Below are 45,454 nucleotides of genomic sequence, written 5' to 3'. Positions count from 1 at the left end.
CCTGCCGAAGCTTCGTGACGATCTCGTCGGGCTTGTGTCGCTTGTTTGCCATTGTGGTCCTCCTTCATGGTCAAAACCATACTTCAAGGTGGACCCGTTCAATGGGGGTGGATCAGCCGTACTCCTCGAGGTAGTCGCGCAGCACCCGCGCCGACGCGCCGCCCTCGATCCGGACCACCCGACCCTTCTCGACATGCAGCTCGATGGGATCCTCCAGCCGGCCGATGTGATGCATGGTCAGGTCGATAACCAGCTTGCCGTTGGCCGAGCCCTCGATGGGCGCCACGTTCAGCTCTCCGGTCGGGAACAGATAGTAGTATAGATTGCCGCCCTTGCGGTTCTCGTCCTTGTCGAAATCGACGATCTTGTAGGGGTCGAAGTCGTCACCGGGCAGCGGCGGCACGAAGATCCGGTCGTCAACCCGATAGGTGAAGTCGGTGCCGTAGCGCGAAGTGACGCGGCATTCCTTGGCGTCCACGCCGAAGATGTCCTTGGCCACGTAGTGCTTGCGCACCATGATCTGCTTCATATCGTCCGTGACCGCGCCGGACTGAAACCACTCCAGCGTCATGCCGCCGTCCATGCAGATTGAGGGGATGCGCGCTTCCATGGCGCGGAAGCTGGCGGGCGAATGCAGCATGCCGGTGGAGGCGAGCAGGATGTTGACGTCCGACTTCATCATCGCCTCGCATACGGCCGCCGGAGGATCATAATAGTCGGCGGGACGGCGCTCGAACAGGGCCACCGTCACGTCCGCGCCGATCTCCTGCAGGATGCTCATGACCGCCTGCCAGACGCGCGGATCGTGTGCGGTGTCGGTCAGCACAAGCGTCTTGTCGCCGGCTTTCACGTTCCGTACGAGCGGCCTCCGCAGATATTCCATGCTTCCCGTCATCAGGCTGTTGGACGACATCAATGACCTCCGTTGCGCAGGGCGTCGATGCCCAGCTTTGTTTCGTTGCGCACATAGCTTTCACGGATTCATGCGGTCGTCAATATGTGTCGACACTTTTGTTGAAGAGCCAGCCTAAGGTAAGGTTTGCTGCGCAATGATGCGGCCCCAAGTGATGCCGTGTTGCGGCGCGAATCGTCCATTATTTTCGATTTTTCCAGCGATTTTGCCACTATGACGCGCGGGAGCGTCCGAAAATGGCTTGTAAAAATGTCGGCCTGCGTCAAGAAGGGGCTTGACGCCCGGACATGACTGCCGCTTCTATCTCATTCATTCTGTCGACATAACAGCATGCTGGATGCATGCACCATAAAAGGGAGGACGAGGAGACATGCGCATCGGGTTCATCGGGGTCGGCGCCATGGGAGCGCCGATGGCCGAGCGACTGATCGGCGCCGGCCATGACGTTGTCGTGTTCGATCCTTCCGACGCCTCAGCAGGTCCGCTCGTCGACCGTGGCGCGGCGAGAGCGCGAACACCGGGCGAGGCCGCCGCCGGAACCTACGTCGTCTTCGGCTGCCTGCCAAACCCGCAGGTCAGCCGTGCCGTGGCGCTAGGGCCGGACGGGGTCGCGCGGACTGACGGTGTCTCAGCCTATGTCGAGATGTCGACCATCGGTTCGGCGACCGTCGTCGAGATCGCCAGGGCGATGGCGGAGCGGGGCGTCCTCTTCCTCGATGCGCCGGTGAGCGGCGGGCCGAAGGGCGCCCGCGCCGGCACGCTCACGACCATGGTGGCCGGCTCGGACGAGGCCTTCTCCCATTGCGAGGCGGCGCTGCGCACGATCGCCGCCAACGTCTTCCATGTGGGCAAGGCGCCAGGGCAGGGGCAGGTGGCCAAGCTCGCCAACAACATGATCTCCGCCGCCGCGATGGTCGCCTCCTTCGAGGCGGTGACGATGGGCGTCAAGGCGGGCATCGACGCCGACACGCTGGTCGACCTCATCAATGTGTCGACCGGGCGTAGCGGGGCGACGCTGGACAAGTTCCCGCACGCAATCCTGCCGCGAACCTTCGACTACGGCGGCAAGCTCGGCACCATGTACAAGGATGTGATGCTATGCCTGGAGGAGTATCGCAACCGCGCCGTGCCTCATCACGTCAGTTCCAGCGTGGCGCAGATCTGGTTCCAAGGCATGGCGGAAGGGCGTAGCGATGACGACTACACCAGCCTGATCAAGGTCATCGAGAACTGGGCAGGCGTGGAGGTGCGCGGCAAGGCTGCCTCCCGGGCGGGAGCATAGCCATGTGCGACGCCTGCCATCTGAAGAACACTCGCTGGAAGGGCTGGAATGACGTGCCTGCGCCGCAGATGGCCGGCGCCGGCGGTCCGTGGACCGATCTTTCGCACCGGCTGAGCGACACGCTGTCGGCCATCCCCAACTATCCGAAGCCGAGCTTCGAGAGGTGGCGCAGCATTCCGGAATACCCGGCCAACATCACGCTGATGAACATGGTGGTCCACCACGGCACGCATCTCGACGCGCCGAACCATTTCATCGCCGACGCACCGTCCTTCGACGAGGTGCCGCTCGAACGGCTCTATGGCCCCGGCGTGGTGTGGAGCTTCGACGTGCCAGAATACGGTTTCATCGACGTGCCCGAGCTCGAACTGGCGCGGCCGCAGGTCCGGCCCGGTGACATCGTGCTGTTCGACACGGGCTGGTGGAAGCGCGTCGACGACCCGTCCTACGAGCGCCATGCCTCGCTGACGCCGGAGGCGGCGGAATGGCTGCTCGCCCACCSGGTCAAGATGATCGGCGTCGACTTCGCCACGCCCGATCGCGCGCCGTCAAACCGGCCGGAAGGCTTCTACTGGCCAGTCCATCACATCCTGCTGCCGCACGGAATCCTGATTGCCGAGCACGTCACGAATCTCGGCCCGCTGTCGAACCGGCGGATCGAGGCGATCTTCACCGGTCTGAGCATTGCCGGTGCGGACGGCGCGCCGGTGCGGGCGCTGGCGCGGGCGGCGGATTGATCAATCAGTAGGGTCGATAGGTCGCTGCCAGCATGATCCGGCCGGCGGCATTGCCGAAGGCTGCGAGGTCAAGCGGCGGAATATGGTTGCCGGAAAACTCGCTGACCGAAAGCGTGAAGTCGCGTGCCGGCTCCACGCCGAGAAACACCCTGCTTTGCAGATGGCCAGGCGTGGCGTCGAAGCTTGCGGCAAGACCTGCGGCCAGCGCCTGCGCCGTTTCCGCGTCGCCGCCTGCGCAACGCAGCAGGAACAGGCGTGAAGCCTCGCCGGTCGGTTTTCCGCTCCGCGCGTCGGACCGTTCGGCGGTCAGGCGCTGCGGCCGGCTTCTGGAGGTCACGCGCCGCGTCCAAGGGCTGAAATTGGGTCCCGATACCGCCTTGTAAGCCTCACCCTCCAGCACGGCGAGCGAGGCGAGATCGTAGAGCGCCGCGTAGCGCGGGCCGTCCCCAAGCGAGATATAGCGGCGCGCGGTGACGAAACCGTCGATCGCCGCGCGCTCCGGCAGGTGCTCGGTATCGTACCATGCGTTGAACTCCTCCTCGACCCCAGGAGGCGGATCGGCCAGCACCAGCAGCAGCCCCGGAATGTCGGACGTCATGATGCGCCTCCCTCGATAAAGCCGGCGACGAGATCGCCGAATGTCCGCTCGCATTCGATCTGCATCATATGCGGCGCACCCTCCATCACGGCCAATCGGCTGCCGGGAATGGCGGCTGCCAGTGCGCGCTTGGCCTCGATCGTCGTCGCCGCGTCCTTCTCGCCCGCGATTACCAGTGTCGGTACAGTGAGCGCGGAGAGTCGGGGCAGAGCGTTATGTTCGGAGACGGCTTCCCAGGTAGCGGCGAAATTTGTCGGCTTGTTCGCAAGCAGCCGTCGCCGCACCGGTTCGGCCTTTCCTGTCGACAGATAGGGAGCCGTGAACCATCGTTCGAGCGTCGGCCCCGCCACCGCCTCCATGCCGCCTCGCTCCGCGTCGGCGCCGCGCTGCAGGATCGCCGGTCGCGCCGCTTCCGGGATCGCGGCGGGGCAGCCTGCAAGCACGAGGCGGGAAACGAGATCGGGACGCTCAAGCGCTATGTTTTGAGCCAGCATGCCGCCGAAGGAGACGCCGACCAGCGTGGCATGTTCTCCTCCGAGTCTTTCCAATAGATCAATGATATCATCAATATGGTTGGAAATGCGACCTGGCCTCTGCGCGTCCTCCGAGCGGCCGTGGCCGGTGAGGTCGATCGCGACGACGCGCCTTCCTCGTGCGAGACGTTTGGGCAGGCTTCCCCAGAATGTGCCATCCAGCCCGACCGGATGAAGCAGAAGGACGACCGGCCCGTTCCCTTCAGCCGAATAGTACAGATGCCGCATGCCGAGCCTCCTCCCGATGATCGAAAAAGAGCCGACTTTTTGTCGACACTTTTTCGATCATGTCAAGGATCCAGGCCAGCGCGCTACTATCGCGCGGCGAGGAAATCGCCGACTTCGAGCAGGATGAACTCGTTATTCGCGGCCGCACCGATCTCACGTCCCGCCGAGAAAGGCAGGTTGTTGTCATTGGCGACGAGGATATGCTTGTCGTCCACCCGCATCACATCCTCGATGGTAAAGAAGGGGAAGGTGAACTTTCCGGTCAGATCGCGATTTGCCTGGGTTTTCAACACGGCCTTTCCGTCAGGGTCGGCGATGTCCATCAGGTCGATATGGCCGATGCGAGGGATGAAGCCATCATCGTCAATCTGCGCGGTGTCGACCAGGACCACCCTCTTGACGCGTGCAGGGTTAGGATAGCAGGCGGACTTGTCATCGGTTTCGCAGGCAAGACTCGGATCGCCCTCGCCATTGTCGCGCTCGATCACGAGTGCACGGGTTTCATCGATGAAGTTGAAGTCGCCAATGGCTGCGGCGCCCTCGCCGAGGCGGAAGCGATAGCTCTCACCCGTCCATTCGCCCTTTCGGGTATCGAATGTGATGACGCGCAGGAAATCCCCTTCCGGCTGACCATCCTCGCCAAGAATCGGCTTCTCAAGCATGGCCCAGAGAAGATCGCTGTCTGGCTGCAGAGCCATGCCCTCATAGCCGCCTGAGCGCTGAACCTGATAGTCCTTGCCAGCAACGGCTGGAACGACAACACCGGGCGTGTCCGGGCCTTTCAGGGGCGTGCCGTCAAGCAGCGTCTCATATACGTCGATAACCCGGCCATCTTCCGTGGCTCGGATAATATAGGGACCGAATTCATCTCCGATCCAAATCTCGCCGTTGAGATACTGAATGCTTTCGGAGTCGAAATCAGCGCCAGTGAGATAGCGGCTTTCCGTGCCTTCATAAGCGATGCGGAAGGGCACCTTGCGATCAGGATCGCGCAGGAAGATCGTATCAAGACGCTCGACCTTCCCGGTTTCAAAATCGGGCTTCATGCGGTGGAAGAAGAGCAGTGCATCCGGGCTGTTGATCTTGGAGCCGAAGCCGTTGTCCGTGAGCACGAAGATGCTGTCATCCTCGGCGCGGTTCATCGCAAAGCCGGACATGCCTTGCACAGGCTGGCCAATGAAGGGTAGCGAGATGCCGGTTGGATGGCTGCCATAGGCCGCACCGACGTCGCCAGGCACAGACATGACCTCATGGTTGCGCAGGACGCTGGTGAACTTACCAGATACCCAGGCATCGCGTGGCGCATCCGTCGGGGGTGTGACAAGGGTGAGTGCGGGAAGATAGGCATGACCCGTCAGTTTGGCGCTGAATGCTTCCTCGGCTGAAGCCGGCGACTGCAGCGCCGCGAACGCAACACCCGCAGTCAGGATGTGTCTGAATATCGATGTGATCATAAAAAGCTCCTTGGGGATCCCGGTTTGGAAATGCCTACCGGAGGTAGCCGTCCTCTATGACGGCTGCTTGTCAGTTCGACGACGGTCTTATTACGGGATGCTTATAAACGCTGCGCCTGTGCGGGCGCCTGTCGACAAGCGTTGGAGGCATTCGATCCGGGAATGGCCTGCAAAACTGCAATCGGGCGATGGATTCGGTCATCGCGGACCTGCAAAAGCACGCCAAGAGGCCGCTTTTGCGAACAGGTTGCGTGCAACTGAGCCCCAGAAGGTTATTGAGGTGGGGAAGGCTGCTTAAATGTTTGAATTAAATGGGCTGGATGGTGGGCGTGACAGGGATTGAACCTGTGACCCCTACGATGTCAACGTAGTGCTCTCCCGCTGAGCTACACGCCCATCCGACGCCGCGCATAGACCATAGAACGGTCTCGTGCGTCAATAGCTGTTTGAGGCCGATGCGATCATAATGTCGACCTGTCGATCCAGCCGGCACTCGGGCCGCGCGGGTGTTGATTCAGGCTGCGTGAAGCAGCTTTTCCACCTCATTCACCAGATCGCGCAGATGGAAAGGTTTGGACAGGACCTTGGCATCCTTCGGCGCGTTGGAATCCGGATTGAGGGCAACGGCGGCAAAGCCGGTGATGAACATGACCTTGAGGTCCGGGTCGATCTCGGTGGCGCGGCGGGCAAGCTCGATGCCGTCCATTTCCGGCATGACAATGTCGGTGAGGAGGAGAGAGAACGGCTCCTCGCGCAAGCGTTCATAGGCGCTGGCGCCATTGTCGTAATCGATCACCTCATAGCCGGCGCGCTCCAGCGCCTTGACGAGGAAGCGACGCATATCGTTATCATCTTCAGCGAGAAGAATTCGTGCCATTTTTCCGTCCGGATCATGCCAAACGAGCTGTGTTGCGCGAGCCCGTTAACCGTTAACCTATATGAATCCCGGATGGTAAACATCAAGTGAATGATTTGGCTGCCCGGACTCGAGGGAGGCCGGCAGCCTGCAGGCTGGACATGCCGGGGTTCCGATGGCACGGTTCGAATGAAGAGAAGGGTGCCAAGAGGCTTGGATGATCGAATGAGTGCAGCGGCGGATTTTTCCGATATTCCAGCCTTCGACGTGCGCGCACCCGCCTATCAGCGATTTCCCTTCGTCTTCAACTCGCCGCATAGCGGCTCATATTATCCGAAACGTTTCCTCGCCATGTCGCGGCTGGATGCGATGGCGATCAGGCGCTCGGAAGACTGCTATGTGGACGAGCTGTTCTCGGGCGCCGTAGCGCTCGGCGCGCCGCTTCTCGCAGCCAATTTTCCGCGCGCCTATCTCGACGTGAACCGCGAGCCGTGGGAACTCGACCCGCGCATGTTCTCCGAGCCGCTGCCGCCTTTCGCCAATATCCGCTCGCCTCGCGTCGCAGGCGGGCTGGGGACCGTGCCAAAACTGGTCGGGGAAGGGCTGGACATCTATCACGGGCGGCTGCCGCTTGCCGAGGCGGCTTCGCGTATCGAAGCCATCTACAAACCCTATCACGAAGTGCTGACCGAACTCGTATCACGGACCCATGCGGCATTCGGCTATGCGATACTGATCGATTGCCATTCGATGCCCGCAAGCATTCGCGTCGGCGAGAACGGCTCGCGGCCGGACTTCATCATCGGCGACCGGTTCGGAATTGCGGCTGCAGCGGCGCTGACGGAATATGCGATCGCGCTACTTGCCGCCATGGGCTATACGGTGGCGCATAACAAGCCCTATGCCGGGGGTTTCATCACCGAGCACTACGGACGCCCGGCGCATGGGCTCCACGCCTTGCAGATCGAGGTCAATCGCGGGCTCTATATGGATGAGCGGAACCTGCAGAAGACCAGTGGGTTCGATCAGGTGGCGAACGACCTCACCCGTTTCGTGCGCGACCTCATGGCCATTCCGGAACAATATTTCGGCAGTCCGCCTCTCGCTGCCGAATAGGCAAAAAAAGACCGCCCCGTTTGCACGACGCGGTCGAATCTAGGGAGGAAACGCCCAAGGAGGGCAAGGACAGAACGAACTGTCCGAGGATGAGTTTATGTTGCGATGCACAATTGTCAAGGCCGAAGTGATCATTTTTTGACGCCTGTATAAACTTTGTGCAAAACCGCCATCAGTTCAGGTCTGGAGAACCAAAAATGACAGTTTCCGCCGCTTTCCTGCGGCGCCTTGCGGAGCGCGCCGGGCAAGAGACGCTGCCGCGTTTCCGCATGCCTGCCGCAGTGGACAACAAGCTCGTTTCGGGTTTCGACCCGGTGACGGAGGCCGACCGCGCCGCGGAAAAGGCGATACGCGCCCTTATCGCCGAAGAGTTCCCCGGGCACGGGCTGCTGGGCGAGGAATTCGGGCCGGAAAGGATTGACAGCAGCCATGTCTGGGTCATCGACCCGATCGATGGCACACGCGCCTTCATCTCGGGCCTGCCGTTATGGGGCACGCTGGTCGGGCTGACGGTGGATGGCGATGCGGTTGCGGGAATGATGTCGCAGCCTTTCACCGGCGAGTTCTTCTATGCCAATGAAGAGGGCGCGCATTACGAGGGGCCGGGCGGGCCGCGCCGGCTTGCGGCCCGGCGAACGACCGGTCTATCCGAAGCGACGCTGTGCACCACGACGCCGGCGCTGTTCGACGGGGCGCGACGCGCCCTCTACGACAGGGTAGAAGCCGCTGTAAGGCTGCCGCGCTACGGAACCGATTGCTATGCCTATGCCATGGTGGCGGCAGGACAGGTGGATCTCGTCATCGAATGCGGGCTCCAGTCTTACGATATCGTCGCCCTGATACCGATCATCGAGCGGGCAGGCGGGGTGATCACGACATGGGATGGCGGACCTGCCGAGAAGGGCGGCGACATTATCGCCGCCGCCACGCCTGAACTGCACCAGGCCGCGCTGGACTATCTGCGTCTGTAGCCGTCGCGGACCGGATCTATCCGAAAAGCGCAGACGCTTTTCGGCCCGATGCGCTATCTCGGCAGGACGGAACTTCCCATCAGGAACTCGTCGATGGCGCGCGCGGCCTGACGGCCTTCGCGGATCGCCCAGACCACAAGCGACTGGCCGCGTCTCACATCACCCGCTGCAAAGAGCCGGTCAATGCTGGTGCGGTAGTCCCTGTCATTGGCCGCGACATTGGTGGACCGGCGGGCATCCACAGTGATGGCAAGCTTTTCGCCGCATTCCTTGAGCACGCCGCCAGAGACCGGACCGGCAAAGCCGATCGCGATGAAGGCGAGGTCGGCGCGGATGACGAATTCCGTACCTTCTACCGGCCTGCGCTTTTCATCCACCTGGCAGCATTTGACGCCGGTCAACTGGCCGTCCTCGCCGATGAATTCGAGGGTTGCTACCTGGAATTCGCGTTCGGCCCCTTCCGCCTGGCTGGAGGAAGTGCGCATCTTGGTCGCCCAATAGGGCCAGACCCTCAGCTTGTCTTCCTTCTCCGGCGGTCGGGGCCGGATGTCGAGCTGGGTGACTCTCACTGCGCCCTGGCGGAAGGCGGTGCCAATACAGTCGGAAGCGGTATCGCCGCCCCCCACGACCACGACATGCTTGCCGGCGGCCAGGATCGGCTCGGCCGGCCAGGCCACGGAGGCGATGTCCTCGCCTGCCACGCGCTTGTTCTGCTGCACGAGATAGGGCATCGCATCGTAGACGCCGTCGAGCTCGGTGCCGGGGATGCCGGCCGGGCGAGGCACTTCCGAACCGCCGCAATAGAGCACGGCGTCATGCTCGGCCAGAAGCTCGGCGACAGGCTTGTCGACGCCGACATTGACGTTGCAATGGAAGGTGACGCCTTCTCCCTGCAACTGTTCGACGCGCCGGTCGATATAATGCTTTTCGATCTTGAAGTCGGGGATGCCGAAACGCATCAGGCCGCCCGGCTTGCTCTCGCGCTCGAAGACATGCACCTCGTGGCCGGCTCTCGCCAGCTGCTGCGCGGCGGCCATGCCGGCCGGCCCCGAGCCTATGATAGCTACCTTCTTGCCCGTCTTGTGATCGGCCGGATAGGGCCGGACATAGCCGAGCTCATAGGCTTTGTCGGCGATCGCCTGCTCGATCGTCTTGATGGCGACCGGGATGTCCTCGAGGTTCAGCGTGCAGGCTTCCTCGCAGGGCGCGGGACAGATGCGGCCGGTCCATTCGGGGAAATTGTTGGTCGAATGCAGGTTGCGGATCGCCGTTTCCCAGTCGCCGCGATAGACGAGATCGTTCCAGTCAGGGATCTGGTTGTGGACCGGGCAGCCCTGAGGCCCATGGCAATAGGGCACGCCGCAATCCATGCAGCGAGCGGCCTGTTTCTCGACTTCCGTGTCCGACATCGGCAGCGTGAATTCGCGGAAATGCCGGATGCGGTCGGAGGCCGGCTGGTACTTGTGGACCTGCCGGTCGATTTCGAGGAAACCTGTTACCTTGCCCATGCTATCGTCCCATTTCGGTGCGGTCAGTGCCGCAACCAGTTTTCAACCTTCAATCCCGGCAGGCGTTGAAAAGCGCGATCATCGGTAACCACTTCGCATCGAGCGCCAGCGATTGAGCGGCTATCCAAAGGTCATTCGCCCCGATCTGGTGGCCCTTTCGTTCCATGTCTACGCGAAGTGCTGCATATCGATCCTCGGCGGGCTCTTCGAGAGGCCATACGGTTATCGAATCGAGCAGCATTTCAAATCGATGAAGTCCTCGAACGTTGTTATTCTTCTTCAGTCCGAACAGAATCTCGCCTCTCACGATCAAACTCGTCCCGATCTCTTCTCCAATGCGAGCGCGCAAAGCCTGATCGACTTTTCCTCCTGGGTTCCGGAACGGGTCCGAAATAATATTGGTGTCGAGCAGATAGCGTGTCACAGCTTGATATCGTCGAGCGGCAATAGTCCTTTGTCGCCTGGATCACGCGGAAAGTCTTCGACAGGACCGTTTTCCTTCAGCCAATCGAGAACGTCGACAAGTGATTTTCGCCGGTCCTTAGGCCGTAGATGAACCGTACCATCCTCGTCTCGAGAGATCAGAACCTCGTCCCCTTCGAGCTCGAACTCCTTCGGTATTCTGACCGCCTGACTGCGTCCGTTACGAAACAATTTCGCGGTCCGTTTCCCTGCAGGGTTATTGTGTACGTTCATCCGACACCTCCGGATGGCATATGCCAGGCGTTCCCTTTGTTCAACCTAGCCGCTCCTCACTCAGCAGCCAGTCCCATGCGCATGCGCTCCATCTCGATGAGCGCGCGGCGGTATTCGACCGGCATGACCTTGCGGAATTTCGGACGATAGTCGGCCCAGTTGTCGAGGATGGCCCTTGCTCGCGTCGAACCGGTATAGTGCATATGGTTCGAGATGAGCTGCACGAGCCGCTCCTCGTCGTGGCGCGTCATGTCGCCGGAGACGTCGACGCGGCCCTTGTGGTCGAGATCGCCGCCGTGATGATGCAGCTTCTCGAGCATGTCGTCCTCTTCGGGCACCGGCTCGAGCTCGACCATCGCCATGTTGCAGCGCTCGGCAAAATCGCCTTCCTCGTCCAGCACATAGGCCACGCCGCCGGACATGCCGGCCGCGAAGTTGCGCCCCGTCTGGCCGAGCACGACCACCACGCCGCCGGTCATATATTCGCAGCCATGGTCGCCGACGCCCTCGACCACGGCTATTGCACCAGAATTGCGCACGGCGAAGCGTTCGCCGGCAACGCCGCGGAAGTAGCACTCGCCCTCGATGGCGCCGTAAAGCACGGTATTCCCGACGATGATCGAGTTCTCCGGCACGATGCGGGAATTCTCGGCCGGCCGGATGATGATGCGGCCACCTGAAAGCCCCTTGCCGACATAGTCATTGCCATCGCCGATCAGTTCGAAGGAGACACCGCGAGCCAGGAAGGCGCCGAAGGACTGGCCGGCGGTGCCGGTCAGCCTGACGGAGATCGTGTCCTCCTTCAGACCCTTATGGCCGAAGCGTTTGGCTATTTCGCCCGAAAGCATCGCGCCCGCCGAGCGGTCGGTGTTGCGGATCTCCGTTTCGATCCGAACCGGCTGCCGGGATTCCAGGGCAGGGGCGGCTTCGGCGATCAGCTTGCGGTCGAGCACGTCATCGATCGGATGCTTCTGCCGCCTTGTCCAGCGGATTTCCTCCGTCGGCGCGTCGGGCTTGAAGAAGACCTTGGAGAAATCGAGCCCTTGCGCCTTCCAATGCGCGATCAGGGCGCGCTTTTCCAGAAGGTCCGACTGGCCGATGATGTCGTCCAGCCTGGTGAAGCCCATCTCGGCAAGTATCTCGCGCACTTCCTCGGCGACATAGAAGAAGTAATTGATCACATGCTCGGGCGCGCCCTTGAAGCGTTTGCGCAGCACCGGGTCCTGTGTGGCGACTCCGACTGGGCAAGTGTTCAGATGGCACTTGCGCATCATGATGCAGCCGGCCGCGATCAGCGGGGCCGTCGAGAAGCCGAATTCGTCGGCGCCGAGCAGGGCGCCTATGATGACGTCGCGGCCCGTTTTCAATCCGCCGTCCACCTGCAGCGCCACGCGGCTGCGCAAGCCATTGAGCACCAGCGTCTGGTGCGTCTCGGCAAGCCCGGTCTCCCACGGACTGCCTGCATGTTTCAGCGAGGTCAGCGGCGAGGCGCCGGTGCCGCCGTCATAGCCGGAGATCGTGATGTGGTCGGCGCGCGCCTTGGCCACACCGGCCGCGACAGTGCCGACACCCACTTCCGACACAAGCTTGACCGATACGTCGGCAGCCGGATTGACGTTTTTCAGGTCGAAGATGAGCTGGGCCAGGTCCTCGATCGAATAGATGTCGTGATGCGGCGGCGGCGAGATCAGGCCGACGCCGGGCGTCGAATGACGGGTCTTGGCGATGGTCGCATCGACCTTGTGGCCAGGCAACTGCCCGCCCTCGCCGGGCTTGGCGCCCTGCGCCACCTTGATCTGCATCATGTCGGAATTGACGAGATATTCCGTCGTCACCCCGAACCGACCGCTCGCCACCTGCTTGATGGCCGAGCGTTCCGGGTTCGGCTTGCCGTCGGGCAGCGGCAGGAAGCGGTCGGGTTCCTCGCCTCCTTCACCCGTGTTCGACTTGCCGCCGAACGCGTTCATGGCGCGTGCCAGCGTCGTATGCGCCTCCCGTGAGATCGATCCGAAGGACATGGCGCCCGTCGAGAAGCGCTTCACGATCTCGGAGGCCGGCTCGACCTCTTCGAGGGCAACCGGCCTGCGGCCGGTTCGTTCGGCCTTCTTGATTTCGAAGAGCGCGCGGATCGACTTCGCGCGCGCGCTTTCGCTATCCACCAGCGCGGCATACTCCTTATAGGTCGTCCAGGAGTTGCCGCGTACGGCATGCTGAAGCGTGGCGACCGCCTCGGGCGACCACATATGCGCTTCCCCGCGCATGCGGAACATGTATTCACCACCGACGTCCAGCGCGTTCCTCAACACCGGATCATTGCCGAAGGCCGCCTGATGCCGGGCGACAGTCTCGGCCGCTATCTCCTCGAGTCCGACGCCCTCGATGGTGGTTGCCGTGCCGGTAAAATATTTCTCGATGAATTCGCTTTTCAGGCCGATGGCGTCGAAAATCTGCGCACCGCAATAGGATTGGTAGGTCGAGATGCCCATCTTGGACATGACCTTCAGGATGCCCTTGCCGATCGACTTGATATAGCGGGTAACCACTTCCTCCGAGTCGACCTCGGGCGGAAACTCGCCGCGCCTGTGCATGTCCGTCAGCGTATCGAAGGCGAGATAGGGGTTGATCGCCTCGGCGCCGAAGCCGGCAAGGCAGCAGAAATGATGAACCTCCCGCGGCTCGCCGGATTCCACCACCAGGCCCACCGAAGTGCGCAGGCCCTTTCGGATCAGGTGATGGTGGACAGCCGCCGTGGCCAGAAGCATCGGGATCGCAATGCGATCCGGCCCGACCTGCCGGTCGGAAAGGATGATGATGTTATAGCCGCCGGCCACCGCTGCTTCGGCGCGTTCGCAGAGCCGTTCCAGTGCTCCGTCCATGCCGGCAGCGCCTTCGTCAACGGAATAGGTGACGTCGATGGTCTTGGTGTCGAAGCGATCCTCGGTGTGGCCGATGGAGCGGATTTTCTCCAGGTCGCCATTGGTCAGGATAGGCTGCCGCACCTCGAGCCGCTTGCGGCGTGAGGAGCCGACGAGATCAAAGATGTTCGGCCGCGGCCCGATGAAGGAGACGAGGCTCATCACGAGCTCCTCGCGGATCGGATCGATCGGCGGGTTCGTCACCTGGGCGAAGTTCTGCTTGAAATAGGTGTAGAGCAGCTTCTGCTTGTCCGACATGGCCGAGATCGGCGTGTCGGTGCCCATGGAGCCGACAGCTTCCTGGCCTGTGGTGGCCATTGGCGCCATCAGCGTCCTGGTGTCTTCCTGCGTGTAGCCGAAGGCCTGCTGCCGGTCGAGCAGCGAGACGTCCTTGCGTAGCGCGCGGGGTTCGACCGGCTTCAACTCCTCCAGGATGAGCTGCGTATTGTCGAGCCACTTGCGGAAGGGATGCTTGGTGGCGATCTCGGTCTTGATTTCGTCGTCGGAAACGATCCGACCCTGTTCGAGATCGATCAGGAGCATGCGGCCCGGCTGAAGCCGCCATTTGGTAACGATCTTCTCTTCCGGAACGGGCAGGGCGCCGGCCTCCGACGCCATGATGACGCGGTCGTCGTCGGTGACGATATAGCGCGCTGGACGCAGCCCGTTGCGGTCAAGGGTGGCGCCGATCTGCCTGCCATCGGTGAAGGCGACGGCCGCCGGCCCGTCCCACGGTTCCATCAGGGCCGCGTGGTATTCGTAGAATGCCCGCCGCTCCGGGCTCATCAGCTTGTTGCCGGCCCAGGCCTCGGGGATCAGCATCATCATGGCATGGGCGAGCGAGTAGCCGCCCTGATACAGGAACTCCAACGCATTGTCGAAGCAGGCGGTGTCCGACTGGCCTTCATAGGAAATCGGCCAGAGTTTCGAGATGTCGTTGCCGAAAAGCTCCGAATCGACCGAAGCCTGCCGCGCCGCCATCCAGTTGACATTGCCGCGCAAGGTGTTGATCTCGCCGTTATGCGCCACCATGCGGTACGGATGCGCCAGCTTCCAGGATGGGAAGGTGTTGGTGGAGAAGCGCTGGTGGACGAGGATCAGTGCCGTCTCGAAGCGTGGGTCTCTGAGGTCCTTGTAATAGGCACCGACCTGATAGGCCAGGAACATGCCCTTGTAGACGATCGTGCGCGAGGACATCGAAACGCAATAGGCGCCGATGTCGCGATTGTCGTTCTCGGCATAGATGCGGCCGGAGATCACCTTGCGCAGGATATAGAGCCTGCGCTCATAGTCGTCATCATTTTCGATTCCAGCCGGCCGGCCGAAGAAGGCCTGGCGGTGATAAGGCTCCGAGGCGGCAATGTCGGGCGCCTTGGACAGGCTCGAATTGTCGACCGGCACGTTGCGGAAGCCGAGAAGAGGAATGCCTTCCGCCTGGGCGGCATCGCGGATAACCGCCTCGATATGCTCCCGTTGTTCGGCATCCTGTGGCATGAACCAGTGTCCGACGGCGTAGTGTCCCGCCTCCGGCAGTTCGATGCCTTGTGAGGCCATCTCCTCGCGGAAGAACTGGTCAGGGATCTGCACCAGAACGCCGGCGCCGTCGCCCATCAGCGGGTCCGCGCCCACCGCTCCGCGATGGGTGAGGTTCTCAAGCATGGCAAGGCCATCCTCGACGATGCCATGCGACTTGACGCCCTTCATGTGGGCGATGAAGCCGACGCCACAGGCGTCATGCTCGTTGCGCGGATCGTAAAGGCCGCGGGCAGTCGGAACTGCATGCGCGGAGGGCGCAGGTTTGACGGCGACCGCTTTCGTCTGCACGGCCGGCCTTTGCCCAGTCGATACAGATGGCGTCATATCCGTCATCGTCACCTCCACTTCCCATGCCCTCCGGGGCGTTCATCACTCTTCGGGCCGGCACTCGTTCTTGTGCAACCCGGTCTGCACGCGGCAAATCTTTCGAAAGCCGGAAAGACATCGACCGGCCATCTCCGGCGTGTCTTTCTCCTTAACGGGATGCAAGGTCGACTACTCTTCGCCCCTGCAACCTGGATCCACATCACCTGCGGGAGTTACCGGATGCACCGATTATAGGCAAATCCGGTCGCCGATGTGCGAACAAAATAAGACAGCACTACTGTCCTATTTGCCCTATGCCAGAAAATTAATAGCTGCACAAGACGGAAATGGCAAAATTCCACGCCGCAGACGAAACATTGTTTCGTTACTGCCGTCTGTGTTGAAACGAATGACGGGGCCGGTGGATTCACGGACGTATCCGGCAGCCGAGCGTGGATTTGGGGTTGCGAGGGGGCCGGCAAAGAAGCCACTGTCCGGCCGGACTAAAATGGAATCGGATTCGACATGTATTTTGCTTCCGACAACTGGGCCGGCGCGCATCCGCAGATCGCGGCGGCACTAAGCGAGCATGCTCAAGGCTTCGCGCCGGCCTATGGGAACAGCGACCTCGACGCGCGTGTGGCACGCAAGTTCTGCGAGATATTCGAGCGCGAGGTCGCGGTCTTCTTCGTGGGCACCGGCACGGCCGCCAATGCACTTTCGCTGTCACTGGTGAACCGATCGGGCGGAGTGGCTTTCGCCCATAGGGAGGCCCACTGCATAGAAGATGAATGCGGCGCGCCGGAATATTTCACCGGAGGGGGGCGCCTCTGCCCGGTCGACGGGCCTGTTGGACGCATGGACCCTGGTGAACTGAAAAGCGCGATAGCGCGCTATCCGGCAGAATTCATCCATGCGGGACGGCCGATGGCAGTGACCATCACGCAGGCGACCGAGATCGGCACTCTCTATGCTCTCGAGGAAATCGAAGCCCTGGCTGAAATCTGCCGCTCCAATGCCTTGCCGCTTCATATGGACGGCGCGCGGTTCGCCAACGCGCTGGTGGCGCTCGGCACCACACCGGCCGAAATGACGTGGAAGCGCGGTGTCGATATCGTGTCGTTCGGCGGCACGAAGAACGGCTGCTGGTGCGCTGAGGCCGTGGTCGTTCTGGATTCCGATAAGGCCGAAGAAATGCATTTCCTGCGCAAGCGCGCCGCCCAGCTCTTTTCCAAGTCGCGTTTCGTGGCGGCCCAGTTCGACGCCTATTTCACGGACGATCTCTGGCTGGCTTCGGCCCGGCATGCGAATGCCATGGCCTCAAAACTCGCTGCCCTCTTTGAGGAAGCGCCTGGCATAAGGCTGGCCTGGCGGCCGCAGGCGAACGAGATCTTCCCCATCATGGCACGCGCAACAGCCGAGCGGCTGAAGGAACAAGGTGCCGTCTTTTATCCCTGGAAGGTGCCACACGGCTTCGAGGCGCAGCTTGGAGAGGACGAGATGCTGTGCCGTTTCGTTACAAGCTTTGCCACGACGGAAGAACAGATCGCCGAATTTGGCGGGCTTCTTACGGCCTGAAACAGAAAGCGGCGCCAAAAAGCGCCGCTTGTTGAATGCTGCTGGCGAGCTTAGTGGGTCGCCTTGGCTTCGATCTGCCTGGCATTTTTTCCGGAGGTGGAGATCGCGATCTTGCGCGGCTTCATCTCCTCGGGAATGTTGCGCTTGAGATCGATATGGAGGAGGCCGTTCTTCAGCTCGGCGCCGGATACTTCGACATGGTCGGCAAGCTGGAAGCGGCGCTCGAAAGAGCGGCCGGCAATGCCGCGGTAAAGCACCTCGACGCCTTCGCTGTTCTTGTCCTCGCTCTTTTCGCCCTTGATGGTCAGGACGTTGCGATGGGCCTCGATCGAAAGATCATCCTCCGAGAAGCCGGCAACCGCCATCGAAATGCGGTAAGCATCCTCGCCCGTGCGCTCGATATTGTAAGGCGGATAAGTCTGGCCGCCGTCAGGCTGGGCAAGCGAATCAAGCATGGTGAAGAGCCTGTCGAAACCGACGGTCGAACGGTACAGCGGCGAAAAGTCGACGTGACGCATGGTTTGTTCTCCTGTTGAGCAACAAGTTTTTGCGATTGGCTCTTTCCTGAGACCCGGCATGCGGCGTCTCCTGTGAGCCAGCGGCCCCACCACGGGCAGCCGCAGGCTGGATGTGGGACCATATCCCCGTAATTTCAAGGGTGCGAGCCGCCCGTTCCCGCCGTCGCGATTTGCACCTTTATGAACGGCAGATGAATTTCCCCTTCGGGGAACGTTCAGCTTGGCTCGGCTATCTTCCCTTCAACGTCATCGAAACGGCCTTGGAGCCGTCATCAGTTCGATCCGGGTGTAACGTCCCTTCCGCCCGGTTCGGCAGGGCCGGAAGCAGCTTCGCGCGGCTTCCGGCCTTTCCGTTTCGATCATATTAGTGGGTACTGACCCCACAGTGATGGCCGGATTTCCTTTGCTTTTATCGCTCATGCTTCCTATCACGGGCGGCAGCACGAAAACCTTTTGCCGTCGCGGAATGTCCGATCTTTTATTCGAGACAGCAGGAAATCCGGTCCCGGAAAATGCGCAATCCGGCATGCTCGCCATGCGTGACGGGATTCGCATTCGCTATGCCCGTTTCGAAACCGCGGAAGGCCCGCTGCAGGGCACAGTCGTGCTCTTGCCCGGTCGCAGCGAATGCATCGAAAAGTATTTCGAGACCATAAGAGACCTTTCGGCCAAGGGGCTCGGCACCGCCACCTTTGACCTTCGCGGACAGGGCGGCTCAGACCGCATGCTGCGCGATCCCATGCGCGGCCATGTGGATAGTTTCGACCGCTATGTTTCCGACCTGGACCTGTTCTTCAAACAGATCGTCCTGCCGGACTGCCGGCCGCCTTATTACCTGCTCGCTCATTCGACAGGGGGGCTGATTGCGCTTCTTGCCGCCCCCGATCTGGTGAACCGTATCCAGAGGATGGTGCTGATCGCTCCGCTGTTGGAGCTCATCAATCTTCCTGTTTCGGTGCGAACCCTGCGTTGTCTGTCCTCATTTTTTTTCCATGTCGGTCTCAGTTCGGTGCCCATGGGCCGCGTCCCGGCGAAGAAGGCATCGTCTTTCGAGACCAACAGGTTGACCAGCGACATCTCGCGTTACAGGCGCAACCAGGAAATCTATCGCCAACACCCTGAACTGGCGATCGAAAGACCCACCGCTGCCTGGGTACATGGCGTTTTCCGGGCCCAGGAGCGGGTATGGGATCAGGATTTCATATCCGCCATCCGCATTCCGACCCTTTTCATCGCCGCCGGTGCTGACCGCGTCGTGTCCACGCCAGCAATCGAAGCCTATGCGCGCCGTATGCGCGCCGGTTCGGTCCTGACCGTCGATTACGCACAACATGAACTGCTGCAGGAAGCCGATCTTTATCGCGAGCAGGTACTTGCTGCCTTCCATGCCTTTGTGCCCGGCACGGATCAGCTTGTGGCCACCTGACACTGGCTCTAAGTGCCTTTGAAACCGGGGTGGCGGTCTGAGGCGGTCCATGATCCAAGCCTCTGAAGCCAGCGGCGAATCGGACCCGGATGGCCGCCGGTGTCGGAATACCTCAAGCGTCTGTTGTTAGAATAGACGCCACCTTGGAGACTGGAGACATGGCGCTCAAGCGGATGGACAACATAGGAATCGTCGTCGAAGACCTCGAAGGGACGATTGATTTCTTTCGCGAACTCGGCCTTGAGCTCGAAGGGCGGGCCACGATCGAAGGAGAATGGGCCGGGCGTGTCACTGGACTGGGCGATCAGCATGTCGAGATTGCCATGATGCGCACGCCGGACGGTCACAGCCGGCTCGAGCTTTCCCGCTTCCTCAAGCCGCCTGTCGTCGCGGATCACCGGAACGCCCCGGTCAACTCCCTGGGCTATCTCCGCGCCATGTTCACCGTGGATGACATCGACGAGACGCTTGAAAGGCTCCGCACACGCGGCGCGCAACTCGTAGGCGAAGTTGCCCAGTATAAAGATGCTTATCGGCTCTGCTATGTCCGTGGGCCTGAGGGGCTTCTCATCGGACTCGCCCAGGAACTCGGCTGAGCGCAGTATGAAGACAAACGGACCTAACGCCTGATCGCCGTCGTTGTTTCGCCGTCAGTGGCCGTTTCCGCTTTGGGGAGCGGCAGCTTCCGCAGGGAGAAATCGTCGGCTCGACCAGGTGCGCCTGTGGGAACGAGGCCATCAGCCAGAAGCTTCTGGCCCGCTGTCCGCGGCTCATCCCGCGTGGTGTCCACGGTGGCGCCAAGCAGGACGGAGCTGCCGTCCAAATCAGGATCTCCGAGCGACATGGGGGGCGTACGGTCGAGCAGCGCCGGGTCGATGGGTGTTTCCTCGACGGTGGGGAGGTTCTCCATGTCGAGCTTGCCTATATCCGGCAAAACGGCCTTGCCCAGAATCTTGGCAAGCGGCTTTTCGACGAAGAACGCCACCTTGCGCTTTGCAGGGCGCGTGAGATTGATGCCGTCGCTGCCGCGCAGCCGAACCGGCTGGCCGTTCATGTCCGGCCCGGTGAATACAAAACTCCCGTTTTCATCGACAAAGCCGTCCCAGATGTCGACGAATTCGCCGCCGACCTGTTCCGCCGTTTGCTTATAGATGTCGTTGAAGGCCAGCATGTCGGAGGTCATGCTGCTCGACTTGAAGGGCGGCAGGCCCGTCCAGACGAGCGGTATGTCGCGTTTCCGGACCGCCTCGGCGAAGTTCGTGACGCGCTTGTCATACTCATTCAACCAGGCTTCCGAACGCGGGTCCTCGCGCTTGTCGCCTATCTTGATCTGCTGCCTGTCGTTGGAGCCGATCATCACCACCACGACAGCCGGCTTTATCTCATCGAGAATGGAGCCGATTTCCTTGTTCCAGTCGTAATAGTCGTTCCGGACGAAACCGGACGAGCCGTTGGTGCGATCAACGACGCGGACGCCGGGCGATTTCGCATAGGCCTGGGTCAGGCCTTCCGCCAGACCGTTGGCAAGAAAGTCGCCGACGACGAGAACGACGCGCGCATTGTCCAGCTTCTCGATGACCGGTTCAGGGGGAGGGGCCGGGGCGGCCGCCCGCGGGGCGATCTTGCGTGCTCTGCTCTTGGGCCGCGATCTTTCGGCGGGCCGCACCCGTTGCGGCTCGACGCGTTCGGCCGGCCGCCGGAAAAGGCAGTTGAAGAGGCCGATGCAGCGCCCGACGAGTTCCTGCGAATGAACGGGCGACGGCGTTGACAGGACAGCGGCAGTGACGATGACGGCAAAGGCCACCACCGAGCATGCAAGCCTTCGCAACACCATCGCCATATATGCACCTTTTTCGCCTGTGCTGTCAGAACCGCCGCAAGGTTTGCAGCACTTCCTTGCTGGGATGGCCGTCCTGCGTCAAGCCGGCTTGCGCCTGAAATGCCCGGATTGCCGAGCGGGACGCCTCGCCGATCTTGCCGTCGATCTTGCCGTCATAATAGCCGAGCGAAAGAAGCCGCTTTTGCAACTCCTGCGTCTCGTTGAAGGACAGGCGCTCGAAGGGCCGATTCCAGTCCCTTGCCAGCCCACCATAACCGGCAATCTGGTCGGCAAGAAGGCCGACCGCAAGCGCATAGGTGTCGGCATTGTTGTAGCGCTTCAGCACAAAGAAATTCTTCGTCATGAGGAATGCCGGTCCGGCGCGGCCATCCGGAACCTTCAGTTCTGCGTTGCGAGAGGGTGCCGGGAAGGCTTTCCCATTCGTGCGTGCCACGCCGATGGATGCCCAGTGCGACAGCGACATGGAACCGGCGGGGAATTTGCGGCCGGCTGGCAGCGAGACTTCGTAACCCCATGTCTCGCCCGGGCGCCAGCCGTTACGGTGCAGCAGGTTTGCCGCTGTCGCAAGCGCGTCCGGCACGGAAGTCCAGATGTCGCGGCGGCCGTCGCCGTCGAAATCGACCGCATAGGCTTCGTAGCTGGTGGGTATGAACTGGGTATGCCCCATGGCGCCAGCCCAGGAACCCGTCAGGTGATGCACGTCGATATCGCCGCGCTGAAGGATCTTGAGGGCGGAGATGAGCTGGGTGCGGGCGAATTTTGCGCGGCGGCTGTCGGCATAGGCCAGCGTGGCGAGCGAGCGGACGACATTGCGCATGACCTTGTCGTTCTTGAGCGCTTCGCCGTAATTGGATTCCATCGACCAGATACCGAGCAGGATATAGCGGCTGACGCCATAATGCTGCTCGATCCGGTCAAGCCATGGTTTCCATTTGCGCGCCATGGCGCGGCCTGTGGCCACCGCTTCCTCGTTTACGCGATTGTCGAAATATTGCCAGGCCGGAGACTTGAACTCTGGCTGATAGCGCGCCTTCTCCAGCACTTCGGGATCGGCCGCAGTTACCCCGCGAAAAGCACGATCATAGGTCGATGCCGAAATGCCGTTGGCGGCTGCAACCGAACGGAATTCCGCCACCCAGCGCTGGAAGCCTGCATCCGCCATGGCGGGCGCTGCGGCCGAAAACAGGATCAGCGCCATTCCGGCGATGGCGGCGAGACAGCGATTGACGGCCCTGCGAGAGAACATTCCTACCTCCGTTGAAAATGCCGAAAGACACTTATCGCCGAATGCAGTTAGGAAAGGGTTTACCATAGGGTCTTCCGGTTGTTTTGCCGGAGCGTTGACTTCTGCTTTCCAACAGCCTTCCATGATAGGAGTGTTTCGAGCAGAACAATGCTTGCCTGGACGCGTCCCTTACATCCAATGACATGGTTAACCGCATGAAGAAATTACGCAAGGCCGTCTTTCCCGTTGCCGGTCTGGGAACGCGTTTCCTGCCCGCCACCAAGGCCGTGCCCAAGGAGATGCTGACGGTCGTGGACAGGCCCGTCATTCAATATGTGGTCGACGAGGCGCGAGAGGCGGGCATCGAGCACTTCATATTCGTGACCGGACGCAACAAGGCGGTCATCGAAGACCATTTCGACCTCCAGTTCGAGCTTTACGATACGCTCGAGCAGCGCGGCAAGAACGAAGTCCTGTCACGCCTGAAGGGCATGCAGCCGGCGCCGGGCCAGACCAGTTTCACGCGGCAGCAGGAGCCACTTGGCCTCGGCCATGCCGTCTGGTGCGCGCGAGAGATCGTGGGAGACGAGCCCTTCGCGCTGCTTCTGCCGGACATGATCATGCAATCGGAACCCGGCTGCCTGAAGCAAATGGTCGACCTGTACGAGAAAACGGGCAACAACATCGTTGCCGTCGAGGAATGCGATCCTTTGGAGACGCACAAATACGGCATCGTCGTCAAAGGCAAGGACGTGCATAGCGGTTTCGAACTCACCGGCATGGTGGAAAAGCCGAAGCCGGAGGACGCACCGACCAATCTCTACATCAACGGCCGGTATATCCTGCAGCCGGAGATCTTCTCGATCCTGGAAAATCAGGAACGTGGTGCCGGCAACGAGATACAGTTGACCGACAGCATGCTGCGGCTGCTCGAAAAGCAGCCCTTCTACGGCTATCATTTCAAGGGACGGACCTTCGATTGCGGCTCGCCGGAAGGTTTCGTCGAAGCCAATCTGGCCTTTGCGCTGGCGCGGCCGGATATGAAGAAGCATGTGACGGATTTCATGCGGGAGATCGCGGCCGAATAGCTTTCGGCACGAGGCCAGTGTCGCAGCCGCCAGTGAAGGAAGCGGCTGGCGAAACAATATTGGACAGGCGCCGATGAAAGCGGTAGGGCGATATCACCACTCCGGTTGCATTTGCGAGCCGTGATCCGAGAGCACGAGTAGACACCCAATGCATGCGAAACTGAAAGCCCTCCCGGACAGGAAGGCAATGATCGCGTCGGCCGCGAGGACGATCGCCACCGAAAAGGCGGGCGTGGCCGCTTTGGCGGTCGCGCTCGAAAACGGCCTTTCGGAACCGTTTGTGCAGACAGTCGAGCTCCTGTCCCGGATCACCGGCAGAGTGATCGTGACGGGAGTGGGCAAAAGCGGCCATATCGGCTCCAAGATCGCGGCGACCCTTGCTTCCACGGGCACGCCAGCCTTCTTCGTACATCCGGCGGAGGCAAACCACGGCGACCTCGGCATGATTGCGCGCGACGATGCGATCCTCGCCATGTCGTGGTCCGGTGAAACAACGGAACTCAAGGGTATTGTCGCCTATGCGCGCCGTTTCGCTATCCCGCTTATCGCCATCACCTCGGGCGGGAATTCGGCCCTTGCGCGGGAGTCCAGCATCGTCCTGACCTTGCCACGGGTGCCGGAAGCCTGCCCGCATGGATTGGCGCCGACCACCTCGACGCTGATGCAACTCGTTATGGGTGACACGCTGGCCGTCGCGCTTCTCGAAGCGCGCGGCTTCACAGCCGATCATTTCCGTACTTTCCATCCCGGCGGCCAGCTCGGCGCCAACCTGACCCATGTCGCCGACATTATGCATAGCGGCGAGAAGATGCCGCTGGTGGCCACAGGTACAGGGATGCGCACGGCCATTCTGGAGATTTCGCGCAAGGGCTTCGGCTGCGTCGGCATAACGGATGCCGAAGGCAGGCTGACGGGCATCATCACGGACGGCGACCTGCGCCGCCATATGGACAGCGACATCCTGTCGATGACCGTCGATCAGGTCATGACAAAGGATCCGAAAACGATCTCGCCCGACACGCTTGCGGCCACCGCCCTGCAGATCATCAACGCCTCCGCCATCACCACCTTGATGGTCGTCAAGGACGGGAAGCCGGCGGGCATCGTGCATCTGCACGATCTCCTGCGCATCGGTGCGGCCTGAGAGCCTGAACCAAAAGTCGCTCCAGCGAGGCGAAAACGGCGTCTGTCTGCGCTCCGGCGCTCGCCTACGACATGTACGCTCCGCTCCGATGCTCGAAAACCACCGCCTTCGGCCTCGCCGGATCGTTTTTTGATTCAGACTCTGAGTCAGAAAGCTCTAAATCGGCTCCACTTGCAGCGTTCCGTCCCTGGCTGCGGTGACGCGCACCCGCGCGCCGGCCGGAAGATCTGGCCCGCTGATGCGCCAGAGCGTATCGCCGAGGCGAATGCGGCCATAGCCTTCTACAATCGCTTCTTCCAGGGTGGCGGTGCGGCCGATAAGCTGTTCGGCGCGCTGGTTGAGAAAGGGCTGATCTGTCTCTCCGGACGCAGGACGGGCCAGCAGGCGCTTGCCCGCGAAAACCGAGACCAGCGACAGCAGGAGGAACATCAGGACCTGCACCTGCCAGGTCCAGAATCCCAGGTCCCAAAGCTGCAGGGAGAGACCGCCGGTGAGGATAGCGGCGATGCCGATCCACAGCAGGAAGACGCCCGGGACGAGGATCTCGAGAATCAGGAGGATGAGGCCGAGGAGCATCCAGTTCCACGGACCCAGATCGAAGACGAGCTCCAGGAGCATGATTGATTTCCTCTGACTGCCGTCAGGTGCGGTCCGGTCCTGTCGCCGGCGGTCTTGCCGTGGACCGGCGGGGCACGGCCTGGGGTGCTTCGCCGCCGAAGACCTCGCGCGCTATGGCGCCGATGCCTCCGAGCGAGCCTATGAGGGCGGAGGCCTCGACGGGAAGGAGAACCACCTTGTTGTTGTTCGAGGACCCGATCTTGGCGAGCGCTTCGGTGTATTTCTGCGCCACGAAATAGTTCACGGCCTGCACGTCGCCCTGGGCGATCGCTTCCGAGACCACCTGGGTTGCGCGCGCCTCCGCTTCCGCCGCGCGCTCGCGGGCCTCCGCGTCGCGGAACGCAGCCTCACGCCGGCCTTCGGCCTCCAGTATCTGCGCCTGTTTGAGGCCTTCGGCTTCCAGTATCTGCGCGCGCTTGTTGCGCTCGGCCATCATCTGGCGAGCCATGGATTCCACCAGATTGGCCGGCGGGTTGATGTCCTTGATCTCGACGCGGGTCATCTTGATGCCCCACGGATTGGCCGCCTCATCGACTATGTGCAGCAGGCGGTCGTTGATCGTGTCGCGGTTGGAGAGCAGTTCGTCGAGATCCATCGAGCCCATGACGGAGCGGATATTGGTCATGGTCAGGTTGAGGATGGCATTCTGCAGCCCCGAGACCTGATAGGCAGCCTGGGGCGCGCTCAGCACCTGGTAGAAGGCGACCCCGTCGACAGCCACGATCGCATTGTCGCGCGTGATGACCTCCTGGGTCGGAACGTCCAGCACCTGCTCCATCATGTTCATCTTGGCGCCGATGCGGTCGATGAAAGGGATGATCAGGTTGAGGCCGGGCGTAAGCGTGCGCGTGTAGCGGCCGAAGCGCTCGACCGTATAGTTGTAGCCCTGCGGCACCGTCTTGATGCCGGCGAACAGCAGCAGCAGGACGAGAACGACAAGGACCGCAATGAGAATGTCGAGACCTGAAAACATCGTCCTCTCCCGCAACTCCGGATGGTGTCAGCAAGACACTTAGGCGGGAATCAGGGTCACATCAATCGCCCTTTGCCTCTCCGCTTTTGCGAAAGACGGATTTTGCTCAGATCCAGCCTGACAATTCGCGGCGCACGAGTGTCTCGATCACCGCCATGCCTTCCTCGCTGTCATTGAGGCAGGGGATATGGGAATAGTTCTGGCCGCCGGCCTCGCGGTAGATATGGGCGACCTCGCGGCCCATTTCGTCAATCGTCTCCAGGCAGTCGGAAACGAAGCCCGGATTGATCACGGCGAGGGATCTGACGCCTTCCTTCGCAAGACGCTCCACGGTCTCGTCCGTATAGGGTTTGAGCCATTCCTCAGGCCCGAACCGCGACTGGTAACATGTGATCAGTTTCTTCTCGTCCCAGCCGAGACGCTCCCGCAGAAGGCGCGTCGTGGTTTCGCACTGGACGCGGTAAGGATCGCCGCGCACGGAATAGCTTTCCGGAATGCCGTGATAGGAGGCGATAATCACTTCCGGCTCGAAATCCAGCGTCGCCAGATGCTTCTTCACCGAACGCGCCAGCGCCTCGATATAGGCCGGCTCGTCGGGATAGGCAGGCACGGTGCGCACGGCTGGCATGAAGCGCAGCTTCATAAGCGCCTCGAAGAATTTGTCGTTCACGGTTGCCGTAGTGGTCGCCGAATATTGCGGATAGAGCGGGAACATCACGATGCGGTCGCAGCCCTGATCCAGCAGGCGCTTTGTCACGGCCTCGATCGAGGGCTCGCCATAACGCATCGCCCAGTCGACAACGACATTCTCATGCGCCGCCAGAGCCGCCGCAAGTTTTTCGCCCTGCGAACGGGTGAAGGTACGCAGTGGAGATTCATCTCGTTCGCGGTTCCAGATATTGCGGTACAGCGCGCCGGATCTTTTGGGCCGCGTGTTCAGCACGATGCCGTAAAGGATGGGAAGCCAGACGGCGCGCGGCCATTCGATGACCCGCCTGTCGGACAGGAACTCCTTCAGATAGCGCCGCATCGGCGCGTATTCGGTGCCCTCCGGCGTTCCGAGATTGACGAGCAGAACACCGACCCTGCCGACATTGGCTGATGGGCGGCCGGCAGGCAGGGGACCGACGGCCTTGGCCGCGTCGGGATCGATCAGGTTAGGGGCGATCATTGCAAGAACTCCGTGCGTGCCGCGAAATTAGACACGGCGCTGGCAAATTCAATGCAACGTCTGGCCGCAGGCAGCGGGGGCCGTTACGACGCGGCTCAACCGGCGTAGTCGCGCTCGTCGGCTATGACCTTGCCGTCATTCGGCAGTCCGCCGGGATCAACAAGATGGACCGTGCCGCCGAGCTTCGTCACCTCGCGCAAGGTAGCCTCGATCGCGCTGGTATCGAGCGAAGCCTTCTCCGCGGGTTCCACATGCAGCGCCATGACGTCGCGTTCGCCGTCCCGGCTCACCACCAGCCGAGCCCTGGCGATCTCCACATGGCGCTTCAGTATTGCGGCGACCTGCTTCGGATCGACGAACATGCCCTTCACCTTGGTGCGCTGGTCGGCACGCCCCATCCAGCCCCTGATGCGCATATTGGTGCGGCCGCAGGGGCTCCTTTCCGGCATGACGGCAGAGAGATCGCCGGTCCCCAGACGGACCAGCGGATAGGCAGGATTGAACCCCGTCACCACCACCTCGCCGACCTCGCCCTCGGCCACGGGATCGTCTGTGCCGGGCCGCACGATCTCCACGATGAGGTTCTCGTTGACGACCATGCCCGGATATGGCTGCCCGCCCTTATCCGTCGTCTCATAGGCGATCACGCCGAATTCGGCGGTCGCATAACATTGAAGTACATTGATGCCGCGCGACCGGTACTCCTCGCGAAGGGAAGGGAAGAGGGCGCCGCCCGACACAAGGCCGAGCCGGAAGGAGGAGAGGGGCGTGCCGAGCCCGGCTGCCCTGTCCAGTATCACCTTGAGGAAATCCGGCGTGCCGCAATAGACCTGCGGTTTCAGGGCGAGTACTGCTTCCACCTGCATGTCGGTATTGCCGGTACCGGCCGGAAAGACGGTGCAGCCCAGCGCGCGCGCGCCTTCGTCGAGGATGTAGCCGCCCGGCGTCATGTGATGGGCGAAGGCATTGTGGACGATATCGCCGCGCCGAACGCCAGCGGCAAAAAAAGCCCGTGCGGCCTGCCAGGGGTCGGAGCCTTGTGCCTGCGGCTCCCAGATGGGGCCGGGCGACATGAAGACCCGTGCACCGGCAAGAGCGGCCGGATCGACGAAACCGCCGAAAGGCGGGTTCGCGGCCTGCATCTCGAGAAGCTCGGGCTTGCGCAGGACAGGAAGGCGGGCCAATGCAGCACGGCTGTTCACCGAAGCCAGGTCTATCCCTGAAAGCCAGTCCCGCAACCCCGGCACCTTTGCTGCGGTTTCGCTCAGGAAACGCGGCAACCGCTCGAAAAGCCTGCTCTCACGGAGAGAGGGATCGAGCGTTTCCAGGTCGTCGAAATGCGCAGCCATATGTTCTCCTCTTGTCGTTGCGATCCTTATCGCAGGAGGCATATGAACCGTGCAAGCCGGAACCGTCAGGTTGATGGCCGGAAGGAAAGAAAACCGGGCAGGATCACGCCCGGCCTTGCATTTAGGGCAGGCTTTGGCTCAGGAGACACCCGGGCTGCGCGTCAGGGTGAACTGCTGACCGTTGGAATTGGTGCAGTTCAACTGGCTGGGCGACACGAGAGCGCAGTTCACGCTCGATGTCGTCTGCCTGATCAGTGACCGCATGGAAATCTCGACATTCTGCTGGTCGCGATAGGTATAAGTGCCCTCGGCCAGCCGATTGCCCGTATCCGTGGCGACCGTCTCGAACTGCCCGCTGTTGAAACGGGAAACAGCTACGCCCTGCTGGTCGAGCCAGGAGCCTTCGACGCCCGTCTGGGGCTGAACATTTGCCATGCGCGGCGGTCCGCTCGTCTCACAGGCGGCAAGTGCCAGAACGGCACCGAGCGTCGCGAGGGCGAATGGCTTGCGAATTTTTGTCATGAAATCTGTCCTCTCCAATAAATCCGCCGCTGTCACTATAGCGTCATGGAAGCCGTTGCGGCAGCGTCGGAGCCTGTATGAACGCTCAGCGCACGAGAATGTTGCGAAACTGCCACGGGTCCTTCGTGTCGATGTCTTCCGGGAAAAGGCCGGGCCCGGAATGCAGCGGCGTCCAGTCGGTGTAGTATCCTGTCACCGGTCCGAGATAGGGAAGCTGCACCTCGAGGCAGCGCTTGTAGTCCATCTCGTCGGCATCCACGATGCCTGCTTCCGGATGCTCGAGCGCCCAGACCATCCCGGCGAGAACGGCCGACGCGACCTGCAGGCCGGTGGCGTTCTGGTAAGGGGCCAACTGACGCGTCTCCTCGAGCGAGAGCTGCGAACCGTACCAATAGGCGTTCTTGGCGTGTCCGTAGAGAAGCACGCCCAGCTCGTCGATACCGTCCACCAACTCGTTCTCGTCGAGGACATGCTGGACCGGTTGCGCCTTGCCGGCTGCGCCGAACATCTCGTGCAGCGAAAGTACGGCGTCGTTGCAGGGATGGTAGGCGTAATGGCAAGTCGGCCGATAGATCGCCTTGCCGGCCTCGTCCCGGACCGTGAAAAAGTCGGCGATCGAGATCGACTCGTTATGGGTGACGAGAAAGCCGTATTGCGGGCCGGGCGTCGGACACCAGCTGCGCACGCGCGTATTGGCGCCCGGCTGTTCAAGATAGATCGCGGCGCGGCAGCCTGTCTCATGCTCCTTGGCGTTGTCAGGCATCCACGTCTCGTGCGTGCCCCAGCCGAGTTCGGCCGGCTGCAGCCCTTCGGCGATGAAGCCTTCGACGGACCAGGTGTTCCAGAACACGTCCATGGGTTTCGGTTGTTTCGTCCGCTGGGTATCGCGCTCGGCGATATGGATGCCCTTGACACCGACCTTCTGCATCAGCGCGGCCCAGCCCTCGCGGTCGGCCTGTCCCGGTTCCTCGAAATCAAGCCCGAGTTCCTTGGCGAGATTTACCAGCGCCTGCTTGACGAACCAGGAAACCATGCCTGGATTGGCGCCGCAGCAGGAAACGGCGGTCGTGCCGCCGGGGTTGGCTCGTTTCTCCTCGCGCACCGTTTCGCGCAAGGCATAGTTGGTGCGTGCCTCGTTGCCCGCATCATTGTCGAAATAGAAGCCGAGCCAGGGTTCCACGACCGTATCGATGTAGAGAACGCCAAGCTTGCGGCAGAGTTTCATGAGGTCGAGCGAGGAGGTGTCGACCGACAGATTGACGCAGAAACCCTGGCCATCGCCCCTGGTCAGGAGCGGCGTCAGCAACTCTTCGTAGTTGTCTTTCGTGACCGCCTGCTGCACGAATGCGATGCCGCGTTCGTCGAGCAGCGCCTTGTCGTGGTCGCGCGGGTCGATGACGACCATTCTTTCCTTGTCGAATTTGAAATGGCGTTCGATGAGAGGCAGCGTTCCGCGCCCGATGGAGCCGAAGCCGATCATGACGACCGGGCCGGTGATTTCGCCGTAGACCGGCCATTTCTCATTCGCCATTCAAGAACGCTCCTCTTCAATTGCCGCTACGGCAAATAGCGCAGTTGCTCCTAAGACAGAAGCCGTCCCCGGATCAATCCGCGCAACGCGTTGCCGACAAAGACATTTTCCGCATGAAGCAGGTCCTCGCGCCTAAGAACGGCTTCGCGGGCGCGGCCGGTTTCGAGCAGATGCCGGCGCAGCACCCCCGCCAGAAGTCCGCAAGAGAGCGGCGGCGTCATCAGCCGGTCCGCCCGTTCGACAAAGACATTCGTTATCGTCCCCTCGCAGATCTCGTCACGCTCGTTGAGCAGGATGACCTCGGTCGCCTCGCCCGGCGGATATTCCGCACGGGCGGCAGCATAGACGCCGCGTGCCGAAGTCTTGTGACGAAGCTGTGGATCGCCTGAATTGAGCCGCGTTTCGGCAAGCCGGAGCGGCCATACGGTGTCGGAAGGCTGGAGAATGAAATCCTGCAGTGTCATCGTCAGCGTTCCGTCCGGCGCAAGCGCCATGCGGACGCGCTGGTCCGTCGCCGCCGAGATTGCCGCAAGCTTCTCCTCGAAAGCTTCCCGATGAAACGTGAATCCCAGTTCCGTCGCCGAACCGGCAAGCCGATCGAGGTGAAGGGCCTGGAGCGCGATGCCCTTGCCCGGCTCCCAGCGCATGGTCTCGATCAGTTCGAAATCGGCGCCTCGCCCGTGGCGAAACGGCCCTTCAGCAGGCATTCGGCATATTCTCCTTCTGCGGTGGAATCGAAGACCACGCCGCCGCCGACATTGTAGACGGCCTCGCCGCCAGGAAAGAGCGACAAGGTGCGAATGGCGACGCTGAAGCGCATGCGCAGGCCCGGCGCGATCCAGCCGATGGCGCCGCAATAGACATCGCGCGGGCGCTCCTCCAGCTCATGGAGGATTTCCATGGCGCGGATCTTCGGCGCGCCGGTGATGGAGCCGCAAGGGAAGAGCGCGGCGAAGATGTCGCGAATCGTGGCATTCTTCATGAGGCGCGCCCTGACCCGGCTGACCATCTGGTGCACTGTCGGATAGCTGTCGACGCGGAAAAGCTCCGGCACGTCCAGCGTGCCGACCTCGCTGATGCGCGAGATATCGTTGCGCAGGAGATCGACGATCATCCGGTTTTCGGCCTGGTTCTTCGGGTCTGAGCCGAGAGCAGCCTTCAGGCGCTCGTCCTCCTCGCGCGTGTGGCCGCGCGGCATCGTGCCCTTCATGGGCAGGGATTCGATCCACCGGTCGGCATCGATACGGAAGAAAAGCTCCGGCGAACGCGAAAGAACAATCGGGCCGGCGAGGTCGGCCAGCGCGCCATAGGCGACGGGCTGCCGCGCCGTAAGCTGGTCGAAAAGCGTCAGCGGGTCGCCGCCCCAGCGCGCCTCCACGGGAAAGGTGAGATTGGCCTGATAGCAGTCGCCTTCGCGCAAATGGCGATGGACGCGGGCGAAACGGGTTTCGTATTGGGAAAATGCCCAAGTCGCGTGCGGCTCGGCGAGGAAGGAATTGCTGTCGGAATGCGCCGGAATGGCGAAGCGTTCGGCTTCCGCGTCTGGTCCATCGAAAACCCCGAGGCAGATGAGCGGCGCACGGCGTCCTTCCGGAAGAATGGGGCGAAGCTTCGGTTCGAACAGATAGCCCGCCTCATAGGAGAAGTAGCCGGCCAGCCACTTGCCTGCTGCCCGTGCGCGCTCGGCCCGCTCCAGAACCTCCTCGAAATCGGCCGCGCTTTCGGCGACCAACAGTTCGGATGGCGAGCGGAAAAGCACCGCCTGCCCGGCCAGATCGTCGCGGAAGAGGATGAAAGGCGCGGTGATGGTCATGTCCGGGACCTGGAGCAATCCTCTTTACCTTCCGGCCCGCCGATCGGCAGGGCGCCTCAGTTGAGCCCTTCCAGTTCGGTGATCAATCCGTCGATCACCGACAGGCCCTTGCTCCAGAAGGCGGGATCGGAGGCATCGAGGCCGAAAGGAGCCAGAAGCTCGGAATGATGTTTCGTGCCGCCGGCACGCAGCATGTCGAAATACCTCTCCTGAAAACCTTTCTCGGCGTTCTGGTAGACGGCGAAAAGGGAGTTCACGAGACAGTCCCCGAAGGCATAGGCGTAGACATAGAAGGGTGAATGGATGAAGTGCGGTATATAGGCCCAGAAGGTCTCGTAGCCGTCGCGCAGCTTTATCGCGGGTCCCAGGCTCTCGGCCTGAACTTCGAGCCAGAATTCACCGATCAGATCGGATGTGAGCTCGCCCTTGCGCCTCTCCGTATGCACCTTGCGCTCGAATTCATAGAAGGCGATCTGCCGTACGACCGTATTGATCATGTCCTCGACCTTCTGCGCCAGCATGGCCTTGCGCTCACGCTTGTCGATCGTGCGGTCGAGCAGCGAGCGGAAGGTCAGCATCTCGCCGAAGACGGAGGCAGTCTCTGCCAGCGTCAGAGGCGTGGAGGCCATCAGCGCACCCTGTTCGGCTGCCAATACCTGATGCACGCCGTGGCCGAGTTCATGCGCGAGCGTCATCACGTCGCGCGGCTTGCCCATATAATTGAGCAGCACGTAAGGATGGACGGAAGGCACGGTCGGATGTGCAAAGGCACCGGGCGACTTGCCAGGCCGCACCGGCGCGTCGATCCAGTTGCGGTCGAAGAAGCGGCGGGCGATCTCGGCCATTTCCGGCGCGAATCCATGATAGGCGGCAAGCACCGTCTCGCGCGCCTCGTCCCAGCCGATGACCGTACGCGGCGTCTCAGGGAGCGGCGCGTTGCGATCCCAGTGGTTCATCGTCTCCATGCCTAGCCATTTGGCTTTCATGGCATAGTAGCGATGAGACAAGCGCGGATAGGCTTCCCGCACCGCCTTCGCCAGCGCATCCACCACCTCGCGCTCGACGCGGTTGGCGAGATGGCGGGAATCGGCGATGTCGGCAAAGCCGCGCCAGCGGTCGGATATCTCCTTGTCCTTGGCCAGCGTGTTGGTGATGAGGGTGAAGGTGCGGAGATTTTCCTTGAAGGTGGCCGCAAGCGCTTCCGCCGCCTTGCGGCGGATATCCTGGTCGGGGTCCTGCAGCTTGTTCAGCGTCGGTTCAAGGGTCAGTTCCTCGTCGTTAACCTTGAAGCGCAGGCTCGTCATCGTCTCGTCGAAGAGCCGGTTCCAGGCGCTGCGGCCGGTCACGGTCTTTTCATGGAAAAGCTGTTCGATGCGGTCCTCGAGCTGGTAGGGCTTGTCCTTCCTGAGATCGAGGATCCACGGCCGGTAATGGCCGAAGGCCGGATCGGCATCGAGCGCGGCAGCGATCGTATCGTCATCGATATTGTTCAGCTCAAGCGCGAAGAAGAGCAGATGCGAGCCGGCATCGGTCATCTTCTCCTGGACATCGCCATAGAGCTTGGCACGCTTCGGATCGGATGTATTGCCGGCATAGACCAGCCCTGCAAAGGACATGATCCGGCCCATGAGTTCCTCGATCGCCTCATAGGCGCGCACGGCCTCGCCGAGGCGGCCCGCAGCACCTTTCGAAGCTTCGCGGGCCAGCTTGCCTTTCCATTCATTTTCGAAGGCGACGGCCTCCTCGCTGACGCGCTGTAGGTCTGCGGCCAGTTCCGGGCTATCCGTGGCGGGATAAAGATCGGACAGGTTCCATTCCGGCAGCATGCCGAATTCGGACTTGCGGGCGAGTTGACCGGCAGCATTGGTCCTGGCGGGGGCGACCTGACGAGGTCCGCCGGCGGATTCGATCATCGGGCATCCTCTAAGTTCCGGTGAGTCAAAGGGCGTTCACCGGCTTTCTTGAACTGCTGTTTAGGAGACTGTGGCATGTTGGGCCAGTCATTTGGAGACAGCTAGTTCGAATTTTCAAAGATTCCATGTCCGCGCCGCCATTCTCGATAGTCGATGACGATCCAGTCCAGCGCCGGCTTCTGGAAAACGTTCTTTACTCGGCTGCTGTCGTGCATTTATGTCACCTGGACGAACCAGGCCGGCCCGGGCCCGGAATTGGCCACTCCAGCCTTTATCCGAAATTGAGGGAATGGGGCATCGATTCGGAGGAAAGGCGGCCGGAGCGGTTTGTCTGCTGGCCGATTTCGATGGAAATCTCAGCTCGTTCGGGCATTTACGCCCTGTTTACCTAGTAAGACCTGTGGCATTCCTTGCCATTTTCTCGCCATCGTCATACCCCATTGCCGCTTCAATAAGACTGGGTTAACCATTAAGGTTGATACTCGAACGTAACGGAGAGACGTTCGACCTTCGCTCCGGGGACAATCATCGAACCTGCAAGGCCAGGGTTTTGAAAAGCTACGACGTTCCAGTTCGTGAATGGCGCAAGCCGGCATCCGTGTGGTCCAAATATCTGGCCGGGCTGCTTCTTGCGATCACATTCATAGCCTCATCCGCTGTATCGGCCAGTGCGGAAACGCGCACCCTGAAATTCTACAATCTGCATACGCGAGAGCGCGCGGAGATCACCTACAAGCGCAACGGCCGCTACATCCAGAGCGGCCTGACCGAGATCAACCGGTTCCTGCGCGACTGGCGCCGCAACGAGCCGACCAAGATGAACCCGCATCTCCTGGATCTGGTCTGGGAGGTTTACCGCCAATCGGGTTCGCGGGACTATATTCACGTCATCTGCGGCTATCGCGCTCCGGCCACCAACGCCATGCTGCGCAAGCGCAGCAGCGGCGTCGCCAACAAGAGCCAGCATACGCTTGGCAATGCGCTCGATTTTTATCTGCCTGACGTCAAGCTCTCCAAGCTGCGGGCGATCGGACTGAAGATGCAGGCTGGTGGCGTCGGTTACTATCCCTCGTCGGGTTCGCCCTTCGTACATATGGATGTCGGCAATGTGCGCCATTGGCCGCGCATGAGCCGCAGCGAGCTGCTGGCGCTGTTCCCCGACGGCAAGACGATGCATGTTCCCACCGACGGCAAGCCGCTGCCCGGATACAAGCAGGCTGTGGCCGCTTATGAGGCGCGCAAGCGCAGTGGCAGCCCGGTGCAGATCGCCAGCGGTTCCGGCGGCTCGGGCAGGGGCCTGCTTGCCTCGCTGTTCGGCGGTGGTGCGGATGACGAAGAGGATTCCGCCATGGTAGCCTCAGCCGCGCCGGCAGAAGCCGCGCAGGCCCGACCGGCCCGCAGGACTTCGGCTCCGCAGCCGGCAGAGCCGGTGCGGCGCGCAGAGACGCCGGCCGCTCCTGTTGCTGCTCCGGAGGCGGTACCCGAGACACCGGCGGCGATGCTTGCCGCGCTCTCCGCCAGCGATATTCCGCTTCCCAAGGCCGCGCCGCGGCCTGAGACGGAAGCACCCAGGCCGGAAGTCGCCGTGGCCGCTCCGGCACCCGACCAGGTTCCCTTCGCAATCGCCGATGCCGAGACCCTGCCCAAGGGGCCCGTGGACCAAAACGGCGTGACGCTCGCTGCGCTTAACGTGCCGATTCCGACCCGCCGCCCCGACTATACGCCAGAGCCGACGGTGGAGGAGACCCTTGTCGCAGCGGCTTCGGATGAGGAGCTTCTTGCCAAAACGGCAGATAAACCCAATGCCTCCGACGCCATTGCGGAAGTGCTGAAGGCGGAAGACAATGTGATGACCGCCTCGGCGGCCTCAGCCTTCCTGCCCATTCCGTCAATGCGGCCCAAGCCGGATGTGGATGAGGAGATCACGCTGGCGGCTATTCCGGGGTCAAGGCCGGCGGCGATCGCAGCCGAGAGTGCCGAAACCAAGAGCCGGGAAGTGGCTGCTGCCGCCTCGCTGGACATACCGTCAGCGCCGAACAGCCGACAGGTCGGCGCCTCGCAGAGAACGGCGTTGCTGGAGAGCGACAGCGCGACCGAGACATCGGCCATCATCGCCGGCAGCGTCAAGACCACGCAGAAAGGTGCCCGGCCGGACGCGAAAGCGGCACGACCTGACCCCAAGGCCGTTGTCCTTCCCGTGCGGGCGGAGAATGCGCGCTGGGCGTTCAATCCCGAACCGGTCATCCAGAACGGCAACGGAACCAAGATGCCGTCCTTCGAGAGCCCGGTCGTGCGTGCGCCGAGTGCCGTCTACACTGCCGGTTTCCATTCCGGAGAGACGGCCGCCGATGCCTCCCGCTTTACCGGCAGCGCGGTCACGTTCCTGGCGGTGGCCAAGTTCAACACGAACTGAATTTGATATTCCAGCCTTGATGAGGAGGCCCCGCGAGGGGCCGTTTTCGTTATCGACGGAGCCCGCTCGCCTCGCGCGCAAGCGCTTCGATCCTGTCCCAGTCACCTGCCTGGAGTGCATCATCCGGCGCAACCCACGATCCGCCGACGCACACCACATTCGGCAGCGAGAGGTAATCGGCAGCATTTTTCGCTGAAATTCCCCCGGTCGGGCAGAAGCGCATGCCTGCGAAGGGGGAAGCAAGCGATTTCAGGAAAGCGGCGCCGCCCGCCTGCTCGGCAGGGAAGAATTTCAAGAGTGAATAGCCTTCCTCGCGCGCGCCCATGATCTCGCTTGGCGTGATGGCGCCGGGAAGGAAGGGGACAGGCGACGAGGCAGCGGCATCCAGAAGTTCCTGCGTCATGCCCGGGCTGACGATGAATTTCGCACCGGCATCCGTAGCCTCCTGGAAGTCCTTGGCCGAAAGGATGGTTCCCGCGCCGACGACCGCCTCGGGGACTTCCGCCGCGACGAGGCGCACCGCGTCAAGCGCGTCCGCCGTGCGCAAGGTGATCTCGATCGCCGGCAATCCGCCACGCGCCAGAGCCCGGGCAAGCGGCACCGCATCGGCAATCCGCTCTATCTTCAATACAGGTATGACCGGCTGACCCTTGAGCATTGCGAGCAGCGTTTCGGTCTTGTCGCGCATGGGTTTCCTTTCGCGGGGCTTGGATTTGAAAGCGATTTAGCGGAGGCACGGTTGCATGTCCACGAATATGGCCGGTGATCCGATCAGGGGAAAATCCTCCGCAGCAGTTCCGAAAGCCAGGCCAGCCAGCGCTGTCCCGCGTGGCGGAAAGGCATGGCCTGCTGGATGGCTGCAATCGTCGCCGGCCCCGCAATGCCGTCGATAGCAAGACCCTCATCGCGTTGGAAACGCTTCACAGCCGCCTCCGTGGCAGGGCCGAAGCGCCCATCCACCGCGAGCGGATAGCCGAGGGCGGAAAGCAATCTCTGCAAGTCTCGGACCTGTTCTCCGGACGAGCCACGGCGAAGCAGGGTCGGGCTTCCGGCTTCGCCTTTGGCGGGAGCGGAAACCGAGCCCGAGTGAAACAATTCATAGGCTTGCGCCAGCTTCAGATGATAGGTTCCGGCACGATAGTTCGGACCGTTATAGCCGCGGGCGAAAGCGTGCCAGTCGTGTTTTTGCAATACGCCTGCGAGGCCGGCCTTCTCGATATAGGCTAGCATCAGCCGCATCTGACCCGCAATCCCGCTGCGCGCCTCCTCCACAAGTGCTTCCACGCTTGCGTAACCGAGCCAGGTCCAATGGGCTCCCATAACCTGGCCAATGCCCCATGAGGTGGATTCGTAAGCCGCCTTCGGGTCGATTTCGACGGCCTTTGCCAGGAGGCGCCAGCGTTCTGCCTGTGTCGCAGGGTTTGCCACTGCTCCCGCTTTGGGCGAGGCGAGGCCGGCGGCGCGGGCCAGGCGTTGCTTCTCGCCCGTGAGCCGGCGGTGGAAATAGTGGGCCTCGAAACGGATCAGCGGTTCGGGCCGTCCATCGATCATGGCGAATGCGGTGCCGTTGCTCTCGACCTTGGCGACGGCAAGCAGGGCGGCGGGTTCGACACCCTTCCTGTCTGCGGCTTTGGAAATCTCATGGATGGTTTCTGCAGAAAACATGGCGTCCCTCGTTAAATGCCTGCCACTATTCTGACTCCCTGACGCCGGGCGGGGACAAAAACGGGATGGAGCGGGGATGGAGCGGGGCCTTCCCCATCCGGCCAGAGTGCCAGGGCGCGACAGATGCAGCTTCACGCCTTGCAACAAGGCCGTTCCCGGCGTAGAGGCATCGGCATGTCCCAATCCCGCCAGGAAATGCCGGTCACCGTCGCCGCGCTCTACCGCTTTGCGCGCTTTGCCGATTTTGCCGCGTGGCGTCAGCCCTTGCTGGATCTTTGCCGATGCAAGGGCATCATGGGGACGCTCCTGCTGGCGCCGGAAGGCATAAACGGCACCGTGGCCGGCAGCGAAGCGGGGATTGCGGAACTGCTCGCTTTCCTCGAAACTATCCCCGCCTTGGCCGGTCTCGAGGTGAAATTCAGCCGCGCCGCCGAGATGCCGTTCCGCCGCATGAAGGTTCGCCTCAAGAAGGAGATCGTTACCATGGGCGTCGAGGGTGTCGATCCCCTGGCAAGCGTCGGCACCTATGTCGAACCGCGTGACTGGAATGCCCTGATCGCCGATCCTGATACGATTTTGATCGACACACGCAACGACTACGAAACGGCGATCGGAACGTTTCGCGGTGCTGTGGACCCCAAGACCCGCAGTTTTGGAGAATTTCCGCGCTGGGCCGAAGAAAGGCTCGACGAGCTGCGCGGCCGCAAGGTGGCAATGTTCTGCACCGGGGGCATCCGCTGCGAAAAGGCAACGGCTTTTGTGAAATCCCTCGGCATTGAAGAGGTGTTTCATCTCAAGGGCGGGATACTCAAATATCTTGAAACGGTACCCGCCGGAGAAAGCCTCTGGGAAGGCGAATGTTTCGTCTTCGATGAGCGGGTCTCGGTGACGCATGGCCTTGCCGAGGGTGAAGCCGAGCTCTGTCGTGCCTGCCGCCGGCCGCTGACGGCGGAAGACCTCCGTTCGCCGCATTATCACGCAGGCGTTTCCTGTCCGCATTGCCATGATGTGAAGACGGAAGCGGATCGCGCACGCTATGCCGAACGCCAGCGTCAGATAGAGCTGGCCGAAAGCCGCGGCAGCGGTCCGCATATAGGCCGCTGATCTTTTCCGGCGAAGCCGTCATTGCAAAGGGGCACCTGGTTGCCTACCTGAACCGGGCATGTCTGCGGACCGGATCCGTGACCGTCTTTACGCTGGGAGAACCCGATGTTCGATCCGAAAAAGCTGCTGGATGAACTGCTTGGCTCGAAAATGCCGGGCGGACAAGGAACAGTCCGCGACAAGGCCGGAAATGCGCTCGATCTTGCCCGCAACAATCCCTTGGCCACGGGCGCCATCGCCGCTGTTCTGCTCGGCACCGGCCCCGGGCGAAAGCTTGCCGGCTCGGCGCTGAAGCTCGGCGGTCTCGCTGCCATTGCCGGCCTCGCCTACAAAGCCTATCAGAATTATCAGAGCGGTCAGAACCCTGCGGAGCAGGCGCAGAATCAGCCCGAATTGCTGCCGCCACCTTCCAATACCGGCTTCGATCCGGCCGAGGCACCACAGGGCGAGGATGAATTCGCCCTTACGCTGGTGCGGGCGATGATCTCGGCGGCGCGTGCCGACGGCCATATCGATGAGGCCGAGCGCGCCCGGATCGCAGGCAGGCTGAAGGAGGCTGGCATCGATGACGAGGCGGAAGCCTTCCTCGTCTCGGAACTCGAGCGTCCGATGGATCTAGACAAGCTGGTCGCCGGCGCCAAGACCGACGCACAGAGGGTCGAGCTCTACACCGCTTCGCGCCTTGCCATCGACCCCAATACGCGCGCCGAGCGGGGCTATCTGGATCTTCTGGCCGGGCGGCTCAATCTTCCCGACATGCTGGTCGACCATATCGAGGCGACGGTTTCTTCCGCCAAGGTCGAGGCGTAGTCTATCACCGCGGGCCCCAGACTGCCGGGGGCGCCCCCGCGAAATCCCCGACAATCCGCCTGATTTACATCAGGACGCCGGCAGGGCCGGCATGTGGCTACGTGCATAAAGCGTGCCAAACGGAATCGTCCCGATTAGGAGCGTAACCCGCTGGTCCGAAATTCGTTCAAGCTATCTTGTCATATCAGCGAAATGAACGGCGCACTAAGCTACGCCTGCAAGACAGCCTGGGAGAAAAGCAATGTCGGTTGATCGGAATGCCACGGTGACGGCTCATCAGAAAAATGATGACAACAAATGGTACTATCGCATTCAAAGGAACGGTGATGCGGGACCAACGGTCGGGCCGTTTCCTTCCGAGCAGGAAGCGATCCAAGCCGGTGAACGGGCGCTGGCCGCTGTCGTGGATGAAGAAGAAGGCCAAGCCTAACCTTCTCCTCGCAGATGCAGGTGGAGAAAGGCGTCGTCAAATGTCGTTCTCCACACTGCTTCGACCGGAACAATGCTGCCGAGGTCCAAGTTTGTCATGTACGACAAAGGAGACCTCGACATGAAAACACTTGTTAAACTGGCAACCGCAGGCACGCTTCTGCTTTTTTCAAGTGGGTTTACCCTGGCCGAATGCGTGGATGCGGATTCGACGGCGTCCACATCGGCGGAGGTCAAGACGCCTCCCGTCGCCAAGGACGGGAGCCAGGCCCCCCTTGAAGCCGAACCGCGCGCCGATGCTCAGGAAAGCGATGCCGGACCGGCACAGAAGGACGGCGGCACCATGCCTCTGGCTTCCGACGAAGCCGATGACACCAATGATGTCGCTACTTCCCAGCAGGATGTGGAAGCCCAGCAGGAAGGCGAACAGACTGCCGCGGCAAAGACGGACGCCGGCTGCTGAGTCAACGGCGATCCGAGACACCGACCCTTTTTGACGTAACGGGTGCGAGGCGCGTTGCTTTCGCCCGGCTCCCATTCACCTGTTGTCATTGGCGAAGAGGGCGCATAAGGTTCCGCCTGCGCAAAGCCATTGCGCAATTTCGGGGCAGCGCCTGATGGTTGCCTCTGAGCCAAGGGACAGGCTGCATCCGGGGCGCGGATGCCTCTGCCGGACCCACCATCACCAGTAAGCCACGGCCGATCGGCAAGCGGGAGGCCATGTGACCGGCATGCCGGCGAAAAGGACTTGTGATGAAGAAATGGGTTTGGGCGCTGCTCCTGGCTATGATGTCTCTCGGTTTATTGCCAACAGCCGCGCAGGAGCAGATCACCGTATTCGCGGCCGCGAGCATGAAGGATGCACTGGGTCGCGCAGCAAGCGATTTCGAAGCGGAAAGCGGAACGAAAGTGATCGTTTCCTTTGCCGCCAGTTCCGTTCTGGCAAGGCAGATCGAGGCGGGTGCGCCAGCGGATGCCTTTGTTTCGGCCGATCAGGACTGGATGGAGTGGCTGGCAGAACGCGATCTCATTAAGCCGGAAACGCGCCGGCTGATTGCCGGAAACGCACTGGTGATCGCCGTCGCCGAGGGAACCGAGCAGGTGTCGGAGCCGGGCGAGCTTCTGAAAGAGGGCCGCTTTGCCATGGGCGATCCGCGCCATGTGCCTGCCGGCAAATATGCCGAGTCGGCGCTGGAGAAGCTCGGGCTTTGGGAAGATGTCAAGGAGAATGCCGTTTTCGCCGAGAATGTTCGCGTGGCGCTCGAATTCGCCAGTCGTGGCGAAACCAAAGCGGCTATGGTCTACGGCTCCGATCTGAAGGCGGCGAAGGGGCTGGTCCTGGCCTATAGCTTCCCGGCCGGAAGCCACGATCCGGTCGTCTATCCGGCTGCCGCCACCAGGGACGGCAAGGCGGAGGTCGTCGAATTCCTCGACTATCTTTCCGGCGAGAAGGGACAGGCGATCTTCGAGGAATTCGGCTTCTCCAGGGTCGAGCATTGAGCAGAGCGTGATGGAGGAAAGTGCTGGCGCGATCGTTCTTCTTTCGGCCAAGGTTGCCCTTACTGCGATCGCGGTTGGGCTGGTTCCTGCTTTCGCCATTGCCTGGCTCCTGGCGCGGCGCGACTTTCCCGGCAAGGGCCTTGTGCAGGCTGTCGTCACCATGCCGCTTGTCCTGCCGCCGGTGGTGACAGGCTATCTGCTTCTCCTGCTCTTCGGTTCGCGCGGCCCGCTCGGACGCTTCTTCGAGAGCGTGTTCGGGCTGAGTTTCGCCTTCCGCTGGACTGGTGCAGCGCTCGCAGCCGGGGTGATGGCCTTCCCACTGCTTGTCCGGCCGATCCGGCTTTCCCTGGAAGCGATAGATCGTGGCCTAGAGGAGGCAGGGCATACGCTCGGCGCTTCGCGGCCGGTCGTGTTCCTGACCGTGACATTGCCGCTCGCATTGCCGGGCCTGCTTGCCGGGGGCGTTTTGGGATTTGCAAAGGCGCTCGGCGAATTCGGCGCGACAATCACCTTCGTTTCCAACATTCCCGGAGAAACGCAGACCCTGTCGCTCGCTATTTACACGCTGTTGCAGACGCCGACGGGCGATGCCGCTGCTCTCCACCTCATTATCGTTTCTGCCATATTGGCGGTGGCGGCGGTGCTGTTTTCCGAATGGATAGCGCGCCGCATGCAGCGGAGCAGCAGGCAGTGAGCGGCCTCGACGTCGATATTTCCGGCAGGATCGGTGCGTTTGCCATATCCGCCGCCTTTCAGGCCGAATCCGGCATAACCGCGCTTTTCGGACGTTCGGGGGCGGGAAAGAGCACGATACTCAAGATGATAGCCGGTACGGCACGGCCGACGAAAGGTCGGATCGTTGCGGCGGGGCGTGTGCTTTTCGATTCCGCGCGCGGTATCGATCTGAGACCGCCGGAACGTCGGATCGGTTTCGTTTTCCAGGACGCGCGGCTTTTTCCGCACATGTCGGTCCGGCGCAACCTGACCTATGCCCGCTGGGCCGGACGCAGAAAGGCGACGCGCCCCTTCGACGAGGTCGTGGCGCTGCTGGGGCTGGAAAATCATCTCGACCGTTCGCCCGCCACGCTTTCCGGCGGCGAACGCCAACGTGTGGCGATCGGGCGGGCGCTGCTTTCCGATCCCGCACTGCTCCTGATGGRCGAGCCACTTTCGTCTCTCGATCGCGAAAGGCGTGGCGAGATCTTGCCTTATCTCGAGGCCATCCGGTCGGAGACGCGCATTCCAGTCCTCTATGTCAGTCACGAGACCGCAGAGGTTGCACGCCTTGCCGATACGGTCGTGCTGATCGATGCTGGCCAGGTCTCGGATGTCGGGCCGGCTGCCAGGATCTTCGGCCTCCTCGACCTGGACATGCAGGCCGGCGAGGCGGGGGCTCTGCTGGAAGGCGAGGTGAGCGCCTTCGATGCGGAATATGAAATGGCCAATGTAAGGATGGACGGAGGCTGCATCGAGCTGACCGGACGGGATTTCCGCGTCGGTGACCGTGTTCGACTTCACGTGCGGGCATCCGATGTCGCTCTGGCGCGTTCAATCCATGACGGTCTTTCGATCCGCAACCAGATTCCGTGCATTGTCGATGAGATCGGCAGGCATGATGGTGCTCATGTCATGGTTGCGCTCAACATCGGGGACCAACGCATACTGGCGTGCCTGACGCGCAAATCGGTATCCGAGCTCGGCATCGCGAAGGGCGACCGCATGGTGGCCCTGCTCAAATCCGTTTCCATTGAAACACCGCGCCGGAGCGCTGGCCAGGTTGATGCGACTTCCGGCCGGAAAGCGTCACAAGGCGAGGAAGGGTAAAAATTGCGTTAACCATTCCTCAACGAATCGGGTACAGTCTAAAAGCATCGGATCGGCTTTTCCTCCTCCCAAGCACGGTTCGAAAGGGGCGGCCCGCCAGCGCCGCCCCGGCTTTTGTAAGCTGCTTAACCTTATTGACGGATGAACTTTTGCTGCCGATCATTCTGGCGGCCACGGCGGAACATTTGCAAACCCGCGGAGTTTAGCCCGTTGCGCCAGTTCGGAGGGGACCAGATGACGTTCTTGAACATCGATCGTCAGGGAGAGCCGGCATTTCCCGTCGGAGCGTCATGGCAATTCTCACAGCGCTGGAATGGGGCCGCCTGCTGAATGGCAAGCCTGTTCGCCGGCTATGAAGCGCATGTTTCCATTCTTCTCCTTCTGGGCCTGTTCGCTGCCTTCGTCCTGGAGCGATATCCGCCGGAAGTGACGGCGGTTTGCGGTGCCGCCCTGTTCATCGTACTGGGCTTTGTGCCTACGGCGGAGGTGATGACCGTCTTTTCCAATCCCGCTCCGATCACCATTGCCGCCATGTTCGTGCTTTCGGGCGCTCTGGTGCGGACGGGTGTGCTGGAGGCGGTCGCCGAAGGGGTCATCAGCAAGGCCTCCGAACGACCGAGGCTCGCCATCATCATGTTCGTTGCGGCGACGATTCTCGCTTCCGCCTTCATGAACAACACGCCGGTCGTGCTGATCCTGATTCCGATCGTCATCCGGCTGGCAGATGCAGTCGGCGTTGCCCCGACACAATTGCTCATTCCGCTTTCCTATATGGCGATTCTTGGGGGTACCTGCACGCTCATCGGAACTTCGACCAATCTGCTCGTCGATGGTGTTGCCCGCCGCAACGGAATGGAGCCGTTCTCCATCTTCGAGATCACGCCGGTTGGTATTGTCGCGGCATTGGTGGGCGCAGCCACGATGCTGCTGCTCGGCCGTTTCCTGCTACCGGACCGCAGGAGTGAGGCCGAGGAGACTTTGGCCAGCGAGACGGAATTCCTCTCGGAGGTAACGATTCGCAGGAATGCCGACGATCTGGCCGGCAGGAAGATCGGCGACATCGCCGTCTTCAAGCGTCCAGGTCTCAGGATTGTCGGCTTGCGAAGCGGCGGCGAAGTCATGCGCACCAATTTGTCGAAGCGGGTCCTGAAGAAAGGCGATACATTGATCGTCTTCGGAACGACGTCGGAATTGCTGACCCTCAACGATGATCGCCGCTTGCGCATAGGCTCGCGGCGGGGAGCGGGGGCTGCGGCCGACACCATCATGGTCGAGGCGGTGGTGGCGCCGCTGAAGGCGAGCGTGGGCCAGCGCATAGCGGACCTGACTCTTGGCCGCCGCTATGGCGTTC

General features: G+C 61.8%; 41 protein-coding genes and 1 tRNA gene (1 of these 42 running past the window's edge). 18 read left to right on the top strand and 24 right to left on the bottom strand.

Annotated features, from left to right (window positions below; translation table 11 throughout):
- Positions 1–112: 112 nt before the first annotated feature.
- Positions 113–913 (bottom strand): aminopeptidase, encoded by an 801-nt coding sequence (locus L598_RS02450; RefSeq protein ID WP_144859889.1) that lies wholly within the window; start codon positions 911–913, stop codon positions 113–115.
- A 370-nt stretch (positions 914–1,283) separates the two neighbouring features.
- On the opposite strand from L598_RS02450, the gene L598_RS02445 reads away from it, so the two are divergent.
- Positions 1,284–2,195 (top strand): NAD(P)-dependent oxidoreductase, encoded by a 912-nt coding sequence (locus L598_RS02445; RefSeq protein WP_144859887.1) that lies wholly within the window; start codon positions 1,284–1,286, stop codon positions 2,193–2,195.
- Positions 2,196–2,197: 2 nt separating this feature from the next.
- The gene (locus L598_RS02440) at positions 2,198–2,932 is read left to right on the top strand and encodes a cyclase family protein (protein ID WP_144859883.1); all 735 of its coding nucleotides are present in this window, start codon (positions 2,198–2,200) and stop codon (positions 2,930–2,932) included.
- A gap of 4 nt (positions 2,933–2,936) precedes the next feature.
- Here L598_RS02440 and L598_RS02435 read toward each other — a convergent pair whose 3' ends face one another.
- From L598_RS02435 to L598_RS02415, 5 genes are all read right to left on the bottom strand, one after another.
- Positions 2,937–3,530, bottom strand: a complete 594-nt coding sequence (locus tag L598_RS02435) for a DUF4286 family protein (protein ID WP_144859880.1) — start codon at positions 3,528–3,530, stop codon at positions 2,937–2,939.
- The gene (locus L598_RS02430) at positions 3,527–4,291 is read right to left on the bottom strand and encodes an alpha/beta fold hydrolase (protein ID WP_144859877.1); all 765 of its coding nucleotides are present in this window, start codon (positions 4,289–4,291) and stop codon (positions 3,527–3,529) included. Before L598_RS02430 ends, L598_RS02435 begins: the two co-directional genes overlap by 4 nt.
- Positions 4,292–4,377: 86 nt before the next feature.
- Positions 4,378–5,745, bottom strand: coding sequence for an esterase-like activity of phytase family protein (locus tag L598_RS02425; protein WP_144859874.1), 1,368 nt, complete (start codon positions 5,743–5,745; stop codon positions 4,378–4,380).
- A 321-nt stretch (positions 5,746–6,066) separates the two neighbouring features.
- Positions 6,067–6,141: transfer RNA gene (locus tag L598_RS02420), tRNA-Val, on the bottom strand.
- 118 nt (positions 6,142–6,259) lie between these two features.
- On the bottom strand, positions 6,260–6,622 hold the full coding sequence (locus L598_RS02415) for a response regulator (RefSeq protein ID WP_144859871.1): 363 nt from the start codon (positions 6,620–6,622) through the stop codon (positions 6,260–6,262).
- A gap of 204 nt (positions 6,623–6,826) precedes the next feature.
- Here L598_RS02415 and L598_RS02410 point away from each other — a divergent pair, with 204 nt between their 5' ends.
- Both L598_RS02410 and hisN read left to right on the top strand, forming a co-directional pair.
- Positions 6,827–7,717 carry an N-formylglutamate amidohydrolase gene (locus L598_RS02410; RefSeq protein WP_144859868.1) on the top strand — a complete coding sequence of 297 codons (891 nt, stop codon included), beginning with the start codon at positions 6,827–6,829 and terminating at the stop codon, positions 7,715–7,717.
- A gap of 197 nt (positions 7,718–7,914) precedes the next feature.
- Complete coding sequence (gene hisN, locus L598_RS02405) at positions 7,915–8,688, top strand: histidinol-phosphatase (protein ID WP_144859865.1); 774 nt, start codon at positions 7,915–7,917, stop codon at positions 8,686–8,688.
- Between the two features lie 53 nt (positions 8,689–8,741).
- On the opposite strand, the gene L598_RS02400 is transcribed toward hisN, so the two are convergent.
- From L598_RS02400 to gltB, 4 genes are read right to left on the bottom strand one after another with little or no spacing between them, the layout of a single operon-like run.
- Positions 8,742–10,196, bottom strand: coding sequence for a glutamate synthase subunit beta (locus L598_RS02400; RefSeq protein WP_144859862.1), 1,455 nt, complete (start codon positions 10,194–10,196; stop codon positions 8,742–8,744).
- 49 nt (positions 10,197–10,245) lie between these two features.
- Positions 10,246–10,620 carry a PIN domain-containing protein gene (locus L598_RS02395; protein ID WP_246658590.1) on the bottom strand — a complete coding sequence of 125 codons (375 nt, stop codon included), beginning with the start codon at positions 10,618–10,620 and terminating at the stop codon, positions 10,246–10,248.
- Positions 10,617–10,892: an AbrB/MazE/SpoVT family DNA-binding domain-containing protein gene (locus tag L598_RS02390; protein ID WP_144859859.1), complete on the bottom strand. Its 276-nt coding sequence runs from the start codon at positions 10,890–10,892 to the stop codon at positions 10,617–10,619. The genes L598_RS02395 and L598_RS02390 overlap by 4 nt, the downstream gene beginning before the upstream one ends.
- A gap of 56 nt (positions 10,893–10,948) precedes the next feature.
- Positions 10,949–15,676 (bottom strand): glutamate synthase large subunit, encoded by a 4,728-nt coding sequence (gene gltB / locus L598_RS02385; protein ID WP_144859856.1) that lies wholly within the window; start codon positions 15,674–15,676, stop codon positions 10,949–10,951.
- Positions 15,677–16,174: 498 nt separating this feature from the next.
- Here gltB and L598_RS02380 point away from each other — a divergent pair, with 498 nt between their 5' ends.
- A complete protein-coding gene (locus tag L598_RS02380; RefSeq protein ID WP_144859853.1) occupies positions 16,175–17,227 on the top strand; it encodes a low specificity L-threonine aldolase in 1,053 nt (350 codons plus the stop codon).
- A gap of 50 nt (positions 17,228–17,277) precedes the next feature.
- Here L598_RS02380 and L598_RS02375 read toward each other — a convergent pair whose 3' ends face one another.
- Entirely contained in the window at positions 17,278–17,745 is a 468-nt protein-coding gene (locus tag L598_RS02375) for an Hsp20 family protein (RefSeq protein ID WP_144859850.1), read from the bottom strand.
- Between the two features lie 466 nt (positions 17,746–18,211).
- On the opposite strand from L598_RS02375, the gene L598_RS02370 reads away from it, so the two are divergent.
- On the top strand, positions 18,212–19,171 hold the full coding sequence (locus L598_RS02370) for an alpha/beta hydrolase (protein WP_144859847.1): 960 nt from the start codon (positions 18,212–18,214) through the stop codon (positions 19,169–19,171).
- 158 nt (positions 19,172–19,329) lie between these two features.
- Positions 19,330–19,767, top strand: a complete 438-nt coding sequence (locus tag L598_RS02365) for a VOC family protein (RefSeq protein ID WP_144859844.1) — start codon at positions 19,330–19,332, stop codon at positions 19,765–19,767.
- 23 nt (positions 19,768–19,790) lie between these two features.
- On the opposite strand, the gene L598_RS02360 is transcribed toward L598_RS02365, so the two are convergent.
- Both L598_RS02360 and L598_RS02355 read right to left on the bottom strand, forming a co-directional pair.
- Entirely contained in the window at positions 19,791–21,011 is a 1,221-nt protein-coding gene (locus tag L598_RS02360) for a DUF459 domain-containing protein (RefSeq protein ID WP_144859840.1), read from the bottom strand.
- A 25-nt stretch (positions 21,012–21,036) separates the two neighbouring features.
- On the bottom strand, positions 21,037–22,257 hold the full coding sequence (locus L598_RS02355; RefSeq protein WP_246658589.1) for a lytic murein transglycosylase: 1,221 nt from the start codon (positions 22,255–22,257) through the stop codon (positions 21,037–21,039).
- A gap of 194 nt (positions 22,258–22,451) precedes the next feature.
- On the opposite strand from L598_RS02355, the gene galU reads away from it, so the two are divergent.
- Positions 22,452–23,324: a UTP--glucose-1-phosphate uridylyltransferase GalU gene (gene galU / locus L598_RS02350; RefSeq protein ID WP_144859837.1), complete on the top strand. Its 873-nt coding sequence runs from the start codon at positions 22,452–22,454 to the stop codon at positions 23,322–23,324.
- 148 nt (positions 23,325–23,472) lie between these two features.
- Positions 23,473–24,468, top strand: coding sequence for a KpsF/GutQ family sugar-phosphate isomerase (locus L598_RS02345; RefSeq protein WP_144859834.1), 996 nt, complete (start codon positions 23,473–23,475; stop codon positions 24,466–24,468).
- Between the two features lie 156 nt (positions 24,469–24,624).
- Here the strand turns inward: L598_RS02345 and L598_RS02340 are convergent, their stop codons facing one another.
- The 9 genes from L598_RS02340 to L598_RS02300 form a co-directional block, all read right to left on the bottom strand.
- Positions 24,625–25,086: an NfeD family protein gene (locus L598_RS02340; protein ID WP_144859831.1), complete on the bottom strand. Its 462-nt coding sequence runs from the start codon at positions 25,084–25,086 to the stop codon at positions 24,625–24,627.
- Between the two features lie 22 nt (positions 25,087–25,108).
- A complete protein-coding gene (locus L598_RS02335) occupies positions 25,109–26,059 on the bottom strand; it encodes an SPFH domain-containing protein (protein ID WP_144859828.1) in 951 nt (316 codons plus the stop codon).
- 106 nt (positions 26,060–26,165) lie between these two features.
- Positions 26,166–27,230 (bottom strand): ferrochelatase, encoded by a 1,065-nt coding sequence (hemH, locus tag L598_RS02330; protein WP_144859825.1) that lies wholly within the window; start codon positions 27,228–27,230, stop codon positions 26,166–26,168.
- 95 nt (positions 27,231–27,325) lie between these two features.
- Positions 27,326–28,579, bottom strand: a complete 1,254-nt coding sequence (locus L598_RS02325; RefSeq protein WP_144859823.1) for an AMP-binding protein — start codon at positions 28,577–28,579, stop codon at positions 27,326–27,328.
- 138 nt (positions 28,580–28,717) lie between these two features.
- Positions 28,718–29,101, bottom strand: coding sequence for a hypothetical protein (locus L598_RS02320; protein ID WP_144859820.1), 384 nt, complete (start codon positions 29,099–29,101; stop codon positions 28,718–28,720).
- 85 nt (positions 29,102–29,186) lie between these two features.
- A complete protein-coding gene (locus L598_RS02315) occupies positions 29,187–30,632 on the bottom strand; it encodes a homospermidine synthase (protein ID WP_144859817.1) in 1,446 nt (481 codons plus the stop codon).
- 50 nt (positions 30,633–30,682) lie between these two features.
- On the bottom strand, positions 30,683–31,339 hold the full coding sequence (locus tag L598_RS02310; protein WP_144859814.1) for an aminotransferase class IV family protein: 657 nt from the start codon (positions 31,337–31,339) through the stop codon (positions 30,683–30,685).
- Positions 31,288–32,445, bottom strand: a complete 1,158-nt coding sequence (locus L598_RS02305; RefSeq protein ID WP_186444910.1) for an aminodeoxychorismate synthase component I — start codon at positions 32,443–32,445, stop codon at positions 31,288–31,290. The genes L598_RS02310 and L598_RS02305 overlap by 52 nt, the downstream gene beginning before the upstream one ends.
- Positions 32,446–32,501: 56 nt before the next feature.
- On the bottom strand, positions 32,502–34,271 hold the full coding sequence (locus tag L598_RS02300; RefSeq protein WP_246658595.1) for a M3 family oligoendopeptidase: 1,770 nt from the start codon (positions 34,269–34,271) through the stop codon (positions 32,502–32,504).
- A gap of 637 nt (positions 34,272–34,908) precedes the next feature.
- Between L598_RS02300 and L598_RS02295 the strand changes: the two genes are divergently transcribed.
- Positions 34,909–36,771 (top strand): DUF882 domain-containing protein, encoded by a 1,863-nt coding sequence (locus L598_RS02295; RefSeq protein WP_144859808.1) that lies wholly within the window; start codon positions 34,909–34,911, stop codon positions 36,769–36,771.
- A gap of 49 nt (positions 36,772–36,820) precedes the next feature.
- Here the strand turns inward: L598_RS02295 and L598_RS02290 are convergent, their stop codons facing one another.
- The gene (locus tag L598_RS02290) at positions 36,821–37,459 is read right to left on the bottom strand and encodes a 2-dehydro-3-deoxy-phosphogluconate aldolase (RefSeq protein ID WP_144859805.1); all 639 of its coding nucleotides are present in this window, start codon (positions 37,457–37,459) and stop codon (positions 36,821–36,823) included.
- A gap of 83 nt (positions 37,460–37,542) precedes the next feature.
- Entirely contained in the window at positions 37,543–38,436 is an 894-nt protein-coding gene (locus tag L598_RS02285) for an N-acetylmuramidase domain-containing protein (RefSeq protein ID WP_144859802.1), read from the bottom strand.
- A 174-nt stretch (positions 38,437–38,610) separates the two neighbouring features.
- Here L598_RS02285 and L598_RS02280 point away from each other — a divergent pair, with 174 nt between their 5' ends.
- The 8 genes from L598_RS02280 to L598_RS02250 form a co-directional block, all read left to right on the top strand.
- Positions 38,611–39,540: a rhodanese-related sulfurtransferase gene (locus L598_RS02280; RefSeq protein ID WP_144859799.1), complete on the top strand. Its 930-nt coding sequence runs from the start codon at positions 38,611–38,613 to the stop codon at positions 39,538–39,540.
- A 105-nt stretch (positions 39,541–39,645) separates the two neighbouring features.
- Positions 39,646–40,350: a tellurite resistance TerB family protein gene (locus L598_RS02275; RefSeq protein WP_144859796.1), complete on the top strand. Its 705-nt coding sequence runs from the start codon at positions 39,646–39,648 to the stop codon at positions 40,348–40,350.
- Between the two features lie 265 nt (positions 40,351–40,615).
- Positions 40,616–40,780 carry a hypothetical protein gene (locus L598_RS21340; protein WP_186444908.1) on the top strand — a complete coding sequence of 55 codons (165 nt, stop codon included), beginning with the start codon at positions 40,616–40,618 and terminating at the stop codon, positions 40,778–40,780.
- A gap of 120 nt (positions 40,781–40,900) precedes the next feature.
- Positions 40,901–41,242, top strand: a complete 342-nt coding sequence (locus L598_RS02270; RefSeq protein ID WP_144859794.1) for a hypothetical protein — start codon at positions 40,901–40,903, stop codon at positions 41,240–41,242.
- 290 nt (positions 41,243–41,532) lie between these two features.
- Positions 41,533–42,279, top strand: coding sequence for a molybdate ABC transporter substrate-binding protein (modA, locus tag L598_RS02265; protein WP_144859791.1), 747 nt, complete (start codon positions 41,533–41,535; stop codon positions 42,277–42,279).
- A 10-nt stretch (positions 42,280–42,289) separates the two neighbouring features.
- Positions 42,290–42,973, top strand: a complete 684-nt coding sequence (modB, locus tag L598_RS02260; protein WP_144859788.1) for a molybdate ABC transporter permease subunit — start codon at positions 42,290–42,292, stop codon at positions 42,971–42,973.
- Entirely contained in the window at positions 42,970–44,103 is a 1,134-nt protein-coding gene (modC, locus tag L598_RS02255) for a molybdenum ABC transporter ATP-binding protein (RefSeq protein WP_144859784.1), read from the top strand. The genes modB and modC overlap by 4 nt, the downstream gene beginning before the upstream one ends.
- A 330-nt stretch (positions 44,104–44,433) precedes the next feature.
- A protein-coding gene (locus tag L598_RS02250) for an SLC13 family permease (protein ID WP_144859781.1) crosses the window boundary here: on the top strand, positions 44,434–45,454 show its 5' portion. 761 nt of this gene lie beyond the right edge of the window; only the first 1,021 of its 1,782 coding nucleotides appear in the window; the start codon lies at positions 44,434–44,436; the stop codon falls past the right edge of the window.

It is taken from the genome of Mesorhizobium sp. J18 (assembly GCF_007829525.1).
In the GTDB taxonomy this organism is placed as follows: domain Bacteria; phylum Pseudomonadota; class Alphaproteobacteria; order Rhizobiales; family Rhizobiaceae; genus VLJP01.
Note: the sequence above shows the minus strand (reverse complement) of the source record. Positions and strands in the feature narration are given on the sequence as shown.

What these genes read in the sequence shown, in the direction of transcription:
- L598_RS02450 (WP_144859889.1), bottom strand. Translation starts at nt 913, where the DNA reads ATGTCGTCCAACAGCCTGATGACGGGAAGCATGGAATATCTGCGGAGG.
- L598_RS02445 (WP_144859887.1), top strand. Translation starts at nt 1,284, where the DNA reads ATGCGCATCGGGTTCATCGGGGTCGGCGCCATGGGAGCGCCGATGGCC.
- L598_RS02435 (WP_144859880.1), bottom strand. Translation starts at nt 3,530, where the DNA reads ATGACGTCCGACATTCCGGGGCTGCTGCTGGTGCTGGCCGATCCGCCT.
- L598_RS02430 (WP_144859877.1), bottom strand. Translation starts at nt 4,291, where the DNA reads ATGCGGCATCTGTACTATTCGGCTGAAGGGAACGGGCCGGTCGTCCTT.
- L598_RS02425 (WP_144859874.1), bottom strand. Translation starts at nt 5,745, where the DNA reads ATGATCACATCGATATTCAGACACATCCTGACTGCGGGTGTTGCGTTC.
- L598_RS02415 (WP_144859871.1), bottom strand. Translation starts at nt 6,622, where the DNA reads ATGGCACGAATTCTTCTCGCTGAAGATGATAACGATATGCGTCGCTTC.
- L598_RS02410 (WP_144859868.1), top strand. Translation starts at nt 6,827, where the DNA reads ATGAGTGCAGCGGCGGATTTTTCCGATATTCCAGCCTTCGACGTGCGC.
- hisN (WP_144859865.1), top strand. Translation starts at nt 7,915, where the DNA reads ATGACAGTTTCCGCCGCTTTCCTGCGGCGCCTTGCGGAGCGCGCCGGG.
- L598_RS02400 (WP_144859862.1), bottom strand. Translation starts at nt 10,196, where the DNA reads ATGGGCAAGGTAACAGGTTTCCTCGAAATCGACCGGCAGGTCCACAAG.
- L598_RS02390 (WP_144859859.1), bottom strand. Translation starts at nt 10,892, where the DNA reads ATGAACGTACACAATAACCCTGCAGGGAAACGGACCGCGAAATTGTTT.
- gltB (WP_144859856.1), bottom strand. Translation starts at nt 15,676, where the DNA reads ATGACGGATATGACGCCATCTGTATCGACTGGGCAAAGGCCGGCCGTG.
- L598_RS02380 (WP_144859853.1), top strand. Translation starts at nt 16,175, where the DNA reads ATGTATTTTGCTTCCGACAACTGGGCCGGCGCGCATCCGCAGATCGCG.
- L598_RS02375 (WP_144859850.1), bottom strand. Translation starts at nt 17,745, where the DNA reads ATGCGTCACGTCGACTTTTCGCCGCTGTACCGTTCGACCGTCGGTTTC.
- L598_RS02370 (WP_144859847.1), top strand. Translation starts at nt 18,212, where the DNA reads ATGTCCGATCTTTTATTCGAGACAGCAGGAAATCCGGTCCCGGAAAAT.
- L598_RS02365 (WP_144859844.1), top strand. Translation starts at nt 19,330, where the DNA reads ATGGCGCTCAAGCGGATGGACAACATAGGAATCGTCGTCGAAGACCTC.
- L598_RS02360 (WP_144859840.1), bottom strand. Translation starts at nt 21,011, where the DNA reads ATGGCGATGGTGTTGCGAAGGCTTGCATGCTCGGTGGTGGCCTTTGCC.
- L598_RS02355 (WP_246658589.1), bottom strand. Translation starts at nt 22,257, where the DNA reads ATGTTCTCTCGCAGGGCCGTCAATCGCTGTCTCGCCGCCATCGCCGGA.
- galU (WP_144859837.1), top strand. Translation starts at nt 22,452, where the DNA reads ATGAAGAAATTACGCAAGGCCGTCTTTCCCGTTGCCGGTCTGGGAACG.
- L598_RS02345 (WP_144859834.1), top strand. Translation starts at nt 23,473, where the DNA reads ATGCATGCGAAACTGAAAGCCCTCCCGGACAGGAAGGCAATGATCGCG.
- L598_RS02340 (WP_144859831.1), bottom strand. Translation starts at nt 25,086, where the DNA reads ATGCTCCTGGAGCTCGTCTTCGATCTGGGTCCGTGGAACTGGATGCTC.
- L598_RS02335 (WP_144859828.1), bottom strand. Translation starts at nt 26,059, where the DNA reads ATGTTTTCAGGTCTCGACATTCTCATTGCGGTCCTTGTCGTTCTCGTC.
- hemH (WP_144859825.1), bottom strand. Translation starts at nt 27,230, where the DNA reads ATGATCGCCCCTAACCTGATCGATCCCGACGCGGCCAAGGCCGTCGGT.
- L598_RS02325 (WP_144859823.1), bottom strand. Translation starts at nt 28,579, where the DNA reads ATGGCTGCGCATTTCGACGACCTGGAAACGCTCGATCCCTCTCTCCGT.
- L598_RS02320 (WP_144859820.1), bottom strand. Translation starts at nt 29,101, where the DNA reads ATGACAAAAATTCGCAAGCCATTCGCCCTCGCGACGCTCGGTGCCGTT.
- L598_RS02315 (WP_144859817.1), bottom strand. Translation starts at nt 30,632, where the DNA reads ATGGCGAATGAGAAATGGCCGGTCTACGGCGAAATCACCGGCCCGGTC.
- L598_RS02310 (WP_144859814.1), bottom strand. Translation starts at nt 31,339, where the DNA reads ATGCCTGCTGAAGGGCCGTTTCGCCACGGGCGAGGCGCCGATTTCGAA.
- L598_RS02305 (WP_186444910.1), bottom strand. Translation starts at nt 32,445, where the DNA reads ATGACCATCACCGCGCCTTTCATCCTCTTCCGCGACGATCTGGCCGGG.
- L598_RS02300 (WP_246658595.1), bottom strand. Translation starts at nt 34,271, where the DNA reads ATGCTGCCGGAATGGAACCTGTCCGATCTTTATCCCGCCACGGATAGC.
- L598_RS02290 (WP_144859805.1), bottom strand. Translation starts at nt 37,459, where the DNA reads ATGCGCGACAAGACCGAAACGCTGCTCGCAATGCTCAAGGGTCAGCCG.
- L598_RS02285 (WP_144859802.1), bottom strand. Translation starts at nt 38,436, where the DNA reads ATGTTTTCTGCAGAAACCATCCATGAGATTTCCAAAGCCGCAGACAGG.
- L598_RS02280 (WP_144859799.1), top strand. Translation starts at nt 38,611, where the DNA reads ATGTCCCAATCCCGCCAGGAAATGCCGGTCACCGTCGCCGCGCTCTAC.
- L598_RS02275 (WP_144859796.1), top strand. Translation starts at nt 39,646, where the DNA reads ATGTTCGATCCGAAAAAGCTGCTGGATGAACTGCTTGGCTCGAAAATG.
- L598_RS02270 (WP_144859794.1), top strand. Translation starts at nt 40,901, where the DNA reads ATGAAAACACTTGTTAAACTGGCAACCGCAGGCACGCTTCTGCTTTTT.
- modA (WP_144859791.1), top strand. Translation starts at nt 41,533, where the DNA reads ATGAAGAAATGGGTTTGGGCGCTGCTCCTGGCTATGATGTCTCTCGGT.
- modB (WP_144859788.1), top strand. Translation starts at nt 42,290, where the DNA reads ATGGAGGAAAGTGCTGGCGCGATCGTTCTTCTTTCGGCCAAGGTTGCC.